General features: G+C 58.0%; 46 protein-coding genes, 2 tRNA genes and 1 pseudogene (2 of these 49 only partly in view). 27 read left to right on the top strand and 22 right to left on the bottom strand.

The annotated features are described in order from the left end of the window. The 3 genes from GF1_RS01260 to GF1_RS01270 all read right to left on the bottom strand — a co-directional run. Positions 1-440: the 5' portion of a type 1 glutamine amidotransferase gene (locus GF1_RS01260; RefSeq protein WP_267927812.1), read on the bottom strand. Its footprint begins 304 nt before the window's first position; the window shows 440 of its 744 coding nt (coding positions 1-440); the start codon lies at positions 438-440; its stop codon lies off the left edge, out of view. Positions 441-569: 129 nt separating this feature from the next. Then, entirely contained in the window at positions 570-1907 is a 1338-nt protein-coding gene (locus GF1_RS01265; RefSeq protein WP_267927813.1) for an ammonium transporter, read from the bottom strand. A gap of 53 nt (positions 1908-1960) precedes the next feature. Next, the gene (locus GF1_RS01270; RefSeq protein ID WP_267927814.1) at positions 1961-2299 is read right to left on the bottom strand and encodes a P-II family nitrogen regulator; all 339 of its coding nucleotides are present in this window, start codon (positions 2297-2299) and stop codon (positions 1961-1963) included. A gap of 581 nt (positions 2300-2880) precedes the next feature. Between GF1_RS01270 and thiC the strand changes: the two genes are divergently transcribed. From thiC to GF1_RS01285, 3 genes are all read left to right on the top strand, one after another. Beyond that, positions 2881-4221 carry a phosphomethylpyrimidine synthase ThiC gene (thiC, locus tag GF1_RS01275; protein ID WP_353740437.1) on the top strand — a complete coding sequence of 447 codons (1341 nt, stop codon included), beginning with the start codon at positions 2881-2883 and terminating at the stop codon, positions 4219-4221. Beyond that, entirely contained in the window at positions 4184-4555 is a 372-nt protein-coding gene (locus GF1_RS01280; protein ID WP_267927816.1) for a hypothetical protein, read from the top strand. Before thiC ends, GF1_RS01280 begins: the two co-directional genes overlap by 38 nt. Positions 4556-4637: 82 nt before the next feature. Further along, positions 4638-5735 (top strand): cyclic nucleotide-binding domain-containing protein, encoded by a 1098-nt coding sequence (locus GF1_RS01285; RefSeq protein WP_267927817.1) that lies wholly within the window; start codon positions 4638-4640, stop codon positions 5733-5735. 40 nt (positions 5736-5775) lie between these two features. On the opposite strand, the gene fabB is transcribed toward GF1_RS01285, so the two are convergent. Further along, positions 5776-6990 (bottom strand): beta-ketoacyl-ACP synthase I, encoded by a 1215-nt coding sequence (gene fabB, locus GF1_RS01290; RefSeq protein WP_267927818.1) that lies wholly within the window; start codon positions 6988-6990, stop codon positions 5776-5778. A gap of 6 nt (positions 6991-6996) precedes the next feature. Further along, a complete protein-coding gene (locus GF1_RS01295) occupies positions 6997-7761 on the bottom strand; it encodes an SDR family oxidoreductase (RefSeq protein ID WP_267927819.1) in 765 nt (254 codons plus the stop codon). Positions 7762-8475: 714 nt separating this feature from the next. Between GF1_RS01295 and GF1_RS01300 the strand changes: the two genes are divergently transcribed. The 6 genes from GF1_RS01300 (at position 8476) to GF1_RS01325 (ending at position 13090) form a co-directional block, all read left to right on the top strand. Then, positions 8476-8988: a ferritin gene (locus tag GF1_RS01300; RefSeq protein WP_267927820.1), complete on the top strand. Its 513-nt coding sequence runs from the start codon at positions 8476-8478 to the stop codon at positions 8986-8988. 25 nt (positions 8989-9013) lie between these two features. Further along, a complete protein-coding gene (locus tag GF1_RS01305; protein WP_267927821.1) occupies positions 9014-9721 on the top strand; it encodes a DVU0298 family protein in 708 nt (235 codons plus the stop codon). Further along, complete coding sequence (locus GF1_RS01310) at positions 9718-10827, top strand: nitrilase-related carbon-nitrogen hydrolase (RefSeq protein WP_267927822.1); 1110 nt, start codon at positions 9718-9720, stop codon at positions 10825-10827. Before GF1_RS01305 ends, GF1_RS01310 begins: the two co-directional genes overlap by 4 nt. A gap of 90 nt (positions 10828-10917) precedes the next feature. Further along, on the top strand, positions 10918-11118 hold the full coding sequence (locus tag GF1_RS01315; RefSeq protein ID WP_267927823.1) for a heavy-metal-associated domain-containing protein: 201 nt from the start codon (positions 10918-10920) through the stop codon (positions 11116-11118). A 521-nt stretch (positions 11119-11639) separates the two neighbouring features. Beyond that, complete coding sequence (locus GF1_RS01320) at positions 11640-11987, top strand: ArsR/SmtB family transcription factor (RefSeq protein WP_267927824.1); 348 nt, start codon at positions 11640-11642, stop codon at positions 11985-11987. A gap of 5 nt (positions 11988-11992) precedes the next feature. Further along, positions 11993-13090, top strand: coding sequence for a permease (locus GF1_RS01325; protein ID WP_267927825.1), 1098 nt, complete (start codon positions 11993-11995; stop codon positions 13088-13090). A gap of 48 nt (positions 13091-13138) precedes the next feature. Here the strand turns inward: GF1_RS01325 and aspS are convergent, their stop codons facing one another. Both aspS and hisS read right to left on the bottom strand, forming a co-directional pair. Then, positions 13139-14920, bottom strand: coding sequence for an aspartate--tRNA ligase (gene aspS, locus GF1_RS01330; protein ID WP_267927826.1), 1782 nt, complete (start codon positions 14918-14920; stop codon positions 13139-13141). Between the two features lie 77 nt (positions 14921-14997). Next, positions 14998-16284, bottom strand: a complete 1287-nt coding sequence (gene hisS / locus GF1_RS01335; protein WP_267927827.1) for a histidine--tRNA ligase — start codon at positions 16282-16284, stop codon at positions 14998-15000. A gap of 369 nt (positions 16285-16653) precedes the next feature. Here hisS and GF1_RS01340 point away from each other — a divergent pair, with 369 nt between their 5' ends. The 3 genes from GF1_RS01340 to GF1_RS01350 all read left to right on the top strand — a co-directional run bounded on the left by GF1_RS01340 (position 16654) and on the right by GF1_RS01350 (position 19956). Beyond that, positions 16654-17640 carry an NAD(P)H-dependent flavin oxidoreductase gene (locus tag GF1_RS01340; protein WP_267927828.1) on the top strand — a complete coding sequence of 329 codons (987 nt, stop codon included), beginning with the start codon at positions 16654-16656 and terminating at the stop codon, positions 17638-17640. A 165-nt stretch (positions 17641-17805) separates the two neighbouring features. Continuing rightward, a complete protein-coding gene (locus tag GF1_RS01345) occupies positions 17806-19173 on the top strand; it encodes a tRNA nucleotidyltransferase/poly(A) polymerase-related protein (protein ID WP_267927829.1) in 1368 nt (455 codons plus the stop codon). A gap of 21 nt (positions 19174-19194) precedes the next feature. Then, the gene (locus GF1_RS01350) at positions 19195-19956 is read left to right on the top strand and encodes an endonuclease/exonuclease/phosphatase family protein (RefSeq protein ID WP_267927830.1); all 762 of its coding nucleotides are present in this window, start codon (positions 19195-19197) and stop codon (positions 19954-19956) included. A gap of 38 nt (positions 19957-19994) precedes the next feature. Here the strand turns inward: GF1_RS01350 and pgeF are convergent, their stop codons facing one another. After that, positions 19995-20714: a peptidoglycan editing factor PgeF gene (pgeF, locus tag GF1_RS01355; protein WP_267927831.1), complete on the bottom strand. Its 720-nt coding sequence runs from the start codon at positions 20712-20714 to the stop codon at positions 19995-19997. An 890-nt stretch (positions 20715-21604) separates the two neighbouring features. Between pgeF and ltrA (GF1_RS01360) the strand changes: the two genes are divergently transcribed. After that, positions 21605-22873: a group II intron reverse transcriptase/maturase gene (gene ltrA, locus GF1_RS01360; protein ID WP_267926322.1), complete on the top strand. Its 1269-nt coding sequence runs from the start codon at positions 21605-21607 to the stop codon at positions 22871-22873. An 819-nt stretch (positions 22874-23692) separates the two neighbouring features. Next, positions 23693-24961, top strand: coding sequence for a group II intron reverse transcriptase/maturase (ltrA, locus tag GF1_RS01365; protein ID WP_267927832.1), 1269 nt, complete (start codon positions 23693-23695; stop codon positions 24959-24961). Between the two features lie 125 nt (positions 24962-25086). Here ltrA (GF1_RS01365) and GF1_RS01370 read toward each other — a convergent pair whose 3' ends face one another. From GF1_RS01370 to GF1_RS01390, 5 genes are all read right to left on the bottom strand, one after another. After that, on the bottom strand, positions 25087-26706 hold the full coding sequence (locus GF1_RS01370; RefSeq protein WP_267927833.1) for a DUF3373 family protein: 1620 nt from the start codon (positions 26704-26706) through the stop codon (positions 25087-25089). Between the two features lie 379 nt (positions 26707-27085). Then, positions 27086-29359 carry an ATP-dependent Clp protease ATP-binding subunit ClpA gene (clpA, locus tag GF1_RS01375; RefSeq protein WP_267927834.1) on the bottom strand — a complete coding sequence of 758 codons (2274 nt, stop codon included), beginning with the start codon at positions 29357-29359 and terminating at the stop codon, positions 27086-27088. A gap of 168 nt (positions 29360-29527) precedes the next feature. Continuing rightward, positions 29528-29845 (bottom strand): ATP-dependent Clp protease adapter ClpS, encoded by a 318-nt coding sequence (gene clpS, locus GF1_RS01380; protein WP_267927835.1) that lies wholly within the window; start codon positions 29843-29845, stop codon positions 29528-29530. 95 nt (positions 29846-29940) lie between these two features. Beyond that, on the bottom strand, positions 29941-31299 hold the full coding sequence (holA, locus tag GF1_RS01385) for a DNA polymerase III subunit delta (RefSeq protein WP_267927836.1): 1359 nt from the start codon (positions 31297-31299) through the stop codon (positions 29941-29943). 76 nt (positions 31300-31375) lie between these two features. Beyond that, positions 31376-33838, bottom strand: coding sequence for a hypothetical protein (locus tag GF1_RS01390; protein WP_267927837.1), 2463 nt, complete (start codon positions 33836-33838; stop codon positions 31376-31378). A 42-nt stretch (positions 33839-33880) separates the two neighbouring features. Between GF1_RS01390 and GF1_RS01395 the strand changes: the two genes are divergently transcribed. Further along, positions 33881-34834, top strand: a complete 954-nt coding sequence (locus GF1_RS01395; RefSeq protein ID WP_267927838.1) for a DMT family transporter — start codon at positions 33881-33883, stop codon at positions 34832-34834. A 130-nt stretch (positions 34835-34964) separates the two neighbouring features. Continuing rightward, positions 34965-35168, top strand: a complete 204-nt coding sequence (locus GF1_RS01400; RefSeq protein ID WP_267927839.1) for a DUF2905 domain-containing protein — start codon at positions 34965-34967, stop codon at positions 35166-35168. Between the two features lie 81 nt (positions 35169-35249). Here the strand turns inward: GF1_RS01400 and GF1_RS01405 are convergent. The 4 genes and pseudogenes from GF1_RS01405 to GF1_RS01415 all read right to left on the bottom strand — a co-directional run bounded on the left by GF1_RS01405 (position 35250) and on the right by GF1_RS01415 (position 39197). Beyond that, positions 35250-35325, bottom strand: a tRNA-Lys gene (locus GF1_RS01405). A 103-nt stretch (positions 35326-35428) separates the two neighbouring features. Further along, positions 35429-36925 carry an acetyl-CoA carboxylase carboxyltransferase subunit beta gene (locus GF1_RS16545; RefSeq protein ID WP_435051702.1) on the bottom strand — a complete coding sequence of 499 codons (1497 nt, stop codon included), beginning with the start codon at positions 36923-36925 and terminating at the stop codon, positions 35429-35431. 80 nt (positions 36926-37005) lie between these two features. Continuing rightward, positions 37006-37695 (bottom strand): annotated as a pseudogene (locus GF1_RS01410) (Clp protease/crotonase-like domain-containing protein); the annotation flags it as partial. Positions 37696-37793: 98 nt separating this feature from the next. Next, positions 37794-39197: a biotin carboxylase N-terminal domain-containing protein gene (locus GF1_RS01415; RefSeq protein WP_267927841.1), complete on the bottom strand. Its 1404-nt coding sequence runs from the start codon at positions 39195-39197 to the stop codon at positions 37794-37796. A 374-nt stretch (positions 39198-39571) separates the two neighbouring features. On the opposite strand from GF1_RS01415, the gene GF1_RS01420 reads away from it, so the two are divergent. From GF1_RS01420 to thpR, 8 genes are all read left to right on the top strand, one after another. Further along, complete coding sequence (locus GF1_RS01420) at positions 39572-40432, top strand: hemolysin family protein (RefSeq protein WP_267927842.1); 861 nt, start codon at positions 39572-39574, stop codon at positions 40430-40432. 127 nt (positions 40433-40559) lie between these two features. After that, the gene (gene lnt, locus GF1_RS01425) at positions 40560-42143 is read left to right on the top strand and encodes an apolipoprotein N-acyltransferase (RefSeq protein ID WP_267927843.1); all 1584 of its coding nucleotides are present in this window, start codon (positions 40560-40562) and stop codon (positions 42141-42143) included. 165 nt (positions 42144-42308) lie between these two features. After that, positions 42309-43422, top strand: a protein-coding gene (prfB, locus tag GF1_RS01430; RefSeq protein WP_267927844.1) for a peptide chain release factor 2 whose coding sequence is annotated in 2 segments (ribosomal slippage) — positions 42309-42392 and positions 42394-43422 — 1113 coding nt in all. Because the reading frame shifts where the segments join, the coding sequence is not laid out codon by codon here. Between the two features lie 14 nt (positions 43423-43436). After that, entirely contained in the window at positions 43437-44705 is a 1269-nt protein-coding gene (locus GF1_RS01435; RefSeq protein ID WP_267927845.1) for a (Fe-S)-binding protein, read from the top strand. A gap of 112 nt (positions 44706-44817) precedes the next feature. Then, entirely contained in the window at positions 44818-45891 is a 1074-nt protein-coding gene (locus GF1_RS01440) for a deoxyguanosinetriphosphate triphosphohydrolase (protein WP_267927846.1), read from the top strand. Positions 45892-46012: 121 nt separating this feature from the next. Further along, entirely contained in the window at positions 46013-48676 is a 2664-nt protein-coding gene (locus GF1_RS01445; protein WP_267927847.1) for a valine--tRNA ligase, read from the top strand. Positions 48677-48753: 77 nt separating this feature from the next. After that, positions 48754-49590, top strand: a complete 837-nt coding sequence (nadC, locus tag GF1_RS01450; protein ID WP_267927848.1) for a carboxylating nicotinate-nucleotide diphosphorylase — start codon at positions 48754-48756, stop codon at positions 49588-49590. A 226-nt stretch (positions 49591-49816) separates the two neighbouring features. Beyond that, positions 49817-50224, top strand: coding sequence for an RNA 2',3'-cyclic phosphodiesterase (thpR, locus tag GF1_RS01455; protein WP_267929093.1), 408 nt, complete (start codon positions 49817-49819; stop codon positions 50222-50224). On the opposite strand, the gene GF1_RS01460 is transcribed toward thpR, so the two are convergent. Both GF1_RS01460 and GF1_RS01465 read right to left on the bottom strand, forming a co-directional pair. Then, on the bottom strand, positions 50197-50685 hold the full coding sequence (locus GF1_RS01460; RefSeq protein ID WP_267927849.1) for a GNAT family N-acetyltransferase: 489 nt from the start codon (positions 50683-50685) through the stop codon (positions 50197-50199). The genes thpR and GF1_RS01460 overlap by 28 nt on opposite strands. A 266-nt stretch (positions 50686-50951) precedes the next feature. Then, a tRNA-Cys gene (locus GF1_RS01465) sits at positions 50952-51026 on the bottom strand. Positions 51027-51085: 59 nt separating this feature from the next. Between GF1_RS01465 and rnc the strand changes: the two genes are divergently transcribed. The 3 genes from rnc to GF1_RS01480 all read left to right on the top strand — a co-directional run bounded on the left by rnc (position 51086) and on the right by GF1_RS01480 (position 54920). Then, entirely contained in the window at positions 51086-51847 is a 762-nt protein-coding gene (gene rnc, locus GF1_RS01470; protein ID WP_267927850.1) for a ribonuclease III, read from the top strand. 19 nt (positions 51848-51866) lie between these two features. Beyond that, entirely contained in the window at positions 51867-52880 is a 1014-nt protein-coding gene (locus tag GF1_RS01475; protein ID WP_267927851.1) for an elongator complex protein 3, read from the top strand. A 69-nt stretch (positions 52881-52949) separates the two neighbouring features. Next, a complete protein-coding gene (locus GF1_RS01480) occupies positions 52950-54920 on the top strand; it encodes an ABC transporter ATP-binding protein (protein WP_267927852.1) in 1971 nt (656 codons plus the stop codon). A gap of 97 nt (positions 54921-55017) precedes the next feature. Here GF1_RS01480 and GF1_RS01485 read toward each other — a convergent pair whose 3' ends face one another. The 3 genes in view from GF1_RS01485 to GF1_RS01495 are tightly spaced (at most 54 nt apart) and all read right to left on the bottom strand, a layout consistent with a single transcriptional unit that may run on beyond the window. Then, positions 55018-56334: a hypothetical protein gene (locus GF1_RS01485; protein WP_267927853.1), complete on the bottom strand. Its 1317-nt coding sequence runs from the start codon at positions 56332-56334 to the stop codon at positions 55018-55020. A 48-nt stretch (positions 56335-56382) separates the two neighbouring features. Continuing rightward, a complete protein-coding gene (locus GF1_RS01490) occupies positions 56383-57123 on the bottom strand; it encodes an outer membrane lipoprotein-sorting protein (protein ID WP_267927854.1) in 741 nt (246 codons plus the stop codon). 54 nt (positions 57124-57177) lie between these two features. Further along, positions 57178-57671, bottom strand: partial view of an ABC transporter permease gene (locus tag GF1_RS01495; RefSeq protein ID WP_267927855.1) — the final stretch only. Its footprint extends 751 nt past the window's final position; only the last 494 of its 1245 coding nucleotides appear in the window; its start codon lies beyond the right edge, outside the window; the stop codon is at positions 57178-57180.

Here is a 57671-nt window from a genome sequence, read left to right on the forward strand (position 1 = left end):
GACTGTACCGACTGGCTGTGGAACTTGAAAAGAGCAAGCGGGGTATCAATGGTCGCGAACAGCGGATGGTTACGCCCGTCGTGGGTCAGGTGCCCTTCCACAAAACCGATGCCGGGCAGAAAGTTGGGGCCGATGGTCGCTCCTACCGCCTGGGCCATGAGCTGGTGGCCAAGGCCAAAGCCAAGACAGGGTCTGTCCAGTGACAGCCAGGCCATAAGATACCGTCGTTCCAGGCCGAGAAAGGGGTAGTCTTGCTCCCAGGTTCCGTTATCCGGACCGCTGAGCAGAATGAGGGCGTCAAAGTCGGCCGGGTCCGGCGGGGCCTGCTCCCACATTCTGACGACCTGCAGTTCGATGCCGAGCTGTCTGGCACCCTGCAGGAGCAGAAGTCCCGGGGGCTCCCAGGGAACATGCTGCAGAACGAGGAAACAAAGGGCCATGATCTTTCTCCATCAGAAAAATGGCTGCTTCTGTGTGGAGGAGCAACAAAGGGGGAGTACAGAAGCAGCCACGGGGGAGGGGGAACCGGCCCTGCGGACAGGGCCGGTATCGTCTGGTGTGGCCGGGGATCAGTTGATGGTCTGGAAGTCGTTGTATGCGTGGGCGCCGTGTTCGACGATGTCCACACCAAGCAGTTCGTCTTCTTCGGAAATCCGCAGGCCAATGGTCTTGTCAATGGTCTTGAAGAGGATGAAAGCGGTGCCAAAGGCCCAGACAAAGGCGGCGACGATGCCGATCAGCTGGGTGGTGATGATGGCAGTGGTTACACCCTCCATGTTGAAGAGTCCGGCGGCCAGGGTGCCCCAGGCGCCGCAGACTCCGTGGACAGATACTGCGCCGACCGGATCGTCGATGTGGAGCCGGTCCAGGGTCACGACCGAGAGGACCACGATGACGCCGGCGATCAGGCCGATGATGATGGAGCTGGTCGGGCTGACGTTGGCACATCCGGCGGTAATACCTACCAGGCCGGCCAGGGCGCCGTTTAAGCTCATGCCCACGTCAGGTTTCTTGAACATGATCCAGGAGATCATCATGGCGGCGACAACACCGGCGGCTGCGGCCAGGTTGGTATTGACAAAGATCATGGCGATGGAGGTGTCGCCGGTTGTGGTGGAGCCGGGGTTGAAGCCGAACCAGCCAAGCCAGAGGATGAAGACACCGATGGCGGCCAGGGGGATGTTGTGACCCGGGATGGCGCGAATCTCACCCTTGGGACCATATTTGCCTTTCCGCGGACCAAGGACGATGGCACCGGCCAGGGCGCACCAGCCACCAATGGAATGGACCACGGTGGAACCGGCAAAGTCGATGAAACCCTTGCCCTCCAGCCAGCCGTTTCCGTTCAGCAGCGAACCCCAGGCCCAGGAGCCGAAGATCGGGTAGATAAAGGCACAGACTACGAAGGAGTAGATCAGGTAGCCGGTGAATTTGGTCCGTTCGGCAACCGCACCGGAGACAATGGTGGCTGCCGTGGCGGCAAATACACACTGGAACATCCAGAAGGCCAGAACCCAGGGATCTCCGTCCGGTCCGGTCCAGCCGGAGAGGAAGAAGTCAGTGGTGCCGAACCAGCCGGTCTTGGTGGCGCCGAACATGAGGCCAAAGCCCACGGCCCAGAACGCAAGGGATCCCATGGAGAAGTCGAGCAGATTCTTCATCATGATATTCACTGCGCTCTTGGCTCGGGTGAAACCCGATTCTACCATGGCAAAGCCGGCCTGCATGAAAAAGACCAGGGCGGCGGCGATAAGAGTCCAGACAAAGTTGAGGTTGGTCTGCACCGCTTCGACCGCGGCCGCATTGGTTTCAACGGTGACCTGGACTGTTTCCTCGGCCCCGAACGCCGGGGCGGTGACGGCAAAAAGTGCCAGTAGCAGCAGAAGTGGAATCATTTTGTTTTTCATTGGTATGTCTCCCTGAAATGGATTTTCTCATCCGGCCAGGCCGGTGTTTTTTTCTACAGTGCATCCTCGTTGGTCTCGCCGGTGCGGATGCGTACAACCTTTTCCACCGGCAGGACAAAAATCTTGCCATCACCGATCTTACCGGTCCGGACAGCATTGGTGATGGTGTCCACAACTTTGTCCACCAGGTCCGAGGTTACCGTAACTTCCACCTTGACCTTGGGAATGAAGTCCACCACGTACTCGGCCCCACGATAGATCTCCGTGTGACCCTTCTGTCGACCAAAGCCTTTGACTTCAACCACGGTCATGCCCTGAACACCAAGCTCGTGCAGCGCCTCCTTCAGGTCATCGAGCTTGAACGGCTTGATGATTGCCTCAATCTTCTTCATGGTGTTTCTCCTTTTTCTGTATTTGTAGAAGGTGTATAACCAGAACCTGCTCTCTGGCCTTCTTGTATCAAGGAACGTGCCATGCGATGATTTCCTGGAAAAACTCAATATAACTACTTGAATTTGTATGGATAAAAAATGTGGCCCGAAGGGGTGCCCGGGTTTTGAGCACAGGGGTATATTTTACATTTTTGTGCTGCAATTAAATTGATAGGCACAAATTTGTAAAATATACCGGCTGAAAGAGAGGGGGGCGGGAATAAGTGGTTCTTTAATCCACGGTGTGGCTCCAGGTTTACCATTGACAGCTCTTTGTTTCCGCTGGTATCTTCGACCTGAATTACGATATACTGGCCTCCTTCCCGCGTTCAGGGGCCGGTGGAAAGGGAGAAGGCCAGCATGTGCCCCTTTCGGTGAAGTGCACGTTGCCACCGGTCCGGCTGCTGCATCCATGCCTGTCCCTGTCCTTGATATCACAGCCTTTTACAGCCTTCAGGAACCCTTGGAGTATGTCTTTTCAAGGGTGTTTTACAACCTGTAACCAACAGCTTCCCAGCTGCAATCCGTCTGGAGAATGAATGATGAGTATTCGTGAAGATGCCCTGACCGGTAAGAAAACCGACCTTTTTGTTACCTGTGCTGCCAACGAGAATATGGATGTGGAAACCCTGATGGCAGGGGTTGCCGAAGGAACCATTGCCATTCCGAAAAACCGGCATCACAATTTTGAAAAGATCATGGCCATTGGCAAGGGTACGTCCACCAAGGTCAATGCCAACATCGGGTCTTCCAGGGATATCGCCAGCCTGGATGCAGAGCTTGAGAAGCTGCGGGTTTCGGTCAAGGCCGGAACTGATACGGTCATGGATCTCTCCATGGGCGGGGATCTCGATGCCGTCCGGCGCGGTATTCTGGAGAACTGCCCGGTGCCGCTGGGAACGGTGCCTATCTACCAGGCCGTGGCCGAGACCGTGGAGCAGCAGAACAAGGAGATCGTCGAGGTCACGGTCGACCACATGTTCAAGACCATTGAGAAGCAGGCCATGGACGGGGTCGATTTCATGACCATTCACTGCGGCATCACCCGTAACCTCCAGCAGCGTCTGCTGCAGGAAAAACGGATCATGGGCGTGGTGAGCCGGGGTGGTTCGTTCCTGCTGGAGTGGATGAGCCACCACAAGAAGGAAAACCCCTTTTATGAGCATTTCGATGATCTGCTGGCCATCTTGAAGGAACACGAGGTGACGCTCAGCCTGGGTGACGGTATCCGTCCCGGCTGTCTGGCCGATGCCACCGACCGCAACCAGATCCAGGAGCTCATTCATCTGGGCGAGCTGACCCAGCGGGCCTGGGAGGCCGGAGTTCAGGTGATCATCGAGGGTCCGGGTCACATGCCGCTGGATCAGGTGTCGGCCAATGTCCTGCTGCAGAAGAAGATCTGTCACGGGGCGCCGTTCTATGTTCTCGGACCGCTGGTCACCGATATCGCTCCGGGGTATGATCATATTACCGGCGCTATCGGCGGGGCCATTGCCGCGGCCGCCGGGGCCGACTATCTCTGTTACGTCACCCCGGCCGAGCATCTGAAGCTGCCCGATATCCAGGATGTGCACGAAGGGGTGATCGCCTCCAAGATCGCGGCCCATGCGGCGGATATCGTCAAGGGGGTTCCCGGGGCCATGGAACTGGACAACGAAATGGCCCGGCGCCGGAATGCCCTGGACTGGAAGGGGCAGATCGAGCTGTCGGTGGATCCGGAGAAGGCGGCGCGGTTCAGGGAAGAGGGCTTGAGCGACAAGGGGCCCACCTGCTCCATGTGTGGTTCCTACTGCGCCATCCAGGTCTTCAACCGGTCCCAGCACAACCTGGAAAAGGAGCAGAAAAATGGTGGATGCGGGAGCAATTGCGGATCGGGTAAGTGACCTGGCCGCAGGATTTTTTTCCTGGATAGCCGATCTGGTCCAGGCCACCGGTATTCCGGAGCAGATACAGGACGTGGATGCCAGGGCGTTGTTCACCAATCCATGGTTCCTGGTGCCGTTCGTCCTGATCATGGGCTATGAGCTGTACAGGCAGGCCTTCCGGGATATCATCATTATCGCCCTGATCATCGGGGTCTGGTGGGTGTCGGGCACCGACTACATGCAGACCCTGGTGGTGGGTGATGAGCTGCAGATCACCAAGGTGCTCCCTGTTCTGTTCGGCGGGGCCACCATTCTCGGGGTGATCATCTATCTTCTCTTCGGCCGATCCTGATGTTGCCCTTCCATGGTGCAGGCCCGCTGTCCCGGGGAGCGGCTTCATCTTTCCCGGGCTCATAATTCTGCCGGACTCCTGTATGGATTTTCGAAACGCTATCTTTGTGGTCACCGAGGAGCAGGGATGTCCCATCTACAACGTGGGCGAGGAGCTCAAGGTGGAGGACAACGGCCTGAGGGTACCCGAGGCCAAGCCGGTGTGCCTGATCCTGGTCCAGGAGATCATAAAAGCCACGGCGGAGAAACGGGCGTTCGAACATTTCAGTCCCGGCCAGGGGGTTCAGCGGTCCAAGTTCGACTGCGGTGGTTGTTCGGGACTGATCCGGTTCGAGTATAAGAAGGAAAAGGAGTTCGCCACCCTGCAGATGAAGCTGCTGGCCGCGGCCGAGCAGCGCCAGCGCATGCGTCATCTGGAGGAATTTTTCGATCTGCTTCGCTGCCTGGATATCTTCGAGCCCCTGAACGACGATGATCTCACCGATCTGGCCGCCCTGCTCAAGCTGCGGGAATTTCCGCCCGGCAAGGTCATTCTCCAGGAAGGCGAGCCGGGAACCCATCTCTATATCGTTCTCTCGGGCAAGGTGGTGGTCGTGGGTAAGGACAACCTGGTACTTTCCGAACTGGGCGCCGGCGAGATCTTTGGCGAGATGTCCCTGCTCTCCGGTGAACCGGTCACCACCTCGGTCCACTCCAGGGAGCACACCAAGCTGGCCACTCTGTCCAGTAAGGATTTCAAACACGTTCTCAATAAATTTCCTGTCCTGCAGGTCTTTTTTTACAGGATGCTGGTGGATCGGGCCCAGGCCAACACCATGCGAGCCGGTAAAATCGTCTCGGGCATGACCGGCGATCTGGCCGAGATCGCGGCTGTGGATCTCTTTCAGCTGATCAACTCAAGTCAGAAGACAGGCAGGGTGGAGATGCTGCTGGAAGACGGCGAGGCGGTGGTGCTCTTCAACGAGGGCGAACTGGTCCACGCCCGCTACCGGAACCAGACCGGTAAGGAGGCGCTTTTTGCCCTCCTGGGCAAGAACCGGGGCCGGTTCAGCTACACCTCTGGTCTTGCCGAGGAGCAGAAGCAGCTGCCGGTGCTGGGCGGCTTCATGGGGTTGATCATGGAAGGCATGCGGCGTATCGACGAGCAGCGGGAACGGAACGGGCAGCAGGCAGGCCGATAGGAGGTGGGCGGGTAAAAAAGAACCGTGCGCCCGGTGCGGATCAGGCGACGGTTTTTTTGAAGACCAGGCAGGCGTTGGTGCCGCCGAAACCGTAGCTGTTGGACATCACAATCTCCAGCGATGTTTCCCGCAGCTGGGTGACGATGTGCATGTTTTCGGCTTCCGGGTCCATGTTCTCGATATTGGCTGAGGCGGCGATGAAGCCGTGTTCGAGCATGAGCAGGCAGTATATGGCCTCGTGTACCCCGGCCGCGCCGAGCGAATGGCCGGACAGTGACTTGGTCGAGCTGATGGGCGGGCTGTTGTCGCCAAATACCTCCCGGATGGCCCGCAGTTCCACCAGGTCACCGATGGGGGTTGAGGTGCCGTGGGCATTGATATAGTCGATGGGCCCGGGCACAGTCTTCAGGGCCTGGCGGATGCAGCGCACCGCTCCTTCCCCGGAAGGCGCCACCATCTCGTACCCGTCGGCCGTGGCCCCGTAGCCGACGATTTCGCCGTAGATTTTTGCCCCCCGTTTTCTGGCATGTTCCAACTCTTCCAGTACCACCAGTCCGGCCCCGTTGGCGACCACGAAACCGTCCCGGTCGACATCGTAGGGCCGTGAAGCCTTTTCCGGGCAGTCGTTGAATCGGCTGGACAGGGCCCCCATGGCATCGAACATGCACGTCTGGGTCCAGTGTTCCTCATCGGCCCCGCCGGCAAACATGATGTCCTGGCGGCCGAGCATGATCTGCTCCATGGCCGCGCCGATGCAGTGGGCCCCGGTGGCGCAGGCCGAGGAGATGGAATAACACAGTCCCTTGATCTTGAACGGGGCCGTGAGTCCGGCCGAAACCGTGGAGCTCATGGTCCTGGGGACCATGAAGGGGCTGAGTCTCCGGATGCCCCGCTGGCGGATGGTGTCGGCGGTGGCAACCACGTTTTCCGCCGAGGTGCCGCCGGAACCGATGATGAGCCCGGTGGCGGGGTTGCTCACCAGTTCCGGTGGGAGTCCGGCGTCCTCGATGGCCTGCTGCATGGCGATATAGGCATAGGCTGCGGCATCGCCCATGAAGCGCAGGGTTTTCTTGTCGATATGTTCCTTGATATTGATCCGGGTAAAGGCGCCGATCCTTGAGCGCAGGCCCAGTTCCTCGTAGGCCGGCTGAAAGGTGACCCCTGACTTTCCCTGTCGAAGCGAGTCCAGTACCTGGGCCACTGTGTCGCCAAGGGGAGAGACGATCCCCATTCCAGTGATAACTACGCGGCGCATGATCTTTTACCCTTTTTCCTGGTTTCGGTGGATGGCAAAGGGGGCCCAGCTCTGGCAGGTGGGCATGACCTCCACGGAGTTGATGTTGACGTGGGGTGGCGTGTTGACCGCCCACCAGACAATGTCGGCAATGTCCTCGCCGGTAAGGGGCCGGGTGCCCTGGTACACCTGGTCCGCTTTTTGCCGGTCGCCATGGAACCGGACAACAGAGAATTCGGTCTCGGCCAGGCCGGGCTCGATGTTGGTGACCCGGATTCCCTTGCCGAGCAGGTCAGCCCGCAGGTTGTTGGAGAACTGTTTGACAAAGGCCTTGGTGGCCCCGTAGACGTTGCCGCCGGGATAGGGCCAGGTGCCGGCCACGGAACCCATGTTGATGATATGTCCCCGGCCACGCTCCACCATGGCTGGCAGCAGGGACCGGGTCAGGTAGAAAAGGCCTTTGATGTTGGTGTCGACCATGGTCTCCCAGTCTTCCAGATCGGCCTCATGGGCCGGATGAAGGCCCAGGGCCAGGCCGGCGTTGTTGAGTAGGACATCAATATCCGCAAACCGTGTCGGCAGGGATGCGACCATGCTCTCCACCGCGGTCCTGTCGCGCACGTCGAGCACTGCAATATGCATGGGCGTTTCGGGAAAGGCCTGGCGCAGTTCTTCTAGCCTTTCGGTGCGGCGGCCGCTGATGATCAGCTGCCAGCCATTACGGGCAAATTTTTCGGCGCAGGCGCGGCCGAAACCTGAGGTCGCTCCGGTTACGAGGATTGTTTTTGCCATGGGGCATCACCGTGCATCTTGGGCCATAATAAGGCGTTTGAACCATATGGAACAGTTCGGCAACCACCCGGAGGGTGCTCTTGGCCTTTACTTTAATGTGATTACCATCAATCTTCAGCATTGAAACCGGTGTCGGGCCTCGCTTTTTTCACGGGACGCCATAAACCCGTCCCCGGGGGCTTGACTGTGGCCATCCAGGCCACAGACACCCGTGCAACAAGCAAGCCCCGACACCTTCATCCATCGAAGGCTGAATTTCAGTGGTAATCAGATACTTTAATGTCTCTGAAAAGGGAGAACCGCCTGACTGAAAGGGAAAAAGACTGTCTGTAGCAAGTGTCTGTCCAGAAATGGTATTTTTGCCCGATCTCTGCGTCATGCTCAAAAAATAATGCTCGGAATATTATATATATGCCTGCGCTTATTTTTTTCACATTCCTTGATCTCGAACGAAAATCCTTATTTCTGGACCGACACTAGCAAAGCAGGTTTACTGGTAAAATACAAGATTTTTTGTCTGCAGAGATCCTGGATGATCGGTGGGTGATCCGCAGGCGGGCTGTTTTCAGGAAGGAGGTGGAAATCGGTCGGTAAATGATTATAGTAAGCCTGTCCACCACATTTGACGGGCAGTGGTTCATGCCCGTGTGCCATGAAGAAATCGGTCCGGGGCAGTGGTTGCAGGCCCGGCCAACGCATGATGGAGAGTGATCAATGCTGAAGAAGAAAATACAGAAGGCCCTCAACGAACAGATCAATGCCGAAATGTATTCGGCTTATCTCTACCTGTCCATGGAATCCTATTTCCAGTCCATCAGCCTTGCCGGTTTCGCCACCTGGATGCGGGGCCAGGTGCAGGAAGAGCTGACCCATGCCATGAAGTTCTATGATTTTGTCGGTGAACGCGGCGGGCGGGTTGTTCTGGACACCATCAAGAAGCCGGTCTCCACCTGGGAGTCGCCCCTGGCCGCCTTTGAGCATATTCTTCAGCATGAACAGCTGGTTACCGGGTTGATCAATGATCTGGTAGATCTGGCCGAGAAGGAAAGGGACCATGCCACCCGGATCTTTCTGCAGTGGTTTGTTACCGAACAGGTGGAAGAAGAGGCCACTGTGGGCGAGATCGTCGACAAGCTCAAGCTGACCAGGGATAACCCCTCGGGTCTGTTTTTCCTCGACGCCGAGCTGGGGAAACGGGTCTTTACTCTGCAGCAGAGTGAAGGCTGAATCTCTTTTTGAGCCCGGGTGAACGATGAGTACACGCAAGATAAAAAAACAGGTGCTTGACCTGCTGGCCGGGCCGGACCTGGAAACAGCGCTTTCGTCCCTGCGCAAAATGGAGCCAAAGGATGTGATCAATGCCCTGTTTTCCGCGATATACCGTCCTGAAGAGCCGCTGCGCTGGTACGGTATCACCGCCATGGGCGAGATGGTGGCCCGGTTGGCCGACAAGGACATGGAAGAGGCGCGGATCATCATGCGCCGGTTTCTCTGGAGTCTCAACGACGAATCCGGCGGCATCGGCTGGGGTGCGCCCGAGGCCATGGCCGAGGTCATGAGTCGTCATCCCGGGCTTGCCCGGGAGTACATCCACATGCTGATCTCCTACATGCGCGAAGACGGCGAGGAGATTGCCCAGGATGGCAACTATCTCGAACATGAGACCCTGCAGCGGGGGCTGCTCTGGGGGATCGGCCGACTGGCCGGGACCAGGCCGGATATGCTCCTTGAGCGGGGGGCCGACCATGACCTGGTCCATTACCTGGAATCCCCGGACGCTGCAGTGCGCGGTCTGGCGGCCCGGGCCCTGGGGCTGCTGGGTCGGGCTGACCTGGCCACCGATCGGCTGCGGGAGCTTGCCCGGGATCCGGAACCGGTCCGGGTGTACGAGGACGGTCGACTCCGGGAGACCACGGTGGCTGAACTGGCCCGCGGGGCCTTGGAAGAGAGCCCTGCATGACTCCGCGGATTTCCCGGGCCGGTTTTATCCAGTTCCGGATCGTACCGGGTGAGCCGGGCGCCAATCTGGAACGGGTCCGTGATCTCTGCCGGGATTGTCCTTCAGTGGCCGGGAGTCTGCTGGTCCTGCCGGAGTTATGGGGATACGGTTTTGTTTATCGCCGCTTCCCGGAGCTGGTCCGGGAGACCCCGGTGCTCCTCGAAGGCTTGACCGCGCTCGCCGCCGAGCTCGACTGTGTCTTTGCCGGGTCGCTGCTCGAGCGGGATCAGGAGACGGATCAGCGCTACAATACGCTTTTTTTTGTCAGTGGTGACGGGGTGGTCGGCACCTGGCGGAAAATGCATCTGTTTCGGTTATGGGAAGAGGATCGATACCTCGTTCCCGGTTCGCGGCCGGCACCGGTGCGGATCGGCGGTTCCCTGGTGGGAGGGCTGGTCTGTTACGACCTGCGTTTCCCGGAGCTTGCCAGGGAGCAGGTGTTTGCCGGGGCCAATTTGCTTGTGGTCTCGGCCGAGTGGCCAAAGGTGCGCCTTGATCACTGGCGGATCCTGCTGCGGTCCCGGGCGGTGGAAAACCAGGTCTTCGTCGTCGCTGCCAACGGCTGCGGTCAGGTCGGACTCCAGGAGCTGGCAGGCCATTCCATGGTCATCGCCCCGGATGGTGAGGTATTGGCCGAGTCCGGAGGGCGAGAGGCAGCTATGGTTCGGGATCTGGACCAGGGGCGGATCGATACCCTCCGGTCCCGGTTCTGCAGTGTGGGAGAACGGCCCTGGCTGCACCGGGACACGGACAAGCTGGTGAGTCCGGTGACCATTGAAGACCGCCTTGGTCCCATCCGTGCTCAGGGCAGCCGTATCGTTCTGGCCCAGGGCCGGTTTGCGGAGTTGACGCCTGAACTGGTGGCCACCCTGGAACAGGCCCGTTGTCAGGGTGATCTGCTCGTGGTCGGACTGGGGCCGGGTGGCCCGGAGCTGTCCCGTCAGGGCCGGCTGATCGCATCCCTTGGCTGCGTGGACCTGGTGGTCCTCTGTCACGGGGAGCCTGGTCGGAACCTGGCCACGGCGGTGTGTCCCGATGTCCTGGTTCCTCTGGGGAGTGAGGTTTGATTTTTTAGGGGGACATCAGCTTTCATGTTTCGTTGTGCAGGCCGTGGGAGCCTGCATGGGTGCTACTGAAAATTACACAAGGAGTCCATTATGCCGACCATTACAATCAGGGGAATGAAATGTCAGCATTGTGCCGCCTCGGCGGCAAAAGCCCTGGAAGCCCTGGACGGGGTGAGCCGGGTCCGTATTGATCTGGAAAAGGGTGAGGCCACCTGGGAAGGGGAGGTCGCCCTGGATGAGGTCAGGGAGGCCATCGCCAGGGCAGGGTATGAGGTGGTGGATCAGGATTGATCACCTCTGCCAAGCGTTGATCAGGTCTGTATCCCGTCTCCTTTGGCACCTGTTTGCAGGGCACTTTGAAAAATTGCTTTTTCGCCCGATAACTGCGTCGCCGGCTCAATGAAAAATGCTCGCATATGTTTAATATGCTGAGTTTTTTAATTTTGCCGCTCCTCGGAGTCTCGCAGGCTCGTTTACCTGTTCTCGAACGAAAGTTCTCATTTTTCAATGCACCCTGGAGATGTCGATGCCATGGTCTGCGCCAGTGGCACCGCTTTTCCGACCAGTGTGCTATTGCCGATGTGGTGCTGCTGAAATCGGCTCGTCCTGGGCTCCTGCGGCCGGGGTAATGGCTCTGCACGCGTCAGCGCCACGGTTCGGGTGTGGGCCTGCCCTGATCGTCCGGACAGAAAAAAATTCAGGGCTTGACGGATGGAGAATATCGTTATATTCATATTCGTGAATGTAGCGATATATTAAACAAAAGTAAAATCGCCACCCGGGGGTGGGTCCTCTGGGTGCGGAGATTTGCTATGAAAGAATGTGTACGGGTCATGAAGGCCCTGTCGGATCCCAATCGGCTCAAGGTATTGAAGATGTTGGAGGGGGGCGAGCTCTGTGTCTGCGAGATCCAGCCGCTGCTCGGGCTCTCCCAGTCCACCACCTCCAAGCATCTCAAGCTCCTTGAAGATGCCGGCTTGGTGGAGAAGCGCAAGGATGGGCAGTGGGTCATCTATCGACTGGCCGATGGCACACAGTCCGTTTACGCCGCCCGGATGCTTGAGTCTGTCCGTCAGTGGCTTGGCGATGATCCGGATATTCAGGCTATGAAGCAAAACGTCCCGCCGGTCAGCCGGACATGTACGGACACAACGAGGTGAATCCAATGGAACCGCTCAAAATGGCAACCTGTCCCTGTGCCCAGGATAGTGAAACCCAACCCCAAAAGCAGAAACCATCCTTTCGTCTTGGTCCACTACAGATGGTACTGGCCGCAGCCGGTCTTGTCCTCTGGTACGGGCTCTACCGTCAGCTTGGTCCCTTCTCCGAGTATCTGACCTACTCTCTCCTGGGGCTTGAGCGGGGAAGTCATCTCGGTGAGGCCCTGTCCTTTTTCCTCTATGACACTCCCAAAGTGCTCATGCTTTTGACCATTGTGGTTTTTGCGGTGGGAATTATCCGTTCCTTCTTTACCCCCGAGCGGGCCAGGAAGCTGCTCCAGGGCCGGAAGGAGTTTGTAGGTAATATCTTTGCCGCCATGCTGGGAGTGGTGACGCCGTTTTGTTCCTGTTCGGCTCCGCCCCTGTTTATCGGTTTTGTCACCGCCGGCATACCCCTGGGCGTGACCCTGTCTTTTCTGATAGCGGCGCCGCTGATCAACGAGATAGCCCTGGTTCTGCTTTTTGGCCTGCTGGGCTGGAAGATAGCTCTGTTGTACATGGTGACCGGGCTGGCAATCGCCATTGTCGCCGGCTGGATCATCGGCCGGCTGCACCTGGAACATTTCATCGAGGACTGGGTCCGTACTATTCTCGCCGGTGGTGGCCAGGAAGCAACCGGGCCCATGAGCTGGAGTGCACGGATCGTCCATGGCTGGGAGGCGGTTCGGGATATCGTCGGTCGTATCTGGCCTTATGTGGTCGGCGGGATTGCTGTGGGAGCCGCCATCCATGGCTATGTGCCGGAAGGCATGATGGCGCGGATCATGGGCGAAGACGCCTGGTGGTCGGTGCCGGCCGCGGTGCTGATCGGTATTCCCATGTATGCCAGTGCGGCCGGTGTGGTGCCGGTGATTCAGGCCTTGCTGGGCAAGGGAGCCGCGCTCGGTACGGTGCTGGCCTTCATGATGAGCGTGGTGGCCCTTTCCTTTCCCGAGATGGTTATCCTGCGCAAGGTATTGAAGCCTCAGTTGATCGCTGTCTTTGTCGGAGTGGTGGGCAGTGGTATCCTGCTGGTGGGGTATCTCTTCAACCTGGTGATCTGAAGCTCCAGGTGAACCGGTTCCGACCCGGCCCACTGCCCGGGAACCGCTTTACTCCTTCCAGTCCGGTCGCAGGTGCAGTTCGGTGAGCTGCTTGCGGGCCACCGGGGCCGGGGCCTCGGTGAGCGGACAGGTGGCTTTCTGGGTCTTGGGAAAGGCGATGACGTCGCGGATGGAGTCAGAGCCGGTCAGGATCATCAGCAGCCGGTCAACTCCAAAGGCGATGCCGCCATGGGGCGGAGCACCGAGTTCCAGGGCCCGGAGAAGGAAGCCGAATTTTTCCTCCGCCTCCTGCTGGTCGATGCCCAGGACCTGGAAGACGCGTTCCTGGATGTCCTTGCGATGGATACGGATGGAGCCGCCACCGATCTCATTGCCATTGAGAACCAGGTCGTAAGCTCGGCTCTTGACCTTGCCCGGCTCGCTCTCCAGCAGGTCCAGGTGGTCTTCCCGGGGCGCGGTGAAAGGATGATGCACTGCGGTGTGCCGCTTTTCCCCATGGTCATATTCCACCAGCGGAAAATCGGTGATCCACAGGAAGTCAAAGCTCTCCCCGTCGATCAGTTCGAGGCGTCGGGCCAGTTCAAGGCGAAGCTCGGCCAGGACCTGGTTGACCACCCCGCGGCTGTCGGCTCCGAAGAGGATCAGGTCGCCAGGCTCGGCATCCAGGGCCTCACGCATGGTGGCAATTTCCTCTTCTGAAAAGAATTTGGTGATGGGTGACTGCCATTCGTCTTCCTTGATCTTGATCCAGGCCATGCCTTTGGCGCCGAACCGGCCGGCGAACTCGGTCAGGTCGTCCAGATCCTTGCGGGAAAAGGTGGCGCAGCCCTTGGCGTTGATGGCCTTGACCACTCCCCCTTTCTCGATGACCTGGCCAAAGACCTTGAAACCGCAGCCGCGCAGTTTCTCGGTCAGGTCGATCAGCTCGAACCCGAACCTGGTGTCGGGTCGATCGGTGCCGAAACGCTCCATTGCTTCGTCATAGGTCATGCGCGCAAACGGCGGCCTCAGTTCGATGCCTCGGGCGGCTTTGAAAATTTCGGCGATCATCCCCTCGGTGATACCGATGATGTCTTCCTCGGTCACGAAGCTGAGCTCCATGTCGATCTGGGTGAACTCCGGCTGCCGGTCGGCGCGCAGGTCTTCATCCCGGAAGCACTTGACCACCTGGAAGTAGCGGTCCATACCGGCGACCATCAGCATCTGTTTGAAGAGCTGGGGCGACTGGGGCAGGGCGTAGAACCGGCCGGGGTTGACCCGGCTCGGCACCAGGTAGTCCCGGGCTCCTTCCGGGGTGGAGCGGGTAAGCATGGGGGTTTCGATCTCAAGAAAATCGTTTTCCGAGAGGTAGTTGCGGGCGGCCTGGACCGCTTTGTGGCGCATGATCAGGTTGCGGGCCATTTCCGGCCGCCGAAGGTCCAGGTAACGGTACTGGAGCCGGAGGTTATCAGAAACCTCGACTTCCTCGTCCAGCGGGAAAGGCGGCGTTTCGCTGGTGTTCAGGATATGCAGCTCCGAGACCAGGACCTCGATGGCGCCGGTTTTGAGCTTGGGATTTTCCATGTCCGCCGGGCGTCGCTCGACCCTGCCCCGGACAGCCAGGACCCATTCACTGCGTAACCGGTGCGCCTTGGCGTGGACTTCCGCATTGACCTCCGGGTTGAAAACCACCTGGGTGATGCCCCACCGGTCCCGCAGGTCGATAAAGATAACGCCGCCATGATCCCGGCGCCGCAGAACCCAGCCCATGAGGACGACTTCCTGATCCAGGTTGTCCGGGCCAAGCTCATTGCAGTTATGTGTACGCGAAAGCGCTCCCAGTGTATCCATTAGTATTCTCCAGCCGCTGATGTGAGTGAAAAGTTAAAAGTGATGGTCCTGTGACAGGTTCTGATTCCGGAAGTTTTTTAACTTTCCGATCTTGCTGTTTCCATGCATGTCTTGGCCAGTATCCCGGCCAGCTCTTTCGTGTCGCCTTCCAGAGAAAAGGAGGTCTGCTCCTGGGTATCCATGTTGCGCAGGATAGCTTTTTTCTCTGCCAGTTCCTGTTCGCCGATGATCAGGGTATAGGCGGCGTTCAGGCGGCCGGCCTGTTTCATCTGGGCCTTGAGGCTGCGGCCGCTGTAGTCCATGGCCGCCCGGACAGAGAGCTTGCGCAGGGCGTGGATCAGCGGGGTGGCAAATTCCATGGCCTCCTGGCCCAGGGCGGCCGCAAAGATGTCTATCTCGCGGTCCAGGGCCTGCTGCTCACTATCCGTGGACTCCATGAGCAGCACCAGCCGTTCCATGCCCATGGCAAAGCCGATCCCTGGCAGTCCGGGGCCGCCGAGCTGGTGGATGAGGCCGTCGTAGCGGCCGCCGGCGCCCACCGCCGACTGCGCCCCCAGTCCGGAGGCGATGAACTCAAAGGTGGTGCGGGTGTAATAGTCGAGCCCGCGGACCATGAACCGGTTCAGCTTGTAGGTGACTCCCAGGAGATCAAGGTTCTTCTGCACGGCCTGGAAATGCTCCCTGCACGGTGCACAGAGCGAATCGAGGATCGACGGTGCATTCTGGACCAGGGCCCGGCACGTTGCCTTCTTGCAGTCCAGCACCCGCAGGGGGTTGGTGGTCCGCCGCCGCCGGCAGTCCTCGCAGAGTCCCTCTTCTTTTTCTTCCAGGTAGCGGACCAGTTTCTCGCGAAAATCGGGTCGGCAATCCGGACAGCCCAGCGAATTGATTTCCAGGCTGGCCGTGAGTCCAAGTTCGGTGAGCAGCATCTGGCCCATGGCCATGAGCTCGGCATCCACCTGCGGTTCCTGGGCGCCGATGATTTCGGCATCGATTTGGTGGAACTGGCGGAGCCGTCCCTTCTGCGGCCTTTCATGGCGAAACATGGGGCCGATGGTGAAGAGCCGCTGCACGGGCCGCTGCAGGTGCAGGCTGTGTTCGATGAAGGCCCGGAGCAGAGACGCGGTGGCCTCCGGTCGCATGGTGATGCCCTTGTCGGGAAAGGTGTACATCTCCTTTTCGACAATATCAGTGGTCTCACCGATGGAGCGGGCAAAGAGCTCGGTTTTTTCCAGGATGGGCAACCGGATTTCCCGGAGCCCGAAGCGCTGGAAGATATCGCGGGCACATGCCTCGATGCGCTGCCAGCGGTGCACCTCATCGGGCAGTATGTCTTTGAAGCCGTTTATGGCCTTGATCTTCAAGAAAATCTCCTTGTGATGGTACGTGTTCCGGACGGCGACGCAGCTCGTCCGTAGCTTGAAACATCTTCAGGTTTCATTTTTGTGCGGGTGCGGAATAAAAAAATCAAAATTTTACTCGAACAGATAGCGAAAAGTCAAGCAGATGTCGTCTATTTGTGGTAAAATATTTGGTTTCAGAAGATTTGTCTTTTTCCCTATGGCATGTGACTTGACAAAGCCATGCCAGGAAGGGCATTATCTCTTGTACCGTAACCTGAAATGGGCGTTTCACCCATCGGCAACATAAAAAAATCCATGATTATACCGGGGTTCTTTTTAAGCTGCCGCACCCGATTCAGGTGTAATACTTTCCAATGAAAAGAGTACCAGATGAAACTGCCAGAACTTAAAATAGGTCGGTTTACAGCACGAATACCAATTATCCAGGGCGGCATGTCCATCCGGGTATCCGATTCCGCCCTGGCCATTCCGGTTGCCGAATGTGGCGGCGTCGGCACCATCGGCGGCTCCGGTATCCCCGTGGAGGAGTTGCAGGAAGACATCCGCAAGGCGAAAAAAGCGACCGACGGCGTCATCGCGGTCAATATTATGTACGCGATGAAGGATTTTTACGAGCTCGTCATGGGGTCCATCGAAGCCGGAGTGGATATCATCATCACCGGCGCCGGTTTTTCCCGGGACATCTTCAAGATCGGCAAAAAATACAACGTGCCCATTGTCTCCATCGTCTCCTCTCCGGCCTTTGCCAAACTGGCGGAAAAACTGGGCGCGGCGGCCATTGTCGTTGAAGCGACCGAGGCCGGCGGCCATCTTGGTACCGACAAGCCGCTGCGGGAGTTGTTTCCGTCCATCCGCAAGGTGGTGAGCAAGGTGCCACTCATTGCCGCCGGCGGCATAACCAATGGCTTTGAGATGGCCGAGATGATGGAGAAGTTCGGGGCCGACGGCATCCAGATCGCCTCCCGTTTTGTCCTTTCCAAGGAGTGTTCGGTCTCCCAGGCCTTCAAGGAAACCTTTCTCAGGGCCAGAAAGGAAGATATAGTCCTGGTGAAATCGCCGGTGGGTATGCCCGGCCGGGCCATCAAAACGCCCTTTATCCAGAAGATGGAACAGGGCGAGGACGTGAAGGCCAGGGAGTGTAAATTCAAGTGTCTTAAAAAATGCAGTTTCCGGTACTGCATCAATGAGCGGCTGACAAAATCATACAAGGGTGATGTGGAAAACGGGCTGGTTTTTTCCGGCGCCAACACCTGGAAGATGAACGAGATTCTCTCGGTCCGGGAAATATTTGACATGTTTGTCCGTCAGGCCGAATCAGTCTACCGCGAAGGAAAAATAAATCTTAACAACGCATGAAAGCAGCAGTTCGCTTATCCGGCCGCAGGGCGGGACAAACCGAATATGCAGTCAACTGGAGATACTGGGGCGTGAGACGGGAACGCCTGGCTGTCCGGGCTGGATCCAGAGACCTGCTTTCATATAAACGTGTTTCGTTGTCTGTGGAACACCTCTCTACACTACATGGTTACTGCATCAGATGGCCGGGAGCTGCCGGCCTTTTCACCAAATATGACCCCCACGGTCATTCCAGAGTCTGACCACCCTATCCGCAAAAAGGATATCGATAAGGAAGCTCTCAAGGTGCTCTATCGCCTGCGGGATGCCGGTTTTTCGGGGTACCTGGTCGGAGGCGGGGTGCGTGATCTGTATCTTGGCAAAAAACCGCGGGATTTCGATATCTCCACCGATGCCCGTCCGGGTCAGCTGCGCAAGCTGTTCCGTAACAGCCGGACCATCGGCCGCCGGTTTCGCCTGGTGCAGGTGTTCTTCCGTGGCGGCAAGATCATCGAGGTCTCCACCCTTCGTTCACTCAGTGAATACGACATCAATGGTCAGGAGCAGGTCCTGCCCAGCAACAACACCTATGGCACCCTCGAGGAAGACGCCTTCCGCCGGGATCTGACCATCAACTCCCTGTTTTACGAGATAGAGAATCGGACCATTATCGATTATGTCGGTGGTGTTCGCGACCTGGACGAGGGCGTTGTCCGCATTGTCGGTGAGCCGGAACGGCGGGTGACCCGGGATCCGGTCCGGATTATGCGGGCGGTTCGTCACGCGGCCCGGAGTAATTTTGAAATCGAGCCGGTGACCTGGAAGGCGATCGTTTCCAACCGGGAAAAACTGCTGCTCTGTCCTCCGTCCCGGCTGCGCGATGAACTGCTCAAAGACCTTCGTTCCGGAGCCAGCCGGCCCTGGGCCGAGATTGCCATCAAATGCGGCCTGCTTTCCACTCTGCTGCCATGTTATGAAGATATTGCAGGCAACAGGGAAGTGAAAGATGAATTGCTGGCCATGCTCGGTGTGCTGGATCGGCTGTATGGCCAGGATATCCGGGGCGGCAAGATAGTGGTGCCTGATTTCATGCTCTTTGCCCTTCTGCTGGCGCCCTGGGCCTGCCATCGCTATGAGCTGACCAGGCAGAAAATTCGCGGACCGGTGTACCACCAGCTCTCCCGCCAGATCCGCAGCGACATTGATCAGCTCTTTGGACAGCAGCTCAATATGAAGCGCATGATCAAGGAAGCGATCACCACTCTCCTGGTCAACATCTCCACCTTCAGTCAGCACCATAACGGTTCTTCCTGGCCCAAGTGGCTGCGGCGCAAGAGCTATTTCGGCGATTGCTCCAGGTTCTACGCTCTCTATCTCGAAGCCACGCAGGGACGTCCTGCCGATGAGAACCTCTTCGTGGAGACCGAGGAAATCCGACCGGTCACCGTGGAACACCGGGGCGACGGTGAACGGGAACGGCCGCGGGCCCGCAAGGGAATCAATCCCGCCTTCTCCAGTAGAAAACATGGTGTGTTCGGCTTGCGCCGGGGATAATTGAACACTGACGTGGAAAGTGTGAAGGGAGAAGCTGCCGGGTCGACGTTTCGTTTTTTACTGTACAACATCCGTTATTGTACAGGGATCGGAGCGCGGTTTCATCTGCCGGTCCCCTATGCCGGATATTTCAAACGCTCTGGCGAAAATCTGGAGAAAATCATCTCCTTTATCAGGGAGGTGGATCCCGATATTATCGGTTTGATCGAGGTTGACTGCGGCTCCTTCCGCTCGGAAAAACTTTGCCAGGCCGAGGTCATTGCCCGTCAGCTCGGCCATTTCCATGTGGTTCAGAACAAATATGGTGAAGATTCCGTGGCCACCAGGGTGCCGGTTCTCAGCAAGCAGGCCAATGCCCTGCTCACCCGCCTTCCCATCAGCTCCCATCGTTTTCATTATTTTGACAAGGGCGTCAAGCGGCTTGTGATCGAGGCGCAAATCGAACCGGCAACCGTGTTTCTGGTTCACCTGTCCCTTACCTACCGTGTCCGGCAGGCGCAGTTGCAGAATCTCTATCGTCTTGTTCGCGAGGTGCAGGGACCGGTTATCGTGGCCGGCGATTTCAATGTCCTCTGGGGCGATCAGGAACTGGAACTTTTTTTGGCTGCCACCGGCCTTACCAGTGCCAATGGTCTGGGAACCCCTTCGCATCCCAGCAAAGCACCCAAGAGGCAACTGGATTTCATCCTCCACAGTGAAGAGTTCAAGGTAAGCGGATTCCAGGCTCCACTGGTTACCTATTCCGATCACGTGCCACTGGTCTGTGACCTGGAACTGCGGTAAGGCCGGGCGAACCCTCCTGCTGCCACTCATGTTTCCGTTCAGCCCGACATGGGCAGGCCAATGACCGACCCGTTGCGGCCGGTAACACCATTCCCCTCCTTCACCGCCCGTCGATAGGAGAAAAAGTCCAGGCTGCAGCAGGTGCAGATACCTGTTATGTCGATCTGTCTGTCCGGAACTCCCGCCTGCTGCAGTTGATCGCGGCTGATTTTCCAGAAATCAAAATAATTTCTTTTCCACTGGTACCTGTGCAGGCCAGGGGGAAGCTCGCTGCGAAAGTTGACAAACTCCGCGCAGCAGGGACCAAGCGACGGGCTGATCACACCCCGCAGGTTTGGTGGTTCCACGCCGAAATGGAGCTGCATACTGGTGATGGTTCGGGCGATGATGTTGGCCACGCTTCCACGCCAGCCGCAGTGGATCGCCGCCACCACATGCCTGATCGGGTCATGGAGCAGGACGGCCTGGCAGTCGGCCTGCTGGATCAGAAGACCGACCCCGGGCTGACTCGTAACCAGGGCGTCGCAGTTATCGATTTCCACATCAGCACTGATATCTTCCACCACCTTGATCCCGGTACCGTGGACCTGGCGGGCGGAAACAAGATGGGTGAGACCCAGCAGGTGTTTCACACTCCGCCGGTTCCTGGCCACATCTTCGTTCCGGTCGCCGACATACAGGCCGAGATTGAGGGAATCGTAGGGCTTTTTGCTGACTCCGCCATGCCGGTTCAACATGGCATGGGGTACTGTCAGCACAGGGCTTGAAAGCGGTGTCAGGCGATGGTGTGGCATGGAAGAAATAAGAAATCTAAGATACAGGTGGCACGGATGGATGCCTGCGTCAGCAGTGCAGGCTGCCCGGTTGCCTGGCCGGGAATACAAAAAAGGGGAAAGCCACCAGGCTTTCCCCTTTTTAGTGTTTGCCCGGCATGGCGGGCAAACCCAGCCTGCGGAACGCAGGCGTCACCCCGACCAGGGGGAAGACAATCCGAATCGCAAGGGCGTTGCTGGCAACGGCAGGGTCTGAAGGAAGCGATAGGAAGTGAGCGGTACATAGCGTAAGTGAACCTGATTCGGCGTCATAGGTGGGTAAGCGTGCACAATAGCGTGAAGCCCGATACCTGGTCAGACCTTTGGCGTGATTGAGGATGGGATTGCTCACCGGGAGTTCGCCTTAACCGGGGAAGCCTCCTAGCGTACTTGCAGTACGAGAGTTAAGGAAGGTTCAAGGAGAGATCCAAGGCCTACCGAAGCGGTGGGAGGTGGCAGATGATTCCGTAGTAGTGATGAAATCCCGGCCGGAGAAGCCTGGTAACAGCGTGGAGGATAAAACCGGGATGACCTGTCAGCGTTGTTTGACAGGGGCTGGTATTTGCCAAAAGCGGTATCAGTTGCGAAGGGATGAAGTTTATTTGAAGGTTCCCTGAAGATCATGGAGGTCTGGAGTCAGAACACAAGCTGCCCGACGGGGCGGGGCACATTTTCGGCGGTATGCTGTGAGAGGCCGTCTGCTGATTTTGGCCGTTCATCGGAGTAACCTGAACAGTTGAGCGTACATTGCCCATTGGGATAGAAGGCGCTCTCATTTGGGTGAAGACCCGGGGATTCCAGGCAGAAGTGGAGGGATGGGGACGCAGGACAGGAGCATGGTTGACGTTTGGTACAGTCTGTATGACCGGATGCTGAGCAGGGACGCTCTGCACAAGGCGTTTGGGAAGGTGAGGTCTGCGAAGGGAGCTGCCGGAATAGACGGCCAGTCCATCAAGGACTTTGCCGCATCAGCCGAAGCCAACATCGACTGTCTCCTGAAGGAACTGTGGGAAAAGAGTTACCAGCCACTGGCCGTGCGCCGGGTAGAGATACCCAAGCCAACCGGAGGAGTTCGGTTGCTCGGTATTCCAGCAGTCCGTGACCGTGTAGTGCAGCAGGCACTGCTCGACATTCTCCTGCCGATATTCGATCGGGATTTCCACCCGTCGAGCTATGGCTATCGCCCAGGCCGCAGTTGTCATCAGGCGATATCCAAGGCGACGATGTTTATCCGTGACTACGATCGAAAGTGGGTAGTTGATATGGATCTGTCCAAATGCTTTGACACCTTGGACCATGATCTCATCCTCAGCGCCTTTCGTCGCCGGATCAGGGACGGGAGTATCCTCGGTCTCCTGGAGAAGTTTCTGAAGAGCGGTGTAATGACGGATTCGGGATTTACGGCTAGCGAGATCGGCAGTCCACAGGGCGGCGTGATCAGCCCTCTGATAGCCAATGTGTATCTCGATTCTTTTGATCAATTCATGAAGAATCGTGGCCACCGAATAGTCCGCTATGCGGACGATATCCTGATTCTGTGCCAATCAAAGAAAGCGGCCGAGAATGCTCTTGAGCAGGCACGGCACTATCTTGAAGGAGAATTGCTGCTGACTGTCAACCGTGAAAAGACCCATATCTGCCACAGCAGTCGGGGCGTAAACTTTCTGGGAGTATCCGTATGCTCTCAGTATACGCAAATCCAGCGAGGCAAGATTAAGTCTTTCAAGGCAAAGGTCAAGGCAATGACCCGGCGTAATTCCCCGGTGAATCTTGAGAAAGTGATTGCAGATCTCAATCCGCTCTTGAGGGGATTTGCCAACTACTTCCGGATAGCGAACTGCACAGGAGAATTTTCAAGGCTGATGAGATGGATTCGGAGAAGACTGCGAGCCATCCAGCTGAAATTGTGGAAGAAGCCCAATCGGCTTCACCGCAGGCTGAGGCAGCTTGGATACAGGGGGAAGTTTGATGCGATCAAAATGAACTCCTGGGCCAATGCGGCAAGTCCTTTGAGCCATTATGCCCTGCCCAACGGATATTTACACCGGGGCTTGGGTCTCTTTGATCTTGGTGCTGTATCTACTGGAATCTCTGTTTCAATATGAAGGAAAATAAACAGGAGCCGTATACGAGACCCGTACGTACGGTTCTGTGAGAGGGATGAGGCAAGCGTAATTAACTTGCCTCACCCTACTCGATTTGCCCGGCATGGCGGGCAAACCCAGCCTGCGTTACGCAGGCGTCACCCTGACCAGGGGGAAGACAATCCGAATCGTAAGGGCGTTGCTGGTAACGGCAGGGTCTGAAGGAAGCGATAGGAGGTGAGCGGCACATAGCGCAAGCGAACCTGATTCGGCGTATCAGGAGGGTAAGCGTCCTAAATAGCGCGAAGCCCGATACCTGGTCAGTCCTGATACGTGATTGAGGATGTGGTCGCTCACAGGGGGTCCGCCTTAACCGGGGAAGCCTTGCACTGTTTCCGCATTGAGCGGAATAGAGAAGCACAAGGAGAAATCCAAGGCGGATCGAAGCGGTGTGAGGTGGCAGATGATTCCGTAGTAGTGATGAAATTCCGGCCTGTGAAGCCTGGTAACAGTGTGGAGGATAAAACCGGGATGACCCAACGGCCTGGTTCGTTGGGGGCAGTTATGAGCCAAAAGCCATATCTGTTGCGAAGGGATGAAGTTTATTTGAAGGTTTTCTGGAATCTATGGACACCTGGCAGACTGAACACAAGCCGTCCGACGGGACGGGGTACGCTATCGGCGGTATACCGTGACAGGTCCTCTGCCGATTTTGACCGTTCATCGGAGTAGATGGGAGTGTTGATCGTATATTGCCCATGAGGATAGAAAGCGGTCGCGCCCATTGAAGAACCGAAGTCTCCACGTGGAAATAGAGGAAGGGAAACGCAGGACAGGAGCATGGTTGAAGTCTGGTACAGCCTATATGATCGAATGCTGAGCCGGGAGAACCTGGTCAAGGCATTCTACAAGGTGAAATCCTCGAAAGGAGCTGCCGGTATAGACGGCCAGTCCATCGATGATTTTGCCGGCTCATTTGTGACCAATATCGATCATCTCCTGACGGAACTGCAGGACAAGAGCTACCAACCGCTGGCCGTGCGACGGGTGGAGATCCCGAAGCCGAACGGCGGGAAACGGCTACTCGGCATACCTGCAGTCCGTGACCGTGTGGTACAGCAGGCCCTGCTGGATATACTTCAACCAATATTTGACCGCGATTTCCATCCGTCGAGCTACGGCTACCGTCCTGGTCGGAGTTGTCACCAGGCAATCAGCAAAGCCACGATGTTCATCCGGACGTACGAGCGGAAATGGGTAGTGGACATGGATCTGTCGAAATGCTTCGACACGTTGAACCATGACCTGATCCTTGCCTCGTTCCGTCGCCGGGTCAGTGATGGAAGTATTCTTGGTCTGCTGGAGAAGTTTTTGAAAAGCGGAGTTCTGACAGGAGATGGTTGGCAGGCCAGCGAGGTCGGCAGTCCGCAGGGCGGAGTTATCAGCCCGTTGATTGCCAACGTATACCTTGATTCCTTCGATCAGTTTATGAAGAATCGTGGCCACCGCATCGTCCGCTATGCGGACGACATCCTGATCCTGTGCCAGTCAAAGAGCGCAGCCGAAAATGCACTGAACCAGGCCAGTCGTTATCTTGAAGAAGAACTGCTGTTGACCGTCAACCAGGAAAAGACCCATATAAGCCACAGCCTCAAAGGGATTAAATTTCTCGGAGTTCGTATCCACTCCGTGATGACCCGAATACAGCGAGGCAAGGTGAGGGCCTTCAAGGCGAAGGTCAAGGCGATGACCCGGCGTAACTCCCCGGTGAACCTTGAGAAGGTGATAGCCGATCTCAACCGGTTGCTGAGGGGTTTTGCCAACTACTTTCGAATAGCGAACTGCAAGGGTGAGTTTTCTCGGCTGATGAGGTGGATCAGAAGACGGCTGCGTGCTGTTCAGTTGAAGCTGTGGAAAAAGCCGTGCAGGCTACACCGCAGACTGAGACAGCTGGGCTATAGAGGAGAGTTCAAAAGAATCAAGATGAACTCCTGGGCCAATGCAGCAAGTCCGCTGAGCCATTATGCCCTTCCCAACAGCTGCCTGCATGGGGAAATGGGGCTCTTTGACCTCGCATCTGTACAGACCGGAATTTCTGTTTCAGTATGAAGGAAAAATAAACAGGAGCCGTATACGAGGCCCGTACGTACGGTTCTGTGAGAGGGATGAGGCAAGCTTAATTACCTTGCCTCACCCTACTCGATATGGTGCAACTGTCAGATCAGGACATCTGTCTAGAAATAGACATCAAAGCTCAGGTAGATCTGATTGGCGTTCTCGATGGGATTCATGCCCAAACTCTGCAACATAGCCAGATCGTTGGCATCATCCAGGTCGTACGGCTTCAGGTTCCAGTCGTTGATGCCGGAGTAATTGTAGTCATAGTACTGCCAGCCCAGACGGACAAAGGTCTTGGCATACTTGGAAATGGCCTCGCCGGTGGGCAGGTCGTAGATCATGTAGATCTCGTAGGCGTTACCGCGGGTGGCCAGCTTGGAGTTGTACAGATCATCGTTGCCCGGAGTGAAGGCGACCCAGTAGCGGGAGCCGTAGTTATACTCGGCACCGATCTTCAGACCGAGGTCGTCGATGTCATACCGGACGCCGACATAGATGGAATAGCCGTTCTCGGAGTCGGTATTGGCGATTACAGGAGGTACCCCGCCGTTGCCCAGTATGGCAGCCAGGCTCATGTCATACTCGTTGAACATACCGCTGGAATCCGGTTCGGTACGGCTCCAGCCACCGGCGATGAAGTAGCTGAAGTTGTTGACCTTGTCCATGTAGATGGCTGTGGTGTGGTACATGTTGCCCAGCGTGTCCTGGGGGCCGTACTGCGGTGCAATAAGGTTGTCTTCGCTGTACAGGTCCAGGAAGTCAGGATAGTTGAACAGGTTGAAGACCTTGAAGGACTGGATGTTCATGAACCGGTGACCCTTCTTGAACACGTCCCAGCTCAGGCCGGCGAAATCGGTATCGTCGATATGATAACTTCCAGGAGCTTCGTCGAGGAGGCCATTTTCAAAGCCGCGGCCATAACAGAAGCGGATCCGGCCGGTTCCCAGGGCCTCGTTGCCCCAGGCATAGGCATATCCCAGGGAAATACCGTCAAAGGGATAGTCCATGTAGGCAATGGGGGTGGCCATCCGCTGGTCAGTGCCCATGCGGACCTGGGCCGGCGGTCCGTCGGTGGTGGGGCGGCGGCCGATGGAGAACCAGATGGGCATGCCGCCGATGTTGTTCCAGTTGACAAAGGCCCGGTCCACCCGCAGGGCGTTGTCATCGGGAGTACGGGTGGTGTTGCCGTCGAAGATAGGCATGGCAGTGCCGTTGTTGTACATGTCGCCTATGCCCTCTGGGGTAGATTCCATGCCCCAGGCCTTGTACATGGCCAGCCGGCCCTTGAACTCGACATTCTCGGTGGCCTTGACCCGCATGTTCAGCCGGAACCGGTTGGTGAATATTGTGTCGTTTTTGAGATCACCTCCAGATGTTCCTGCAGCAAGAGCAGAAAAACCGGTAGGAAACTGAAGAGGTGTTCCGGCAGAAAACACGGTGTCAGCCTGGTAATAATCCATCCGGGCGCGGAAATCGCCGTAGAACTTGAACCGGGCGGCCAGGTCCCAGGACTCGCCCTTCTCCTCGAGCATCTCGTCCATGTCGTCGACCCTGTCACCGTACTCGGTGATGACTTCACTCTGCTTGGCCATCTGCGCTTTGAGCGCATCAAGCTGGCGGGAGAGCTCCTCAATCTTGGCCTCAAGATCCGAGGGCGCTTTGCCTGCACTGGCAGAGGCGACCGCCGGCAAGGCAATCAACCCGGCCAGTGCCAGCATGGAAAATTTCTTTACCATTCTTCTTCCTCCTACTTTTAGTTATCCCAAGGGGAAATACCCCAGCTTCAACCTGTAAGGACGGGGTGTTGTGGCAATCTGGAAATGAAACCCTGTGTTCGGCAGATACAAATTTTTTAACAAACAGGAGTCATACGATGCAGCCAGAACCCGGTTACCGTATAGAAATACGAAATACGTGTATATGCATTTCTATCGCATCGACCGATGGATGTCAACATGACGGGCGAAAAAAGTAAAAAAAATTGTACTGGGAAGGGGAAGGGAAAAAGAAATTCGCTCAGGCACCACAACGGGGGACCTCTGTTATTGAAAGTCCCCCCATTGCTTCTGCGACGCGGCTCTCCTGATTATGCCGGACAGGCAACATGATGGTCAATCAGGAGTCATAGGTGAAGATGGTCTTGCCACCCTTGCGGCTGACCCGGACAGTACCGCCCTTGCTCAGTCGTCCGAAGAGAATTTCCTCGGTGAGTGGATCACCGATTTCCTTCATGATCAGCCGCCGCAGGGGCCGGGCTCCATAGGCCGGATCATAGCCTTCGCTGGCCAGCCACCGCCGGGCTGCCGGAGTCAGGCTGATGCGGACCTTCTTCTCGGCCAGCTGGGCCTGGAGTTCGCCGACCATCTTGTCCACCACCTTCTCCACGGTTTCCGGCTCCAGGGCCCGGAAGGTGATGATAGCATCCAGCCGGTTACGGAATTCCGGCGAGAACAGGTTTTTGAGCGCTTTCTGCTCCTTACCACGGTTGTCGCCGAGAAAACCGATGCTGCGCTCGCTCATCTCCCGGGCACCGGCATTGGTGGTCATGATCAGGATCACATTCCGGAAATCCGCCTGTCGGCCGGCATTGTCGGTCAGGGTGGAGTGATCCATCACCTGGAGCAGGATGGAGAAGACATCGGGATGTGCCTTTTCGATTTCGTCCAGCAGGAGGACCGTATACGGGTGCTTGCGGATGGCGTCGGTGAGCAGACCTCCCTGGTCAAAACCGATATAGCCGGGAGGGGCGCCGATGAGGCGGGCCACCGCGTGTTTTTCCATGTACTCGGACATATCGAACCGTTCGAAATGCACCGACAGGGCCGCGGCAAGCTGACGCGCCACCTCGGTTTTGCCCACACCTGTGGGGCCGGCGAACAGGAACGAGCCCGTGGGCGACTGGGGATTTCCCAGTCCGGCCCGGGAGCGCTTCACCGCCCGGACCACGGCGTCGATGGCATCCTGCTGGCCAAAGATGACCGATTTGAGCTGGCTGTCCAGTTCCCTGAGGGCCGCCACGTCGCTGGTGCTCCTGGAATTGACGGGAACGCGGGCCATCTTGGAGACGACCTTTTCCACGTCCCGTACCGACACCGTCTTGCCCAGCTTGCCGGCCAGCCGGAAGGCCGCCCCCACCTCATCCATTACGTCGATGGCCTTGTCGGGCAGGAAGCGGTCGTTGATATAGCGGTTGGCCAGTTCCACGGTGGCCAGAACCGCAGGTCTGGAGTAGCGGACATGGTGGTGTTCTTCGTAGCGTGACTGCAGCCCCTTGAGGATATTACAGGTATCAGCCACCGAAGGTTCTTCGATGTCGATTTTCTGGAATCGTCTGGAGAGGGCGCGGTCTTTTTCAATGTGATTTTTATACTCTTCGTAGGTGGTCGACCCGATGCAGCGGATGGTCCCGGCCTGCAGGGCGGGCTTGAGCAGGTTAGAGGCATCCATGGAGCCGCCGCTGGTGGCCCCGGCCCCGACAATGGTGTGCATCTCGTCGATAAAGAGGATGGCATTGTCCTTTTTCTCGATCGCAGCTACCACGGCCTTGAGCCGTTTCTCGAAATCGCCCCGGTACTTGGTGCCAGCCACAAGGGTGCCCATGTCGAGCATGTAGATTTCGGTATCGCGGAGCAGGTCCGGCACCAGTTTTTTCGGATCCGGCTTTTCCTGCTGCCGGGCGATTTTATCTTCATGGATACGCAGGGCCAGTCCTTCGGCCATGGCGGTCTTGCCCACACCGGGCTCGCCCACCAGCAGGGGATTGTTTTTCCGCCGCCGGCAGAGGACCTGCATCATCCGTTCAAGCTCACGGTCCCGGCCGATCAGGGGGTCGATACTTCCCTCGGCCGCCCGCCGGGCAAAATTGACAGTGTATTTTTCCAGGGCGTCATCGGTCTTGACCTCGCTCTGCTTGCCCTTGCGCGGCGCAGGCTGCGGCTGGCGGAAGGGTTCGCTCTGCAGCGACTCGGGCAGCCCGTGGGAGATATACTCCACCACTTCCAGCCGACCGATCCCCTCGCTGCCGAGAAAATAGACCGCATGGGAGTCGGGCTCGGCAAAGATGGAAACCAGGACATCGCCGGTGTCCACCTGTTTCTTGCCGCAGCTCTGGACGTGGTTCACCGCCCGCTGGAGAACCCGGTTGAAGGCAACCGTCTGGGACGGTTCACTGTTTTCATCCTTGAGGGTGGGCAGCCCGCCGGAGAAAAACCGTTCGAGCCGCTCCTTGAGATTGGTGTAGCTGCCGCCGCAGCTGTCAATAATGTGGCGGGCCAGGTCGTCGTGGAGCAGGCCGTAGAGCATGTGCTCGACGGTCACGTACTCGTGCCTGTGCAGTTTCGCTTCTTTTATGGCCTTGATGAGGGCCAGTTCAAGTTCTCTACTCAACATATCTGGTATCTCCTCAAGAGCCCACGGGCACCACATCTTCGCGCGATCGCTCCCGTCCGCACAGGTCGGCTGTCGGGGTCTCCCTTCGGTCGCTTACCTGCGGTCGGTCGCTTGCGTGAATCTGCACCACTCGTGAACTCCTGCAGTGGTTTTTTTTCAATGCACCTTTCAGCCCGCCTTTTCCAGCGAGCATTTCAGTGGAAATTGATTTTTTCGCGCCATCTGGTGAACAACGGCGATCTTGGTTTCCCCGATTTCCCGGGTATAGATTCCGGCAACTCCCACACCCTGGTGATGTACGTTGAGCATGATACGGGTTGCCTCGGCCGTGTCCTTGCCGAACACGGACTGGAGGATCATGACCACAAAGTCCATTGTGGTGTAGTCGTCATTGTGCAGGAGCACCTTGTACAGCGGGGGTTCCTGGAGTTCTTCCTGGTTTCTGGTCAGGGTTTCTTCCTGACCCCTGGTTTTGTTTTTGCTCATGATTTCAGTTGGGTTGCAGTAGATAAGTCAAGATCATTGACTTGAATCTATCCTCTATAATTGTAATACTCCGTCAATTTTTTGGCAAGGCCGGTTTATGCTTCCCTGGAGAGCATGGACAGGAGCAGGTGTACGATCACCGTCCGGGCCGAGACCGGGGAGCCTTTGAGGCGCAGTTCAGCATCCAGGATCAGGCGGGGCCAGCAGCACAGGGTGGCCGGGGAAAACGAGGCCGCGGTGCGGAACTGCATGAACAGGGCATAAGGGTGCCCTTTGAGTTCCGTTGCCCAGGAACCGTTTTCCTTGAGCAGGGGCAGACACTGGCTTTTGAACTGATCGGCGCTCATGGTCGGCCGGTAGTCATAGCGCTCCTGCAGCTGCAGCGACCTGAACAGCAGCAGGGTGCGGGCATAGTTGCGCAGGGTGGCGATGATGGCCAGGGGATGAATACCGTTTTCCTGGATACGACCGGCAACAAGCAGGGCCCTGTCGAGATTTTTTTTCCCCACCGCGTCGGTGAGCTCAAAGAGCGCCTCCTGCCTGGTTCGACCAACCACCGCGTCCAGATCCTCATGGGTGATCCTCTGCCGATCGCCCACATAGAGGGCCAGTTTTTCACTTTCCATGACCACGGCCACCGGATGAAAACCAACCCGTTCGATGAGCCGGTCCGTGACCGGGGCCGGCATGGTCTTGCCAAATTCGCCCAGGGTTTTTTTGACCAGCTCCTGGAGAACCGATTTCTGGGCCTTCTGCGCCCTGGACGAGCTGCCGCTCTCCACGCTGCAGTCGATCACTGCAAACCGGTCCTGCAGCAGTCTGAACAGTTTTTTGCGCCTGTCGACTTCCTCGGCCAGCAGGAGGAGGATGTTGTTTTTCGGAAGACCTTCCTGGAGGATTTTTTCAAACATGTCCACCGGGTCGCCACCGGAAGTCGGTGAAGGCAGGGAGGCTGCTTTTTCGCGCAAAGGTTCAAGCCAGTCCAGCGGAGCTGCCGGCTTTGGAAAACCAAAGGCCTGCTGCCACCGGGTGGCCGGCAACCCGGCCAGGTCCAGCTCCAGGTCAGAGGGATCCAGGCCTGCGGCAACGAGCATGGCCCGCAGATGGCGGGCAGCCAGGTCCTCCTTGTTGTTTTCCCGGGCCCGGAGTACCTTTTTCCACAAGGCATCAGCCACTTTCTTTGAATGAAACAGCCTGGTATCGCTGACCCGGTAGATCTGCCGGCCGGGCAGGAGGCTGAAGCTGCGCAGGTTCAAAAGGGTGGCGGCCGGATCCTCCTGTTCGCCGTCAACGGGGTGGATGGTACCGCCGTCGGCCAGCAGGACCTGGCACAGGGTATCGGCAGCCTGCCGGCAGAGATACCTGTCGCCAAACACCAGATAGACCGGCGAAATGTCACCCTGTTTGATTTCCTTGATCAGGGTGGTCAGTTTTTCCCGGCTGATCAGCGCCATGATAGAGTGTCCCAGGTGTTGGCCCCGGTTTTCCGGGGGTTCGGGGAGCGGTTCGTGACCACTGGTAACCGTATCTTCACAGGCTGGCTTCCTCTTCCACCATTTCCGCTGCTATGCCCCCGGATGCCCTGGTTAAACCGTCCTTTTTTTCCTCTTCCAGCAGTTTGTGGAGAATGGCCGGCAGGGAGCCCGGTTGCAGATAGTCGCGGCCCAGACCTCTGCCGAAGATATGGGCCGATTGGACAGCCACGTCTTTCCAGGTGATCTCCGAAGGGTTTCGGGCGATCACTTCGAAAAAATTTTTGTTGTAGGGGTCATTGATCACCGCCATGCCGGTGCCGATGGTGGCCAGCAGGTCCACATGGCCCAGGAACATCCGGGTTAACTTGGTGTAGGCCTTGACGCCGCCGCAGGAACCAAGGCTGAGGAACCGCTGTTTGGCGGTCAGGTCCCCACTGGTAATGATCCGTTCCCGGAGGAGCTCGGTGAGTGGATCGGTGATCTGTTCCGAACGCCAGTAGCTGTGGCCGCGCTGGGCAAACATCTCGTCACCGCTGCGGAGAAACCGGGTCAGCAGTTTTTCCTGGTCCTTCTGGTTTTTGTATATGTAAACTGCGTGGCGTATCTCGATTCCGTTGATATTTTTCCTGAACTCCAGGGCGAAGTGAGTTCGGCGCATGGCCTGGTACAGCCGTCGAAGAGGGGTGGTATAATCCCTGCCGGCCATCTTGATCAGGGACTGGATTTTTTGCCGCCGGTCACTGGACAGCGGGGTCAGGGTGTACTGGTCGGAGAGGGCGAGCTGATAGCCATTCTTGAGCAGGATGCGGCCGTTGGACAGAAAAGAGCGGCGGCCGTCATCGTCTGGATGAAACACCGAGATGGAGGCCAGCCGGCCATCCGCCTTCCACTCGGCAAACGGTGTGGCCAGGTAGCGGCCGAGATCCACGGCTCCGAGCCGTACGGTCATCCGGATAATCCGTGACTTGTCCTCCGGTCCCAGGAGATCAGGGTATTCCTGCAGGTAGTACTGGAGGATGACGCTGATCAGGCGGGAGAACACGGCGCTGCCCCGGTCGGCTTCCTCCACCATCCGTCCGATCAGGTAGCTGCGGGCCGGCGGCTTGAGCACTTCAAGCAGGTGCATGAAGGTGGCGGAAAAGATAATGATCGAATCTTCATCCTTGAAGGCGGATCTGGCCACCAGGTCGAGAATCTGTTCCTGCTCCGGTTCGTTCTCCGGAAAAAAGGTTGTCAGTTTGCCCTTCTGGGCCAGGCTGACAATGAAACTGGAGACCAGCATGTTGTCCGGATCAGTATCCTGGAGAAAGGCCAGCAGGTTGTCGTCGTATTTTGCCCTGATCCTTTTCTTCAGCACCGGGACCAGGATGTCCCGGAACGACGAATCGTAAAGCTCGCTGCCCTGGGCCAGGAGGGCGTAGATGTCCGGCGAGGTCAGGTTGCGGGCCGTGGCCCTCCGCTCGGCCGCGGTGGCCCGGCGCAGGGCGGTGATCATGGCCCCTTTTTTGTCAGCGTTAAATGCCGGGTAGAACTCCCTGCCATATTCGTAGACCACCTCCCGGGAAAGCTGTTCAAACTGTTTGCGCAGGGCCCGGTCGGACCAGCGCCACAGCCTGGCCGAGGAAATTTCGAAACCGAACCGGTCGGTTATCGAGTGCAGATTATTGATCTTCCAGATAATCTCCTCGCCGCCGTCATAAAAGGCCTGCAGGAGGGCTCTTTTGTCTTCCCTGGAGAGTTTATAGTACTGGATCTCCTGTATTTCGGGAGGATTGGCAAAGTAACGCACCAGCCAGTTCCAGCCGCTGATCCTGTCCATGTCGGGCTGGAGGAAGAGCTTGTGGGCATTCCAGGCATCGTCCTGGCGCAGTTGTCTGAGCAGGGGCAGGGCATCGAGCATGGTCTCTGTGTTCATGTTCCGGATGGAAGCAAAAGACTCGCAGGCCCAGCCCTGTTTATCCTTGAGCAGGGCCAGAACCATGAGTCCGTCCAGGGCCAGGTCGGCATCGATGTCCTGGATGGTGAAAAAAGCCCGGACCGCCCGGTTGTTGGCGTCATCCATGCTGGTCAGGAGTGAAATGGTTTGCAGGGCGTGGCGCGGAGTGATGCCGGGCAGTTGCAGGTAGGCCCGAAAGGCGCGGCCGGCCTCGTAGCTGAGGGTTTTGATTTTTTCCAGGGCCTGGATGGCCAGATCCGCGTCCACTCCCCGAAGCAAGGTCCATCGTTCAAAAGAGAGGGTCTGTTCATAGGATAGGCGGAGCCGCAGCAGTTCGGCCCAGGCCCGCCGGCTCCGCTCAAAATCGATCCCGGGCAGCAGGCAGACGCGGCGGAAGGCACGCTGGCTGTTGTAGCTCAGGCCCCGGATGACCTCCCGGCCGAAATCCAGTTGATCTTCGGTCAGGCAGGGCACCATCTGGTACAGTTCCACCGTGCGCCTCCAGCTGACATCATCGGATTTCGTGCGGCCGGCACGAAGATCCGGGCAGGAAAGAGCAAGGAGCAGCAGAGCGATCGGCAAAAAAATGATTGCTCTTGAAATTTGTGGGTATATGGTGTGCCGATGATGCATTATCTCTTGTCGTCCAGAATATCCAGGGGCCGTCTGCTTCCCACCCTGGCACTGCTCACGGCCATGCTGCTGTGGGGAAGCTCGTTCGTGGCCATGAAGCTTGCCTTCCGTGAGCTCTCACCCATGGTGGTTGTCTTTGGCCGCATGGCAGTGGCTGCACTCTGTTTTGCTCCGTTTATACCATCCTTTCGCAGGATTCCGCTTGGAAAAGAACACCTCGTGCCACTGCTGGCCATGGGATTTTTCGAGCCGTGTCTCTATTTTCTTCTCGAAGCGGCTGCCCTGCAGAATACCAGTGCCTCGCAGGCGGCCATGATCACCACCATGCTGCCCCTGATGGTGGCCATGGCGGCCGGGTTTTTCCTGGGTGAGCGTATCGGGTTGCGGACCGTGCTGGGCTTTGTCCTGGCCGCGGCCGGCGCCATCTGGCTCAGCTGCGCCGCCGGCTTTGATCAGGAGGCACCACGGCCGGCCCTGGGTAATTTCCTCGAGTTTCTCGCCATGATCAGTGCCACAGGATACATCATTTTGATGAAATATTTAAGCCGCGATCTGCCGCCCTTCTTTTTAACCGCGGTCCAGGCATTTATCGGTACGGTCTTCTTCCTGCCGCTGATCTTTCTGCCCGCCACCGAGCTGCCCCGGACCATCACCATTTCCGGGCTGGGGGCTGTGGTCTACCTGGGGATCGCCGTGACCGTGGGGGCGTACGGGCTGTACAATTACGGTATCAGCAAGGTGCCGGCAAATCAGGCGGCAGCCTTTATCAATCTCATTCCGGTGTTTACTATAATTATGGGGTTCCTGATACTGGACGAGCGTTTGAGCCCCTGGCAGATCGTGGCCTGCCTGCTGGTCTTCGGTGGGGTGCTGCTCAGTCAGAATGAACCCGGAGAAAGGGATCGCGGAGCCGGGCAGAACACCAGGGTGGAGAGTCCGGGATGACCCGCCGCCCCGGACCTGGAACGGCCGGGACAGATATGGGGGACAGGGACCACCCGGTATTCCGTGTGCCGCGTCCCGGGGACAGAGGAAGGACAATGCTTCTGGCACAGAAAACAGACAGGGGGAAAGGATGGCAAGGACGTTGATTCTTCTTGGCGTGCTGCTGGTGGCGGCCGGGCTGCTCTGGCCCTGGCTTAAAAATCTGCCCCTTGGCAGGCTGCCCGGCGATATCATTATCAGCCGGGAAAACTTTCGTTTCTACTTCCCGGTGACCACCTCCATCGTGGTCAGCATTATCCTCAGCCTGCTCTTGTGGATTTTCAGGAAATTCTGAGCCGCAGCGACAAGATGTAACAACCTCAATTTGGGAACAAAAAAAGGACCTGGCCTAATGACCAGGTCCTTTGCTGTTTTCTGGTGGGCCGTCAGGGATTCGAACCCCGGACCAATGGATTAAGAGTCCACTGCTCTGCCAGCTGAGCTAACGGCCCTGCAAGTCCTGATGTTTTCTGGGCATCAAAACGGTCTCTACTTAGCACAAGATATGCAGGCCGTCAAGGAGAAGCGGTTGCCCTGGACCTGTTTTTTGTCATCTTACCGGTAGTAGAGGCTCGGGCTGCCCATGGTGAGCAGGGCCTTGTACAGGTTGCGCCGGAAATCGCGCCGGTCCCAGATGCCCTGGATGTGCCCCCGTTTCAAGGCGTTGCGTGCCTTATGATAATCCGGCGGGATGTCGCGACCCGTGGTCTCCCGGATCACCCGCGGTCCGGCAAAGCCGATCCGGCAGGAGCGGATGGCAAACTGGTAGGGCGAGCAGCCCAGGAACGAGGCCACCGGCCCGGCATAGGAGTTGTTGTCATAGACGACAATGTAGAGTCCGCCGGAATCAATGTATTCCCGGACCGCCATGGTGCACTTGGGCATCTGGATAACCCCGAGCGTCCCTTCCTGGATCCGGATGCCGCCGGTGGTGTGCACATAGGCCAGCAGTGGCCGTTTCTTGCGCCGGGCGATCTCGCAGGCCTGGACGAATTTTTCTCCCTCGGCCGATCCCACCGTGCCGTTACGGAAATCGGAAAACAACATGGTGACCACCAGGTTGATATCCATGATCCGGGCATGGAAGGTCAGGTTGGCACAGCCCAGGCCGGTCTTGCTGCGCGACATCTGGAGCCGTTCGTCAAACCCCTTGTAGCCCAGCGGATTTTTTGAATAGATATCGTTGTTGAAAACCCGGATCGATTCGGGATCAAAGATATTTTTCAGATACCACTGGTACTCCAGGGGGAAATGGTGGCCACAGGTCTCGCAGACCCCGCAGAATTCACCGTAGAGATCGGGAACCCAGAGATCCTTGCAGCCGTACTTTTCCGCATTGGGACAGGTCACCGTCCGGTCCTCGTTGGCCAGGGGGCTGGTGTAGGTATCGGTCAGTTCCAGCGGATCCTGGTAGCTGCTGATGGACGGCGTCAGTACCTGGGGCGAGGGCCGGGGAGCCTTCTTTCGCTCCTCCTTGCGGCGGATCATGTCGTAGGCCGAGGTAAAAGGTGAAGTGATCCGCTTGAGAAAGGCCGATCCTTCACCGGAGACCTCCTTGATGGCCTTCTGCATCTGTTTCTGCTGGGTTTTGAGAATATCGTAGCGGAAGGTGTAGTAGAGTTTCTCGGTCAATGTTGTGACCGAGCGGAAAACGTTTTCCGCCGGCAATGTCTGGCCGCCGAAGCCGTGCATGGCCATCTCCCGGTACTTTTTCGAACGCAGGGTCAGCAACCGCTTGATTTCTGCATCGTTCAGGTTCCACGGGATATCGATCTGCGGGGCTTCCTCCGGGTTTTCCGCCTTTTTGCGTTTCACCTCATAGGCCCGGAAACCACGCAGGCTCTTGGTTTTGAGCACCACCTCGTCGGTGGCCCGGATGATCTCCGAGCGCACCATGGCAAAAAAGTTGAAATCATCGCTCCTGGCGCCCAGGGGTGGTTCCTGGATGATCCGGTCGATGGTGCCGAGCTTGAGGTTTTCCTCGGCCGTGATGTGGAGCTGCCGGGCGCAGTTTTCGATAAGCTCCGCCGGCACCTTCTGGCCTTCCCGCACCTTGCCCTCGATGGCCGCCGCCCCTTCGGGGAGATAACCGAATAGTATCCGTGGGAAAACATCAGACGGAAATCGGACAGGCCAATGGCCTCGGCCCCGCCGGATCCGCCCTCGGAGATAACCGAGATCATCGGCACCCGGAGCTTGGTCATGGCGTACAGGTTGCGGGCGATCTGCTGGGCAGCGCCGGGATACTCCTCCACCGGGTAGGACCCCGGGGTGAAGATATAGAAATGGATCGGTATGCCTTCGGTCTCGGCGACCTTCATATAGCGCAGGGCCTTCTCGTTGCCCCAGGGCTTGCATGAGCCGCCGTTACGGAATTCCTCCGCATGGCCCACTTCCTGGCCGATGACCATGACCGGTGAGGTGTAAGGCTTTTTCTTGATCCGGCGGACGATATACGCCTTGGCGACCACCATGGCCGGATCAATGTTGGCCTCGCCCTCGCCGCCGAGCTCGGTGTATTCCTCGTAGACATTTTCCAGGATGTCCTTGAGCGAAAACCTGAGCGGGCTGCGGACGATACGGACCCGTTCCATGGGGGTAAGCTCGGCCTCACACCGCTCCTCGAGGAAGACCACCGCCTCTTCGAGCCGGATCAGGGCCGCACCGAGGGCGTCTTCGTCCATGTCGTAGAACGAATTCTTCAGCTGCTCGCATTCGTCACGGAAGACCGAGAGGTTGCCCCAGTTGTCCGTGTCCTTGATATGGATCAGGCAGCTGATGCGCTGCTCGATGTCCTGGAGTTTTTTTAACAGATCATTCATGGATATATGAGTAGTCGGCCGGCAGCTTTCGCCACCGGCCCGCAAGAGAGACAAGGATACAAAAAAAACCGCGCGCGCCGCAGATCGGCCGCCGGTTGTTAAAATGTCAGCAGTCGATCAAGATTTTCCCGGAGATAGCGCAGATTGGTGATGATGGAGCCGCCGGAGCTGTCCTCTCCTTCGATGACCGTGTTGTCGATAAACTCCCGGGCCCGCTCCTTGGCCTCTTCCATGGAATCTCCCCAGACCAGGGCCAGGGCCAGGTTGGGGTCGTATTCGCTGGGAATGGGATAGGGCCGGTCCGAGGGTACGTGGGTGTAGACCGCCGACCATTCATAGGAGGGCAGGTCGAAACGGGTGATGGTGCCGATCCAGGGCGCAAAATCGCGCTGGGTGTTTTCAGCCACGATCCGCAGCTCGATGCTGGCGCCGCGGAACTCGATATCTTCCTGGCTATATCCCATGGGCTCGCCAAGAGCCAGCCGGATCTGTTCACGGATCAGATTTGGGTGTTTGCCGTTTAGATAACTGATCCTGGCCGAGACATCGTTTTCCACCTGGATGCGGGTGTTGACCTCCAGCAGGTATGGCTGACCTGTGCGGCTGACAATCCATTCCCAGGTGCCCACATTATCGTATTTGACGTGGTCGGCCAGCTTGAGGGAATAGTTGACGATCCGATCGAGCAGCTCGTCGGCATCGAATTCATAGTCAAAGCAGGAGTTGTCAAAGCCGGGGGCGGCCTCGATCCGTTTCTGCCGGCCCGTGGACTGGATGGTGCAGTTGCGGGAGCTGAAGTGGACCCGCTCGTTATGACGGGAGCAGACCAGCTGGACCTCGAGATGGTTGAAATCAAGCAGCCGCTGCTCGATGAGCACCCCGCCGTCCCCGAACTGGCGCTTGGCATAGTTCTGCACCTGGCGGTAGACCCGGCGGAACTGTTCGATCCGGTTGACCTCCTCGATGCCCATGCCACCACCGCCGGCCGCAGCCTTGATCAGGACCGCCGGCCTGGCGATGCCCTGTTCCTCCTGGACGTCAAAGAGATGCTGGGCGATCTCTTCGGCCTCCATTTCGTTGTATATGGGGCTGTCGGTGCCGGGAATGGTGGGGATACCGAGCTTGTTGGCCACCCTCTTGGTGTTGATCTTGTCGCCCAGGTCCTTGATGACCTCCCAGCTCGGACCGATAAAGATCAGGGGCCGGTCGCGGATGGTTACCCGGCGGGCGAACCGGTAGTCTTCGGAAAAGAACCCGTAGCCGGGATGAATGGCCGTGCACAGGGTGTGGTCGGCCACGGCCAGGATGTCGTTGGGATCGGTGTAGCTGGTCACCCGCCAGGCATTCTGCCTGGGACCGGAGAGCCGGTTCCGCTGGACATGCTCGGAATCCCGGTCTGCATCGGTATAGACGACCACATACTCGAGACCCAGGTCCTCGCAGGCCTCCATGATCCGTATGGCTATTTCTCCGCGGTTGGCGATCAGAATTTTGCCCTGCACGCGAAATCCTCTTTGCTGTGAGTGTTATGAGTGCGAAAATATCCCGGAACCTTGCCCATGGGTGGGCCGGTTGCCTGAAAATGTATGGGAGTAGTTGCAAGTTGCAGACTGTGTCAGCTTGAACCCTATACAATACCCTACCTGTCACAACTTGCAAAGCTCTGAATCAGGTGAATTTCATTTCGCCGCGATCAGACCGGGCCGCGGGAGGCGGCGGATCGTTTTTTTCTTGACTTTGAACAGGGGAAAGGGATTAGGGTTATCTTAAAAGCCAGGACCCGGTAAACAACACGGTCTGTCTGCAGTCCCCTGCCGGGGCCTTCCATCTCCTTTGCCGCGCAGTCGGACCCCATGTCGAACTAACTGTATCCTTGATGAAAACAAAAGAAACCGACCAGAAAACTGGTCCAGACAAGCGTTTCCTGGCCCGGTTGCGGGGCCTGCTTCGCTTCAACCGACCGCCCGACACCACTAAGGAGCTGGAGCAGGAAATCCAGGAACTGCTGGAGGAGGGCGAAGAACAGGGACTGATCAGCTCCCAGGAAGAGCGGCTCATCAACTCGATTTTCGATTTCCGGGAAACCGTGGCCTCGGAGATCATGACTCCATCGGTGGAAATGGTCTGCGCCGAGGAGAGCACGCCCCTGCCCGAGCTTATCCGCCTGGTCACCGAGGAGGGTTTTACCAGGATTCCCATCTACCGGGGCAACCAGGACAACATCATCGGTATTCTCCATGCCCGGGACCTGCTGCGGATCTGCTCCCGCCAGGATGAGGGTTCCGTCTCCCTGCAGCCCTATCTCAATCCCCCCACCTTCATTCCGGAATCCAAGCCGATAACCGAGCTGCTGCGGGACTTTCAGGCCAAAAAGACCCACATGGCCATTGTCACTGACGAATTCGGCGGGGTGCGTGGCCTGGTCACTCTGGAAGATGTCATCGAGGAGATAGTCGGCGAGATCGATGATGAGCACGACCAGGAGGAACGGGAACTCCTGGTGGTGGATGAGCGGACCATCGTGGTGGATGCCAAGATCGATATCGAAGAGGTGGAAAGCCACTTCGGGATCAAACTGCCCGAGGGGCCCTATGAATCGGTGGGTGGTCTGGTCATCCATCAGCTCAGCCGGGTTCCCCAGGCCGGTGCCGAAATCCGGATCGGGCCACTGATCTTCAAGGTTCTGGCCGCTGACAAGCGGAGGATCAAGAGCGTCCGGATCCGGCGGGAAGGGTAGCGATCCCGCTGTCGCTTGAATGTATAAGTTCGACCTCAATCATTTGCCAATCATTTGCTTGAGGCCACCGTGAAAATATGTGGTCCAGCCATGCTGGTTCGTTCAAAGGGTAAACGGTAGTAACTAAATGGTACCATCATCCAGTCCTGTGCGGTTGACGGGCTCTGCTCTGGCAACCGCTGCACTTCTCTCCCTGGCCATGCCCGGCGGAGCCGGAGCCTGGATGCTGCTTTTTGTCGCCTTTATTCCCCTGCTGGGTATCTCGCTTCATCAGACGCCCCGGCGTGCGGCCTTTTTCGGCCTGGTCGGCGGGCTGGTCTATCACCTGGTACTGCTCTACTGGATTGTCATTGTCCTTGGTCGTTATGGAGGCCTGCCCCTTTGGGTGGCTGTTCCCGTGCTTCTGGTCCTGGCCCTGTACATGGCCCTCTACTGGGGCCTGTTCTGTCTGCTTCTCAGCTTTTTCGCCGGCCGGCATTTCTACCGGGAACGTCCCCTGTCCACCATGGTGTGGATGGCGCCGCTGCTCTGGACCGGGCTCGAGTATGGCCGGGGCCTGCTCTTTTCCGGTTTTCCCTGGATGGATATCGGTTATGGCCTGGCCGGGCAGCCGGGGTTGATCCAGGCCGCGGACCTGGGCGGGCATTACCTGGTGGGCTTCTGGCTCATGCTGGCCAACAGCCTGATTTTCTATTTCGTGCACCGGCAGAGGCCCGGGGTGGAGTGGAACCGGCGCCGCGAGCAGCGGGTGATGATGGGCTTGTGCTGTTTTTTTGTCTTTGTGGCCGGGTATTCCCTGCTGCGCTACCGGATGCTGGCCCCGCTGGTCCAGCGGACCCTCCAGGCCCGGATCACCGTGGTCCAGGGGAATATCAGCCAGGACAGGAAGTGGACCCCGGCCTTCAAGGCCTCCACGGTGGCCGCCTATGAGCGTCTTTCCCGCCAGGCCCTGGACGAGCACACCTCGGAGCTGGTGGCCTGGCCCGAGACCGCGTTGCCGTTTTATCCCCAGGATGATCCTCTGGCCGCCAGGCTCTACGATTTCACCCGCCGGGAAAATGCCTGGCTGCTGACCGGGGCGCCCACCTACCGGCGGTTGGCCGGACAGGGCCCGGCCGGCAGGGACAGGATTACCTTCTTCAACTCTGCCCTGCTGATCTCGCCCTCGGGTATCGTTACCGGCCGCTACGACAAGCAGCATCTGGTACCGTTCGGGGAATATGTTCCCCTGAAAAAGTTTCTCCCCTTTCTCGAGCCGGTGGTGGAGAGTGTGGGTGATTTCTCGCCAGGTACCTCCCTGGAGCCGCTGGCGGTGGGCGACATGAAGATCGGGGTGCTGATCTGCTTCGAGTCCATCTTTCCCGAGCTGGCCCGCCAGGAGGTCCTGCGCGGGGCCAACATTCTCGTCAATCTGACCAATGACGCCTGGTACGGCCGGTCCAGCGCCCCGCATCAGACCTTTGCCATGGCCATCTTCCGTGCTGTCGAGAACCGCCGTTCCCTGGTGCGGGCCGCCAATACCGGCATTTCCGGGTTTGTCGACCCCCTGGGCAACGTCCTCGCGCGGACCGGGCTTTTCGAGGCCGCCGCTCTGACCGGGAATGTGCCCATGTACAGGGAGCAGACCCTTTTCACCCGTTCCGGTTATCGGTTCGGGGCCGTCTGTCTGGCCATGATCCCCACTCTGCTCATTTTCTGGCGCCGCCGCTAGGCCGGTCTTTCCCGGGAGGTGACGGGTGGAGCGGCCCGCCGGCCTGGGATAACATGGCTTGAGAGTTTGGTTCTGTTCTGGTAAAATATAAGGTTCTGGTTCTGTAGAAATTGCGCTGCAGCCGGGCAGCTTGAACATACCAACGAATGCAAAAGGAAAAAAGTTATGGCTCAACTGATCGACGCCTCGGAAGCGAAACAGAAACTTCAGGATCTCAAGGGCCGGATGCTGGCCCTGAAGGAGCATCTTTGACTTAGCCGGCAAGAAAGAGGAGGCGGCCAGGCTGGAAAAGGAGACCATGGATCCGGAGTTCTGGAATGACCAGGCCCGGGCCAAGAAGGTCCAGAAAGAGCTTGGCCAGCTCCAGGACATCATCGCGGTCTGGGAAAAGAACTTCGAGGACCTGGAAGAGGCGGACATGCTGCTTGACATGGCCGTGGAGGAGCGGGACGCCGAGACCTACGACGAGGTGGTCTCGAGCCTGGACGAACTGCGCCAGCGGGTCGACGTGGTCGAAGTCCAGTGCATGTTCTCCGGCGAGCATGACATGAACAACGCCATCCTCACCATCCATGCCGGCGCCGGGGGTACCGAGGCCCAGGACTGGGTCGACATGCTCATGCGCATGTACCTGCGCTGGGCCGAGGACAAGGGCTTCAAGACCGACGTCCTCGACCACCTGCCCGGTGACGAGGCCGGGACCAAGTCGGTCACCATCCTCATCAAGGGCAAGTATGCCTTTGGCTATCTGCGTTCCGAAGTGGGCATCCATCGACTGGTGCGAATTTCACCCTTTGACACCTCTGGTCGCAGACATACCTCCTTTGCCTCGGTCATGGTCCTGCCCGAGCTCGATGATACCATCGAAATCGACATCAATGAAAAGGATCTGCGCATCGATACCTACCGGGCCAGCGGCGCCGGTGGCCAGCATGTCAACAAGACCGACTCGGCCATCCGCATCACCCATCTGCCCACCGGTATCGTGGTCCAGTGCCAGAACGAGCGCTCCCAGCACCGGAACAAGGACATGGCCATGAAGATGCTCATGGCCCGCCTCTACGAGAAGGAAAAAGAGGAACAGGCAAAGGAGCAGGAGAACCTCCACGGCGACAAGAAGGAGATCGCCTGGGGCAGCCAGATCCGTTCCTATGTGCTCCAGCCCTACCGGATGATCAAGGATCATCGCACCGATCATGAGGAGGGCAACGTGGATGCGGTCCTCGACGGCCGGCTGGATCCATTCATCAAATCCTACCTGCTCTGGCAGCCATCGTAGTGGATGCACCAGGGGTGGAACAGCGGGACACCCTCGACAAGGCGGTGCGGGACTGTGCCAAATGCGGATCCTGCTCAGTGGTCTGCCCGGTCTACCGGGTCAGTGGTCGGGAGTCGCTGACTGCGCGCGGCCGGCTCCATCTCCTGGGAACCGAGCTTGCCGGTGCTGCCTCGCCACGTTTTCAGGAGATCTTTTCCCGCTGTCTGCTCTGCGGCGCCTGTGAGTCGGTCTGCCCCCGTAACCTCGAAGTGACCGAGGTGGTCAGTCTGGCCCGGAGCCGGTTTCCCCGGTTTTACGGTCCCCATGGAGTGGTCAAGGAGCTGGCCCGGATGACTCTGGACCATCCTGCGCTTCTGCAGGGGTTGGTCCGGGCGGGTATCAGTCTTAAACGGCTGCAGGCCCTGCCCGCCACCAGCGGACTGCGGATAAGGCTGAGTATCCTCGAGGAAGTATCTGGTTCCGGCATGCCGGAACCGCATCTGGAAGGACAGGGCGCTGCGGATACGGACCCCGGGATCCAGTATTTCACCGGCTGCCTGGCCCGCTACCTGCAGCCCTCGGTGGCCGGGGCGACACAGAAACTGTGCCGGGCTGCCACGGGCATGTCCGCCGTGGCACCCGGGGTCCAGGCATGCTGCGGACTGGCCGCCTGGTCGGCCGGAAAACGCGACCAGGCCCGGGAGCTGGCCCGGCAAAACATCCAGGCCTTTGGTGATTCTTCCGGCCCGATCCTGACCTCATGCGCTTCCTGCTCGGCGCATCTGAAGCGATATCCGGAACTCTTCCCGGATGATTCCTCCTGGCAAGAGCGGGCCCGCGAATTCAGCCGCCGGGTGTGTGAGTTTTCAGAATTTTTCCTCGCTCACCGGCAGAGGGTCTCGTTTGTTGCCCGAAACGGGGTACCCGTTTTCTATCACGATCCCTGCCATCTCCGATTTTCCGCTCCTGGACGGGAAATGCCGAGAAAGCTGATCAAAACTGTGGCAGGGGCGTACCTGCTCAATCCGGAGCGCCCGGGGCCCTGCTGCGGCCAGGGAGGGCTTTTTCATCTCGGCTGTCCCGACCTGTCGGACCGTATCTTTACCAGAGCGGCAGAGAGCGCCCTGGCCCAGGGCCCGGAGCTGGTGGTGACCACCTGCTCCGGCTGCCTCATGCAGTGGCAGCAGGGCATGATTCGGCGCGGTAAACCGGTTGCCGTGACCCATCTTGCTGTTTTTCTGGCCGGTTGTCTTGGGCAGGATACGCCGGAACTCCCCAGGGAGGTTGTGATGGAGGCAGAGTAAGAAAATCCTTGTCTGAAGGTGGTGGTGCTGCTAAGAGTGTGTCGAAGACAGACAAGTACTGGTTGCGGGGACAGATAAGGTCGTAAGGTATTCAAGGGGTTGATCCGGTTTCATGGGAACGAGTATTCGTAAGGCACTGGAAGAACAGGAGCGGCGCATTCTGTCGCCGTACGCCTGTCTGAGCTGCAAGTCCCGGGGCCGGCTGCGGGACGAACCGGATCATTGTGATCTGCGAACGGTTTTCCAGCGTGATCGGGACCGGATTATTCATTCCAAGACCTTTCGCCGGCTCAAACACAAAACCCAGGTCTTCCTGGCCCCGGCCGGAGATCACTACCGGACCCGGCTCACCCATGTGCTGGAGGTCTCCCAGATAGCCCGGACCATTGCGGTCTGTCTGCGGCTCAACGAGTACCTGACCGAGGCCATTGCCCTTGGGCACGATCTCGGCCACACGCCCTTTGGCCATGCCGGTGAGTTCAGCCTCAACCAGCTCCATCCCGGCGGCTTCCGGCATTATATCCAGAGTCTGCGGGTGGTGGATTTCCTGGAAAATCATGGTACAGGGCTCAACCTGACCTGGGAAGTACGCAACGGGATCATCAAGCATTCCAAGGGATATCGTGATATTCTGCCCGAGGATTCCTCTGAACTGCCCGCAACCCTTGAGGGACAGGCGGTCCGGGTGGCTGACATCATCGCCTATCTCAATCATGACATGGACGATGCTCTGCGGGCCGAGATGATCAGGGAAACGGATCTGCCCCGTCATCTGCGTCAGGTGATCGGTGATAACCCGTCCCGCCGGATCGATGCCATGGTTCGGGACTTGATAAGCGAGACCCTGCGCCACGATGATGGCCGGCTGCACCTGAGTTCGATGATGCAGGAAACCATCACCGAACTGCGGACCTTTCTTTATGACCATGTGTACCGGAACCACCTGGTCCATGCAGAGTTCGAGAAGGCGCAGAAGATCATCAAGGAACTCTACAGTTTCTTCATGGAACACGAGTTTCCCAACTGCTCCGGCATCCCCTTTGCCGAGCGCCCGGTCCTGAAAGGGGTTGAGGATGAGCGGAAGCGGCACCGGCTGGTCTGCGATTTCATCGCCGGCATGACCGACCGGTACGCCCTGGATCTCTATACTCACATTTTCATGCCCCAGCCGTGGAGTGTGCTCTAGTACTGTTTTAGTGATGGATGGTGTCCGGGCGGACGTGTCGCCTGTATATTTGTCGGACCTGCTGAACTGCAGCTCCTGACTCTTTTTTCATGTAACCTGTTTTTTGTTTTTATTTATTGATATGTCGAAAAAATACGATCTACCCAAGGCCTACGAGTTCAATGAGGTGGAGGCCCGCTGGTATGCCTACTGGCAGGAACATAAAACCTTTGCCGCCACCATGGAGGAGGGCAAACCCTCCTTTTCCATTGTCATTCCGCCGCCTAATGTCACCGGAGTGCTCCATATCGGCCATGCGCTCAACAATACCCTGCAGGATATCCTGGTCCGCTACCACCGGATGAAGGGCGACAATACCCTCTGGGTTCCGGGCACCGATCACGCCGGTATCGCCACCCAGAATGTGGTCGAGCGGCAGCTGGCCACCGAGGGGAAGACGCGCCATGATCTTGGTCGGGACAAGTTCATCGAGCGGGTATGGCAATGGCGCGAGGAAAAGGGCGGCACAATCATCAACCAGCTCAAGCGGATAGGCTCGTCCTGCGACTGGGACCGGGAACGGTTCACCATGGACGAAGGCCTGTCAAAGGCGGTGCGCGAGGTCTTTGTCCGGCTCTACAACGAGGGACTGATCTACAAGGGCGATTACATCGTCAACTGGTGCCCGCGCTGCCATACGGCCCTGGCCGATGATGAGGTGGAGCACGACCCCACAGACGGCAAACTCTATCATATCCGGTACCCCTTTGCCGATGGTTCCGGACATGTGGTGGTGGCCACCACCCGGCCGGAAACCATGCTCGGGGATACCGGCGTGGCCGTCCATCCCGAGGACGAGCGCTACCAGCACCTCAAGGATGTGGGTATCAGTCTGCCGCTTACTGACCGTACCATTCCCGTGGTTTTTGACCGCCACGTCCAGCGGGAATTCGGTACCGGCGCCCTCAAGGTTACCCCGGCCCATGACCGGGATGACTATGAGATCGGCCTGCGCCATAACCTGGAGATCCTCAAGGTCATGGACGATCACGGGGTGATGAACGAGGCCGCCGGCAGGTACGCCGGTCTGGACCGGTTCGAATGCCGCAGGAAGATTGTCGAAGACCTGAAGGAACAGGGCTTCCTGGAGAAAATCGAGGACTACCAGCACGCAGTGGGCAAGTGTTATCGCTGTTCCACCGTGGTCGAGCCCATCACCTCCAAACAGTGGTTCGTCTCGGTGCGGCCCCTGGCCGACAAGGCCGTTGAGGCGGTCCGGGAAGGGAAAATACGCATCTTCCCCAACACCTGGTACAACACGTTCTACTCCTGGATGGACAACATCCGCGACTGGTGCATCTCGCGCCAGATCTGGTGGGGACACCGGATTCCGGCCTGGACCTGCCAGGACTGCGGCGAGGTGATCGTGGCCTCCGAGGATCCGGACACCTGCCCCAGGTGCGGTTCCACCCGGCTCGAACAGGAGACCGATGTGCTCGACACCTGGTTCTCCTCGGCCCTGTGGCCTTTTTCCACCCTGGGCTGGCCGGAAAATACCAGGGAACTGCAGATGTTCTATCCCACCTCGGTTCTGATCACCAGTTTTGACATTCTCTTTTTCTGGGTCGCCCGGATGATGATGATGGGAATCCATTTCATGGGTGAGGTACCCTTCCGCGATGTGTACCTGCACGCCCTGGTTCGGGACAAGCACGGCAAAAAGATGTCCAAGTCCACCGGCAACGTGATCGATCCGCTGGTGATGATCGAGAAGTACGGCACCGATGCCTTCCGTTTCACCCTGACCGCTTTTGCGGCCCAGGGCAGGGAGATCCGCATGGACGAGGACCGGATCGAGGGCTACCGCCATTTCATCAACAAGCTGTGGAATGCGGCCCGCTTCGCCCAGATGCACATCAAGGACTGTGATCCGTCAATCACCCGGGTTGTCGATGATCCGCAGTCACTGCCCCTGCAGCACCGCTGGATCCTGAGCCGGCTGGATAAAACCATCGGCGACGTGCGCCGGGACCTGGATGGCTACAACTTTAACGAGATCGCCTCGGCCATCTATCAGTTCACCTGGCACGAGTTCTGCGACTGGTACGTGGAATGGATCAAACCTGAACTCTACGGCGAAGATGCCACCTACCAGGAGCAGGCCCGGGGCGTACTGCTGACGGTGCTGGAGAATATTCTCAAGCTCCTCCATCCCATTGCGCCCTTTGTCACCGAGGAGATCTGGTCGGTGCTGCCCGGTGAGCGTTCCACCATCATGCTCGAACCCTTTCCCGAGGTCCGGCCGGAGTGGGAGGACGCGGACGCTGAACAGGAGATGGGGCTGCTCATGGACGTGATTTCCGGAATCCGCACCATCCGCAGCGAGGCCGAACTGCATCCCACCGCCAAAATAGAGGCCACGGCCATCTGTCCTGACCCGGAGAAGCGTCGGCTGATCGAGACCTTTTCGCCTTCCATCGAGGCCATGACCAGGGCGGAAAAACTTCATGTCACGCCCGAGGCGGTGATCCCCGATGACGCCGGCCATGCCCTGGTCCAGGATGTGGAGCTCTTTGTGCCGCTCAAGGGACTTATCGACGTGGAGGCAGAGCTGGACAAGCTGGCCCGGGAACGGACCAGGCTTGAAAAGGAGCTCAAACGGGTGGAGGGCAAGCTTGGCAATGAAAAATTTCTTGCCAATGCCCCCGAGGCCGTGGTCGAGAAAGAACGGGAGAAACAGGCCGAACTCCAGGCCCGGCTGGAGAAAAACCAGGCCAACCGGACCCGGCTGGAAAAGCTGCTCTGAGCGGGTTCGGGGGCGGGCGGTCCTCTTCTGCAACCGATCCCTCGATTGCCTTTCATCCCATAAAGGAGGACAACGGTATGGATACCTTCCTGCTTGACCGGCAGCTGCGCCGTTTTATAGAAGAAGATCTGGAACACGGTGATATCACTACCGATGCGATCTTTGACAACACGGCCACCGGCCTGGCCACCTTTATTGCCCGCCAGGACATGGTGGCCTGCGGCATGGAAAAGGTGGCGGCCCGGGTCCTGTGTCTTTTGGGCACAGGCACCCTGACCTTTGGCCAGATAGCCAGAGACGGTCAGGCATATGGAAAAGGCGATGTCCTGATGACGGTGAATGGCCCGGTCCGAGCCCTGCTGCGTGGTGAGCGGGTGGCGCTCAACCTGGTGCAGCGTCTTTGCGGGATCGCCACTCTGACCCGCCAGTTTGTCGACCGGGTGACCGGCACCGGGGCCAAAATCACCGACACCCGCAAAACCACCCCGGGTTTACGGATGCTGGAAAAATACGCGGTACGAACCGGCGGTGGGGTCAATCACCGCTATTCGCTTGCCGACGGGGTGCTGATCAAGGACAACCACATCGCCGCCTGCGGTTCCATCATCGAGGCGGTGAAGCGGGTGCGGAGCAATGTTCCCCATACCATTCGCATCGAGGTGGAAACCGATACCCTGGACCAGGTCCGCGAATGCCTGGACTGCCGGGTGGATGTGATCATGCTCGATAACATGGATCTTGAAACCATGCGCGAGGCCGTCTCCCTGGTGAACGGGGCCGCCCTGGTGGAGGCCTCGGGAGGCGTTACTCTGGAAACCGTGCGGGATATCGCCAGCACCGGGGTGGACCTGATCTCGGTGGGAGCGCTCACACATTCGGCCCCTGCCTGCGATATCGGCCTGGACTGGATCTGAATCAAAGCGGGTGTTGCCCGCAACCAAATAAGTTGAAGACGCCTGATAATTTTCTTGTTCTTTATGACAGGAATTCAGGCGTAAGGCACAAAAAACGCACAATGCCCCGTCTCTTTGTAGCCATTGACCTGCCCGCCGACGTCACCACCGGGCTGGGCAGTATCTCCTGCGGCCTGCCCGGTGCCCGCTGGGTCCCCCCGAACAGCTGCACCTGACCCTGCGTTTCATCGGCGATGTGGACGGTGGGGTCTTTGCCGATATCCGCGAAGCCCTGGCCGGGGTGCGCTCTGATTTTTTTTCCCTGAGAATCAAGGGAGTTGGCTTCTTTCCGCCGCGTAAAAGGCCACGGGTGATCTGGGCCGGAATCGAACCAAGCGAGGAACTGATCCTGCTGCACAAGCGGATCGAAACCACCCTGGTCGGCTGTGGTCTGTCCCCGGAGGGACGAAAATTTTCTCCCCACATCACCCTGGCCAGGCTCAAAAACACGCCGCTTTCCAGGGTGACCTGTTTTCTCGGCCAGCATGCGCTGCTCGCCAGCCGCACCTTCACCGTGGACCGGTTTCTGCTCTATTCCAGCGTGCTGGGCCGAAGTGGGGCCAAACATTACGTGGAGGAGGAGTACCTGCTGTAGGCTGCCGGCAGGGTGAGGGCAAGGCAGGTGTGCAGCCGTTCGGAGGCGGCTGCGGGCGGTCGCGACCTGCCGTGGCCAGGCCCGGAGGGTGGCCAGGAAACCGGGGTGAAGCCAAGACCCAGGTGCAGGTGCATGGAGATGTTGTTGTCCGGCCGGACAAAGGAGAGCAGCTGCCTGCCCCGGCAATGTTCCCCGGTATAGCGGATCGCCAGGCGCAGCAGCCGGCCACCGATACCCCGGCCCTGGCAGGACTGGTGGACCGCGAGGCCCCGGATGGTCCAGATCCCCGAGGGTTGCCTGCAGCTCAGCCGCAGGTAGCCGATGACATCGTTATGGACCCGGGCCACGATGAGTGGCCGTGTTCTACTCCATCCGCCATGACGGGCTGGACCTGTCCAGCCCGGAACCATCGGTTCCGGCCGGGTGGGGTCATGATGGTGGTGGATGCGGTAGACGACCATGGTTCCAGTGGCGGAGTCCTCCTGCGGACCAGAAAAATGTGATGACTACTGAAATGCAGCCTTCGATGGATGAAGGTGTCGGGGCTTGCTTGTTTCACGGGTGTCTGTGGCCTGGATGGCCACAGTCAAGCCCCCAGAGACGGGTTTATGGCGTCCCGTGCAACAAGCGAGGTCCGACACCGGTTTCAATGCTGAATATTGATGGTAATCACATAAAAAAAGGGTTTACAGGATATCATGAAATCCTGTAAACCCTGCAGTTTCGCTGGAGGCGACGACCGGATTCGAACCGGTGAATAATGGTTTTGCAGACCACTGCCTTACCACTTGGCTACGTCGCCTCTTCTGTGACGGCACTTTATAACATAGATTTTGATTTTGACAAGGGGAAATAACGAAAATGGCTGCCACCCTGGAAACACTGGTTCAGGATAACGAGGAACAGCTTCGCGAACTGGAGTCGGTTATCGGTTATCAGTTCAAGGATATCAGCCTGTTGCAGTTATCGCTCATCCACAGCTCCTTTGCCTTTGAGCGGCTCGGTTCCGGATTGCATAATGAGACCCAGGAATTTCTGGGCGACGCGGTGCTGGATCTGACGGTGGGATACATCCTGTTCAAGCGATTTCCAGAGATGCGGGAGGGCAAGTTGACCCGGATCCGTTCCGCCCTGGTCAATGAGTCCGGGCTGGCAGAAATGGCCCGCAAGATTAATCTGGGCAAATATCTGCTGCTGGGCAAGGGTGAAGACGCCTCCCGCGGTCGGGAAAAACCGTCCATCCTCTCCTGTGCCTTCGAGGCCGTGGTGGGGGCGCTGTTTCTTGATGGCGGCTACGGCGCGGCCCTGGAGTTCGTTCAGCGGACGTTCGGGCCGCTTATTGACGAGGGACGGGATCGGTTGATGCTGGCTGATGCCAAGTCGAGCCTCCAGGAAAAGCTGCAGGAAAAATACAACGAAGGGCCCCAGTACGTCCTGGAGGATGAGGAAGGCCCGGCCCATGCGCGTATCTTCACGGTCTCGGTCCGGTTCCGGGACGAGGTACTCGGCACCGGCAGGGCGTCGAGCAAGAAGGAGGCAGAGCAGCAGGCGGCCCGGGCGGCGCTGAACTCCTTTACCGAAGAGTCCCCCGCTCCGGCTGCCGATAATCAGGCGGCAGGCTGATTCCAGAGGCATACTATTCGTGTCCCGCCAGCTGGTCATCCCGGTTTTCATTCCCCACGAGGGATGCCCTCATTGCTGTGTGTTCTGCAACCAGCACCGGATCAGCGGTCAGCGTCGTAAGGTGACGGCCGGTGATGTCCACCGGACCATCGAGGACTGGCTCGGCTATGGCCGCGGCAACCCGGCGACGGTCCAGGTGGCTTTTTTCGGCGGCAGTTTCACCGGCCTGCCCCTGGAGCGGCAGGAGGAGCTGCTGGGCGCGGTGCAGCCCTGGCTTGAGCGGAACCTGGTCCACTCCATCCGGCTTTCCACCCGGCCGGACTATATCGATACCCGGGTCACGGATTTGCTTTGCAGGTACCGGGTCGGGGTGGTGGAACTCGGGGTGCAGTCCATGGACGACAGCGTGCTTAGCTGCTGCCGGCGCGGCCACCTGGCCCGCCATACCCGCCAGGCCATACCGTTACTGCGCCGGGTCGGGTTGCAGGTCGGGGCCCAGCTCATGTTGGGGTTGCCCGGCGAGAGCCGTCAAACCCTGCGGGCAACCGTGGATGCGGTCATAGCCCTGGCACCGGATTTTGTCCGCATCTATCCCCTGCTGGTCCTTGCCGGCAGCGAGCTGGCGTACAGGTACGAGCAGGGGCAGTACCGCCCCCTGAGCCTGGAATACGCGGTACTGCTGGCGGCCTGGATGAAAAAACGGTTTGACGCCGCGACCATTTCAGTGGTACGGATGGGCCTCCAGGCCGGACCGGAACTGGAAGAGGCCCTGGTAGCTGGACCCTACCATCCGGCGTTCGGCGAACTGGTCCAGAGCCGGATCATGCTGCAGAAGGCGAGAAAACTGCTCGCCGGTGCGGCTCCGGGCAAAAGATATCTTTTGCGGATAAACAGCAGGGACCAGTCCATATTCCGAGGTTTCAGATCCGCCAACCTGCGTCGCCTGGCCCATCTCGGTCTGCTCGACCGGTTCACCCTGCATCCTGATCCGGCCCAGCCCCGCATGACCCTCAGCCTGGTTCCTGTTTCCTGACAAACAGCATGGCCGGACCTGTTTGGGCATTATTCATTCACAGTCACTGAAAAGAAATCACAGTCATCCATGCTCAGTATCAACAATCTTAATCTCCAGTACGGTCGCAAGCACCTGTTTCGGGATGTGTCGGTCCAGGTCCATGACGGCGAGCGCATAGGGCTTGCCGGCGTGAACGGGGCAGGTAAATCCACCCTGCTGAAAATCATGGCCGGCGAGATGGAAACCGATCCCGGTATTGTCAGCCGGGCCTCCTGGTTCACGGTGGCCTACCTGCCCCAGGAAATCACCATCGAACTCACCAGCCGCAGCCTGTACGAGGAGGCCGAGACCGCCTTTGCCGACGTCCTGGCCTTCCAGCAGGAGATGGAACAGATCGGTGAGCAATTGGCAACGCTTCCCCCGGATGATCCTGAGGTGGACAGGCTGCTGGCCCGCCAGGGAGAACTGCAGCAGCATCTCGAAGGGCGGGACGTCTTTCGCATCCGCCCGCAGATAGAGCGCATTCTCTTCGGGCTCGGGTTCTCGGCCGCAGATCTTGACAAAGAGGTGGCCAGCTTTTCCGGTGGCTGGATCATGCGGTTGCTCCTGGCCAAGCTCCTGTTGCGCAAGCCATCCCTTCTGCTCCTGGACGAGCCCACCAACCATCTGGACATCGAGTCCCTCACCTGGCTCGAGGAGTTCCTGCTCCAGTACGACGGCGCCATGGTGATCATCTCCCATGACCGATCCTTCCTCGACCGGGTCACCTCGATCACATGGGAACTGAGTCTCGGCCGGCTTACGGTCTACAAGGGCAACTACTCCCACTATCTGGTGGAAAAGCAGCAGCGGCTCGAGCTGGAACGGGCCGCCTATGAAAACCAGCAGGCCAAGATCAGGCAGACCGAGCGGTTCATCGAGCGGTTTCGCTCCAAGGCCACCAAGGCCCGCCAGGTCCAGAGCCGGATCAAGCAGTTGGAGAAGATGGAACGGATCGAGCTGTCGGAAACAGACCGTTCCATCCGCTTCTCCTTCCCGCCGGCCGCCCCTTCGGGCCGTGATGTTCTGACCCTGAAGGGTGTTCGCAAGACCTTTGGTGATCGGGTGGTTCTCGATGGGCTGGATCTCCATCTCCAGCGGGGCGACAAGCTGGCCGTGGTGGGCGTCAACGGGGCCGGCAAAACCACGCTTCTCAAAATTCTCGCCGGGGTGGAGGATGCCGAGGGTACCATCCGCATGGGGCACAACGTGATTCTCTCCTATTTCGGTCAGCACCAGGCCCAGGAACTGCCGGGCGAGCTGAGCGTGCTCGATACGGTCTACCACGGGGCCGAGGAGATGACCATTACCCAGGTCCGCTCCCTGCTTGGAGCCTTCCTGTTTTCCGGCGACGAGGTGGAAAAAAAGGTCAAGGTCCTGTCCGGGGGGGAAAAGAGCCGGGTTGCCCTGGCCAAAATGCTGGTGCGGCCGGCCAACCTCATGCTCCTGGACGAGCCCACCAACCACCTCGATATCTCCTCCCAGGAAGTGCTGCAGGAGGCCATGGCCCAGTACGAGGGCACCATTATCGTGGTCTCCCACAACCGCTACTTCACCAATTCGTTTGTCAACAAAGTGCTGGAGATCCGTGACGGCAGGGCAACCCTGTACCAGGGCAATATCGACGATTACCTGGCACGGCGCAAAAAAGAGGAGGAAAAACAACATTCGCCTCAGTCCAGGGACCGAAACGCGGACTCGGAAGGAAAAGGGACCGCTGTGGCCGATAAAAAAGCCCTGCGCCGCCAGCGGGCCCAGCTCCGTCAGGAGATGAATCGTAAACTCGGGCCGTTGAAAAAGCAGGTCAAAACCGCGGAACAGGAAATCGAAAAACTGGAAGAGCGCAAGGCCGAACTGGAACAGCTTATGGCCGATCCTGAACTCTACTCCGATTCACAGCGCTGGAGCGAGACCAGCAGGGAGTACAACGCACTGGAACGGCGTCTGGAACGCTGGTATGGAAAATGGGAAGAAGCTCAGGAAAAAATTGAGGCTCTCGAAGAAAAAGTCGAGGTTTAAAAGAGGTTCCCCGCTCCCTGTCAGATAAGCCCGTGTTCTGACCGTCTATACTTTCTCTCTCGAACTGGAACTGGCCGCCTGTGGTCGGGTCCCGTGATCAGAAAAAGTACCTGATGCGCAGTTCAATTTTATCAGTATTTGTCTTTTCACCATATTCACTGTTATCAGCACCATTGAGCAGTGAATACCTGAGCCGCAGCTCCCAGTTGGTAAACCCGGTGTAGAGCAGTTCCGGAGTCAGGGTCCAGGAGTTGTCGTCAAGGTTGATGATGCCGGTGATCCCGGGGGTGAAATAGACAATATCGTACGGCTCCTTCCAGGTAATCCTGGCATAGCCGTAGTTTTTTCGGTTCTGAAAGGCTCCGTAACCGTTTTGGCTGACGGTCTGTGCCTTTTCAAGCAGCAGGGTTGCCACCGTGGGATCACTTTCTCCCTGTGCCTCATTGACCAAGTGATAGTAGCGGCTCATCTCTTCTTCGGAATATCCCGAACCGTTGTGGTAATACTCCAGAATCGTAGTGATGTTCTGCTCGGAAAGGTAGCGCATCCCCAGCAGGAAGCTGGCAGAAGAAGATTCTTCCACTCGCAGTTCCCCGTTTTGTTCCAGGACGACCCGGTCAGCATGGGGAATCCAGGAAAATTCTCCATGAATGGCAAAGTTGGTGGCAAGGTTTGAGGCAAAGTCGATACCATACCGAGAGGATCGACTGTCGCCGGTGAAATACAGAAAATCAATATCGGTGTTTTTCACCAGGAAATAGAGTTTGGCAGCCAGGTTGATATTGTCCTTCCGACCGAAATCATCATTCACCCCGTCCCATACCGGCAGGATACTGACCGAGGCGGCCATGGATTCCAGGGTGGAGCCAACACTGCGGACCCAGGATGTTTCCAGGCTGACAAAACCTTCCATGTCTTCATCTGGATCATTGGGGTCCTTACGCTGGTTGAGAAAACCCACCGGGTTCCAGGCATAACCGGTTCCCCATTTGTAGGACTGCTTTCCCGCCTCCACAGTTACCGTGTCTGTCGGGCGCAGCCGCAGATAGGCCTCGTAAATATTCGCCCAGTCATCATACTGATCCTGGTCCTGGCTGGCCGATGCCTTGAGCAGCCAGTTGAAACTGCTTTTTTTAATACTGTAACTGCCGACGAGCTGAAGGGTTCCGGTCGTCCTGTCCAGGGTCGAACGCTCCGTGTTCCGGACATTGAGAAAATAGAGGGCACTGTCCTCGTTGTAGGAAAACTGCTCGAATTTTCCCTCAACATAGCCTCCCCATTGCAGAGATTTTTTTTCAAAGGCATCCGGATCAAAGTCAAAACCGTCCAGGTCGTCTTCGGCTGCCCGGGAAATCCCGGCCGCGAGAAGGACCATGCAGAATCCCAGGGCAATGGCGGGCATGTTCCGGATCATCGTATACTCTTTATCTCGTCTTGATGGTATCAGCTCTGCCCCCGGGTATCAGCGAAGTTCATCAACTCGGGGCATGAATTCCAGGCTGAAGACTTCGTCGTCAAATTCCCGTTTTTTTATTTTGGCAAAGATCATCACCGAACGGTATCCTTTGTGCAGAGGGCTGTCGGTTATCAGCTTCGCCGGGCGGACGACACCGTCGCCTAAATCCTTTATGTCACTGTAATGCAGGGTCTTGATGAGCATTCCCGAACTGGCGAAGCACTGGATATCAAGCGGCTGCACGGTTTTCTTGTCAACCGTCATTTTCAGCCGGTCATAGGCAACGGCCCGGGTCTTGGCCTGCAGTTCCAGGGACCATGTATCCCCCTGGTCAATCACCGCGGCAACATCATACTCCACGTGAAAATCCAACCGCAGAATGTCGGAATTGTTGAACACGCCACCCACCACTGACTGCAGGCTGGTTATCCGGATCGGCTTGCCCACATTGGGGATGTAGAGCCACATGTTGTCGCCAATCCGCAGGGAAACCCGTCCTTTTTCACTGGCCGGTGAGAGAAACAGGGCCACCATCCTGTCTTTGCCCTTTTTAGCGGTGTAGAATACAAATTCTTTTTTTCTGCCGTCTGGTTCTATATTGATCAGCTTTCTGTACATTTCATAGGATTCAGGCTGAAGATTGGCATCCACCTGGCGGAGCAGGGCGTTGCCGTCAACAGCCAAAGCCTGCCCAGGCAGTGCGGCCAGCAGACAACCGATCATCAGGTACAACACTGTGTTTTTCATCTCTGTCTCCTGTTCGTAGGGTTGTGCATTCTTCAACCTGAGAAACAATAAACCTTATACATGGCGCAGGGCCTTGATTGGATCCATGCGTGCCGCCTTGATGGCAGGCTGCAGGCTGCCGAGAACAGCTATGGCCACGACGATCCCGGCGATGGCGAGAATATCAGTCGCTCCGATGGTCGGAGAGAGCAGCAGACCCTTTTGCCGTCCGAAATCAAAACTGAGGCCGACGGCATTCATCCAGGCTATTCCGCCCAGGCTCAGGCCGATACCGATGATAGTGCCGAGAATGCCGAGCAGCAGCCCTTCGGTCACAAAAAGCGCCAGAATCCTGGCCGGTCTGGTGCCGATGGCGGCAATGGTGCCGATCTCGTTGATCCGTTCATACACGGCCATGATCATCACATTCATAATCGATACCAGAACAATGGCAACCAGCATGATCTTGATAAACAGGGTCAGCAGGTCGATCATGCGGGCAATATTGAAAAAGGGAGAGAGCTTTTCCCAGGTGTGAATTTCAAAAACAGGCTTGCCCTTTTTGTTTT

The organism is Desulfolithobacter dissulfuricans, assembly GCF_025998535.1.
Taxonomy (GTDB): Bacteria; Desulfobacterota; Desulfobulbia; order Desulfobulbales; family Desulfobulbaceae; genus Desulfolithobacter; species Desulfolithobacter dissulfuricans.

Bases quoted from the DNA above. Each gene is read 5' to 3' on its own strand.
- GF1_RS01265 (WP_267927813.1), bottom strand. From the start codon at position 1,907: ATGAAAAACAAAATGATTCCACTTCTGCTGCTACTGGCACTTTTTGCC.
- GF1_RS01270 (WP_267927814.1), bottom strand. From the start codon at position 2,299: ATGAAGAAGATTGAGGCAATCATCAAGCCGTTCAAGCTCGATGACCTG.
- thiC (WP_353740437.1), top strand. From the start codon at position 2,881: ATGAGTATTCGTGAAGATGCCCTGACCGGTAAGAAAACCGACCTTTTT.
- GF1_RS01280 (WP_267927816.1), top strand. From the start codon at position 4,184: ATGGTGGATGCGGGAGCAATTGCGGATCGGGTAAGTGACCTGGCCGCA.
- GF1_RS01285 (WP_267927817.1), top strand. From the start codon at position 4,638: ATGGATTTTCGAAACGCTATCTTTGTGGTCACCGAGGAGCAGGGATGT.
- fabB (WP_267927818.1), bottom strand. From the start codon at position 6,990: ATGCGCCGCGTAGTTATCACTGGAATGGGGATCGTCTCTCCCCTTGGC.
- GF1_RS01295 (WP_267927819.1), bottom strand. From the start codon at position 7,761: ATGGCAAAAACAATCCTCGTAACCGGAGCGACCTCAGGTTTCGGCCGC.
- GF1_RS01300 (WP_267927820.1), top strand. From the start codon at position 8,476: ATGCTGAAGAAGAAAATACAGAAGGCCCTCAACGAACAGATCAATGCC.
- GF1_RS01305 (WP_267927821.1), top strand. From the start codon at position 9,014: ATGAGTACACGCAAGATAAAAAAACAGGTGCTTGACCTGCTGGCCGGG.
- GF1_RS01310 (WP_267927822.1), top strand. From the start codon at position 9,718: ATGACTCCGCGGATTTCCCGGGCCGGTTTTATCCAGTTCCGGATCGTA.
- GF1_RS01315 (WP_267927823.1), top strand. From the start codon at position 10,918: ATGCCGACCATTACAATCAGGGGAATGAAATGTCAGCATTGTGCCGCC.
- GF1_RS01320 (WP_267927824.1), top strand. From the start codon at position 11,640: ATGAAAGAATGTGTACGGGTCATGAAGGCCCTGTCGGATCCCAATCGG.
- GF1_RS01325 (WP_267927825.1), top strand. From the start codon at position 11,993: ATGGAACCGCTCAAAATGGCAACCTGTCCCTGTGCCCAGGATAGTGAA.
- aspS (WP_267927826.1), bottom strand. From the start codon at position 14,920: ATGGATACACTGGGAGCGCTTTCGCGTACACATAACTGCAATGAGCTT.
- GF1_RS01340 (WP_267927828.1), top strand. From the start codon at position 16,654: ATGAAACTGCCAGAACTTAAAATAGGTCGGTTTACAGCACGAATACCA.
- GF1_RS01345 (WP_267927829.1), top strand. From the start codon at position 17,806: ATGGTTACTGCATCAGATGGCCGGGAGCTGCCGGCCTTTTCACCAAAT.
- ltrA (WP_267926322.1), top strand. From the start codon at position 21,605: ATGGTTGACGTTTGGTACAGTCTGTATGACCGGATGCTGAGCAGGGAC.
- ltrA (WP_267927832.1), top strand. From the start codon at position 23,693: ATGGTTGAAGTCTGGTACAGCCTATATGATCGAATGCTGAGCCGGGAG.
- GF1_RS01370 (WP_267927833.1), bottom strand. From the start codon at position 26,706: ATGGTAAAGAAATTTTCCATGCTGGCACTGGCCGGGTTGATTGCCTTG.
- clpA (WP_267927834.1), bottom strand. From the start codon at position 29,359: ATGTTGAGTAGAGAACTTGAACTGGCCCTCATCAAGGCCATAAAAGAA.
- clpS (WP_267927835.1), bottom strand. From the start codon at position 29,845: ATGAGCAAAAACAAAACCAGGGGTCAGGAAGAAACCCTGACCAGAAAC.
- holA (WP_267927836.1), bottom strand. From the start codon at position 31,299: ATGGCGCTGATCAGCCGGGAAAAACTGACCACCCTGATCAAGGAAATC.
- GF1_RS01395 (WP_267927838.1), top strand. From the start codon at position 33,881: ATGATGCATTATCTCTTGTCGTCCAGAATATCCAGGGGCCGTCTGCTT.
- GF1_RS01400 (WP_267927839.1), top strand. From the start codon at position 34,965: ATGGCAAGGACGTTGATTCTTCTTGGCGTGCTGCTGGTGGCGGCCGGG.
- GF1_RS01420 (WP_267927842.1), top strand. From the start codon at position 39,572: ATGAAAACAAAAGAAACCGACCAGAAAACTGGTCCAGACAAGCGTTTC.
- lnt (WP_267927843.1), top strand. From the start codon at position 40,560: ATGGTACCATCATCCAGTCCTGTGCGGTTGACGGGCTCTGCTCTGGCA.
- GF1_RS01440 (WP_267927846.1), top strand. From the start codon at position 44,818: ATGGGAACGAGTATTCGTAAGGCACTGGAAGAACAGGAGCGGCGCATT.
- GF1_RS01445 (WP_267927847.1), top strand. From the start codon at position 46,013: ATGTCGAAAAAATACGATCTACCCAAGGCCTACGAGTTCAATGAGGTG.
- nadC (WP_267927848.1), top strand. From the start codon at position 48,754: ATGGATACCTTCCTGCTTGACCGGCAGCTGCGCCGTTTTATAGAAGAA.
- GF1_RS01460 (WP_267927849.1), bottom strand. From the start codon at position 50,685: ATGGTCGTCTACCGCATCCACCACCATCATGACCCCACCCGGCCGGAA.
- rnc (WP_267927850.1), top strand. From the start codon at position 51,086: ATGGCTGCCACCCTGGAAACACTGGTTCAGGATAACGAGGAACAGCTT.
- GF1_RS01480 (WP_267927852.1), top strand. From the start codon at position 52,950: ATGCTCAGTATCAACAATCTTAATCTCCAGTACGGTCGCAAGCACCTG.
- GF1_RS01485 (WP_267927853.1), bottom strand. From the start codon at position 56,334: ATGATCCGGAACATGCCCGCCATTGCCCTGGGATTCTGCATGGTCCTT.
- GF1_RS01490 (WP_267927854.1), bottom strand. From the start codon at position 57,123: ATGAAAAACACAGTGTTGTACCTGATGATCGGTTGTCTGCTGGCCGCA.